We start from the raw sequence: 57,671 nt of genomic DNA, 5'->3' as shown, positions 1-57,671 counted from the left end.
AAAGAGATAAATCTTTTAACACTTTCTCAATGTGTGCTGGATTAGGCGCTTTGCCAAACAAACCCCGACTAAAACTAACTGTCGACCATACTGATTCGAACGCGTCAGTAGTGAGCTCCTGCGGAACCAGGCCGATAAGTGCTCGAGTTGCACGGAAATCTTTTATGATATCGAAGCCCGCCACTTTAACGCTACCTTCACTGGGTTTAACGATTCCACAGATGGTAGAAATCAAGGTTGTCTTCCCGGCTCCATTTGGGCCCAGCAAGGCAATGATTTCACCTTTTTGAATATCAAGGCTTATGCTCTTTAAAGCGCAAAAGCCTCCGGCATAAAATTTACTGAGCTTATTAATTGAAATTATGGGATCCATGATTCCTGTCTTACCAACTATTCATTGTTATAAGCGAGAGAAACGCAAATATTCCACATAGAATATTTCTCTAACGCGCTGAGGAAATATGTATTACATAAAAATACGAATCAGGGGCAGGAGTATGCAGATTCTATTTTAGAAAAACAATGGAAGTATAAAAGAATAGGTCAAGGAGAGACCTATTCAGAATTTTTTTAATAACACTCTACTTTGAATGTAAGCGTACGGGTAATTCCGAATAACCTTTAACAAAACTTGAATAAATACGTACCGGCTCACCAACAACTTCGATTTTTTGAAAGCGCTGCATTATTTCTTCCCAAAGCACGCGCAACTGCATCTCCGCTAAACGATTTCCCATACACCGATGTATACCGAACCCGAAAGACAAATGTTGTCGCGCTTTATCTCGATCAATTAAAAATTGATGAGCATTCTCAATCTTTTCTTCGTCGCGATTGCCTGAGACATACCACATCACAACTTTGTCGCCGGCTTTAATGTGTTTACCATTTAACTCCGCGTCGACCTTCGCGGTTCGGCGCATATAAGCGAGAGGAGTCTGCCAACGGATAATTTCTGAGACCATATTTGGAATCAGATTAATGTTTTCACGTAATTTTTGGTATTCCGCAGGGTTCTCATTGAGTGCAAGTACACCACCGGTAATCGAATTTCGCGTCGTATCATTACCACCAACAATTAGCAGCAAAACGTTGCCTAAAAACTCAATCGGTGGCATGTCACGCGTTGCTTCACCATGAGCCAACATCGATATTAAATCCATATCATCGCCAGGCTCACTGTTAACACGATCGTTCCATAGTTTTGTAAAATACTGGTGGCAATCTTGAAGTATTTCCCAGCGCTGCTCATAAGAATCGATAATACCGTTGCCAGGCAAAGAAGTTGCAACGTCGGACCAAAAAGTGAGTTTATGGCGATCTTCAAATGGGAAATCAAATAAAGTCGCCAACATTTGTGTTGTTAACTCTATCGATACTTTATCAACCCAATTAAAAGTTTCTCCCAAAGGTAGTGAGTCGAGGATATTCCCCGCTCTTTCTCTGATAACCCCTTCGAGTTTTTGTAAGTTCATCGGCGATACAACGCCTTGAACTGTTTTGCGCTGAACATCATGTTTTGGCTGATCCATAGCGATGAACATAGGCAGGGTATATTCTTCTAAGGGGTCAGTAATACCAATAGTGGGCTCTGAGGAATAAATTTCAGGGGAAGTATCGACTGTCATAATGTCTTGATACTTAGTAACAGACCAGTAGGGACCTACAGCGGAATCAGCGCAATAGTGGACGGGGTCTTCTTTTCGTAAGCGCTCTAAAAATGGTAGGTATTCGTTGGCGAACCAAATGCCTGGATGAGACAAATCAATTTCTTCTAGCGGCATTGTATAGGCATCTCGCCCAACCATACTGCGGCTAAGCTTTTCTTCAGCTAACGCTTCGTCTGTGCCGGGTTCAATTATTGTATCGCTCATAGCCACCCCCATTTAAAACTCAAATGATAAAAAAATAATGTAAGTATTAAATAAATATCAAATATAGATGCGTAATTAAAATATTTTAAAATTGAAACTCTGGAGTGGTTACGACTAAGCCATCGAGATCTTCGGTAATTTTAATCTGACAAGATAGTCGAGAATTCTCACGGCGATCAGTACTCAAACCCAACATCGATTCTTCCGTAGCATTTGGCTTGCCTAATTTTTCAACCCAATCCTGATCAATATAGACATGACAGGTGGCACACGAACAAGCGCCGCCACAATCTGCATCTATCCCCGGCACCAAGTTATCAATCGCCGCGTTCATCAATGTCTGGCCCGGCTCTACCTCAACCAACTGCTCGCCGCCACTGTGCTCTACAAAAGTTACTTTTACCATCGTTCAATTTACCTTGAAATATAATATTTCCCGAGCCCCCGTATTGTAGGTGCTCCTTTTAATCTACTCGATTACTTTATACTGGCAGACTTAATTCGAGCTAAACACGATACCAACTAGCGAGTCGAAGAAAAAGGATTTTTCACGACTCGCTAGTTTCTTTTAATCACATACACGATGAAAGAATCTGGCAGCATGGTCATAATAATCGCCACACTGACTTGACGATTAACTATCGAGATCTAATAAAACTGGGCAATGATCAGAGCCGTGAATATCATTTAATATATCGGCATATTTAAGTTTTTTCTCCAGCGAGGGCGATGTCAAAAAATAATCGATCCTCCATCCAACATTTTTGGCTCGCGCTCCAGCTCGATAACTCCACCAAGAATATTTCACGGCTTCTGAGTTTAGATGGCGATAAGTATCAATAAAGTTAGCGGCGATTAAATTATCCATACCGTCGATCTCTTCCTGCATATACCCTGCGCTTTTATTGTAATTAGGTTTGGGTCTCGCAAGATCGATATCACGATGGGCAACATTCAGATCGCCACACACAACCACAGGTTTTTCCTCTTCAAGAGTTTGTAAATAAGCGAGGAAGTCTGCGTCCCATTGCTGACGGTAATCGAGGCGTTTCAACTCACTACCAGAATTAGGTGTGTACACAGTTACCAGTATAAAGTTTTTATATTCAGCCGCTATTACTCGCCCTTCTTGGTCATGCTCCTCTATATCCATGTCATAGCGAACTGATAGAGGTTTTTTTTTGCTTAGAATCGCCGTTCCTGAATAACCTTTTTTAACCGCAGAATTACAATAGACTTGATAATCATTAACTTCAGCTAATGCTTCAAATACCTGATCGTCCTGTGCTTTGGTTTCCTGCAAACATAGGGCGTCAGTCTGCATCGACTCGAATGAAGTCATAAAATCTTTTTTCATCGCTGCACGAATGCCATTCACATTCCAAGATACTATCCGCATTATTAACCCTTGTGTTCATGTTATAAATAATAGTGATTTTAGGACCCCGCATTTTTTCGAGGCGAGACTAATATACTGAAACTAAAACAAAAGTTCTATACAACATCAGTAGCCGCTGAATCTATCTAAGTGCCGAAACAAGCTGCCAAGCCCTGTGATAAGTTCGCCTTTACACCCCCAAGAATGAACAAAGACATCACGATTTTCGGATAATCCATGGACCGAGCTTCTTAATCGTATTTCATTCACTTATAATCCGCCAAGTTGAGCGCTTTATTCGGTTGCAAAGCTAAACATCATCGCCTGTTTAGCTAGAACAAAGTGCGTCTAGATAACGTAAATTACACTTCTACCTGCCATCAAATTTAAAAGGTATTTATGATGAACACGCACACTGGATCGCGCATATTGATCACCACTTTTTTGCTTGCTCTCATGTCAATCTTGCCGAATTATATTTACGCCGAGGCTTCTGTTTGGGTGGCAAAAAAATCAGGCAATACAGTTTACCTTGGCGGCACGATTCATTTACTTCGACCAAGTGATTACCCTTTACCGCAAGAGTATCAAGTTGCTTATTTCAATTCAGATAAGATATTTCTCGAAGCTGATATTTCAAAGATGAACGAACCAGCGCTACAGGCAACAATAATGGAAAAATTTTTCTATAAAGCGGGAAAAAATTTGGAGTCTGAGTTAACGCCCGAGGCATATCAGGCTTTGCGCGCCTACGCACAGAAAAGCGCCCTACCTATTGAAATGCTCGCGTCGATGAAACCTTTTTTGGCCATACAGACATTAATCGTCGGCGAATTTATGAAAATGGGTTTTACGCCAGCCGGCGTCGACGCCTATTTTCAGGAGCAAGCCAAAAACGATCGTAAAACACTAGCTTACTTCGAGACTTTGGATGAACAACTAGGAATGTTTGAGTTGATGAGCAAAGATGCCGGCAGTGAATTTATTCTTAGCCAGCTGGATCAAATGCATGACATGACAAGCCTCGTTGATAAGATGTTAAAGGTATGGAGAGCGGGGGATGTCGAACAACTGGAATCCTTGTTTATTGCGCCCATGATTGACGATTATCCCGCAATCTACAATCTCCTTTTAAAAGACAGAAACGATCGATGGATGCCCGCAATAGAAAAGATGTTTAGCGATCAAGATACTGAATTTATTTTGGTCGGCGCGGCCCATTTAGTCGGCAAAGATGGCCTAATTGAACAATTAAGTGCGCAGGGTTACGAGGTACAAAAATTAGAATTGCCAAGTATAAATTAAGGATAGATAAACGATATGAGATATGAAGGCTCATGCCATTGCGGCACTGTGAAATTTTCCGTAGAAGCGCCAAACTCTATCGAGGCGGTGGAGTGTGATTGTTCAATATGCGCGATGACCGGATTTTTGCATCTCATTGTTCCATTGAACAACTTCAATGTATTAAGCGGCGAAGAAAACTTAACGACTTATACTTTTAACACCGCTATCGCAAAACATTTTTTTTGTAAGACTTGCGGCATAAAACCTTTTTACATTCCCCGATCTAACCCCGATGGAATGGATATTAATATTAATTGCCTCAGTACAAGACCGGAAACAATGAGTATCTCAAAATTTAATGGTAAAAATTGGGAAGACCATGCTCACACCCTCGCTCACATGAGCAAAGAAACATAGATTATTTATATCTGCTTATCGTTAATGATCTTGTCTTTCACAAAAAATAATTTCTCGATCCCCAAAAAAAAGCAGATCCGAAGATCTGCTTTTCAACACGATGCTTTGTGTTTATTGGCTAGCGACACTATCATCTGTACTAGTGTTCTGATTCGCATACTTCCAATTCATCGAACCAAAAAACATTTCGTCCCAACTCTGCTGACCCCAAGGTACAGTTCGACTTGGGTCTGGGTTCGCTTTGTTTTGCGCCGAGTTATCAAATGCGCCAACAGCAACCATTTTCGTACCGGCCGGCAAAAATAATGGTTCTTCTAACTGATAAGATAACTGCCAATTGTAGTTGTAGTTCGCAATATTAATTAATTGCTCGCGTCTACCATCTGGAAATTCAGCATAGAAACGCATGCGCTTGCCGCGAAAGTGCATATGAGGAAGCATGCTATATAAGTACGCATCACGATCTAGCGTTACCGATTTCGTCATCTCGTGATCAGGCTCAAACGGAGGGATTGGATCCCAGCCGTTAATAAAGATACAGGCACACTGGCCACCCATCCGTTCAGTCGGAACCTGATCTTCAGGGTAAAACCAAACGCCAATTTCACTCGCATCGGTAGTGGCTTTGCCCGTTGTGGTGTAGTGCAATTGTAAATTAATAGATGAACCCTTTTTCAACAAACCTCCTGTATTTGGCGGCTCATGATAAGGCTCAGCACCGGGTATGTAAGCAGTAATGCTGGGTGCATCTGGATTGCCACCACCTAGAAATCCACCGCGTTGGCGTTTTTCACCGGGCTTCAAAGGGGGAACAACGTTGTTCAAAGTATGATGCAAAACAGTGCGATCACCCGCAACATACTGACTCGCACGAACCCAGCGATCCTTATCAATATCAATAGGGACGTTTACAGTGATGTAATCCAACACGCCGGTAGCAGGAATTTTCTGCTCAGGCACTTTGATAATTAGATCAGGCTCGCCGAAGGCCCACTTAGTTTCAGGCCAAGTTAATTGCGCCAAAGGATCTTCTTTGCCATCTTTTTTCGCACCAGCTTCTACCCAATGCACAACTGTCTGCGTTTCTGATGGTGTAAGTGTATAAGTTTCTTTGAAGTGACCTACCATTGGGTCAATTTGACCGGGTGGCATACGCTTAGTTAGTAGCACTTCGCGGATCATTGGCGCCCAACCTTGAATCATTGCATGACTATTCATAGCAAAGGGGGCAATACCACCTTCACGATGGCAACGCGCACAATTGTCTGCCAAGATCGGAGCAACATCCTCTGCGTAAGAAATGCCTTTTTCGTGCTTTTTCTGAGCTGGATAGCTAACGTCAGATCCTTTCATCGCGATCTGTGGATTCTTAATTTCTTCGCCAGCAAGTACATTTTTAATCGCAGCATCTAAACCTGATTTAACAGGGCCACGATAAAGCACGGTGAAGTTTGTTGGGCTAAATAGGAACACTTCACCAGTTCGGCTGACACCCATTGCCTCAGAAATTAATTGGGCATCATCCATCAACACTGGAATATCGCTTTTGTATTTCGCTAGCGCTTTTTTAACATCAGCCCTGCTTTCGCTGCCGCTCGAATTAATCATGAAGAATTTAACTTCTGAGTACTGCTCTTGCAGCGCTTCAAACTGATCGATAGCGGAGGCTGTCGCTTTGCTGCTATTACCCTGAACCAGAAAGGCTATCGCCTTATGATCGTCGTAATAACTCATTTTATGGAAATAACCATCTTGATCTAGTAAGGCGAAATCTCCTACTCGATCAGCGGCAATGCTAACACTGGATACACTGGCCAAAACCAGGATGCCAAGTAATGCGATTAATTTATTCACCTGTGAACTCCTCTAGCGTATGTCTTGTCGTAATATAAATATTTTTATTAGGTTCTAAATTGGGAGGGCTAGCTATCGTAATCGATGGCTGCTTCTGTCACTTCTTACTATACGAACATCGATTATGAAAACTATCATATGACCAGTTTTCAAGCCACTTAGTTGACCAGATTATAGACGCCGAGTCATCGGATATTTTCAGACGTAACATTTATTAACACAGTTAACATAGGAATGGGATACCGAAGTCGTGACTTATAAGTCGAATCAATTTAACGTCCCTATTTCAGCCAATAGTCTCTTTGCAAGCTCAGCCACCCTAAGACTTAGTTTATGGTCGAAAGCTCACCCTAGAAGTGATCAAATTCATCGTTTAGCGGCGTCCCCTGAGTTACAATCTGGCAACGCTATTTCGGACCTTGAGCTACATCGGGTGGCAGCCATCACGCGTTTCGCTTTTAGAAGAATAAAGATTTACCTGACTCAACTAAATGAATCATAAAAACAAAATCCAAAACCCTTAGGAGATCACCATGAAATCTATCACCAAAATCGTCGCTTCTTTTGCCATATTATTTGCCTTATCGCCACTTGCTTTTGCAAGTGATGCGACCAAGGAAATGGCTGCCATTTTGTCGCATTTAAATCATTTCCCTTCTGCCGAGGAGAAAGCAACACTTATGGATATCAGCGCCGATAAAAACAATAGCGCGTCGACACAAGCAATTGCTAAAGCAATCCATGACATGCAGCATGCGGTGAAAGGCGAAGACAAGGCCAGCTTAGAAAAAATCATTGCCGGTGACTCCGCAACCGCAGATGAAAAAGCCTTGGCTGGAGTTGTGCTCGGTATCACGCACAAACCAAGTGCTGATGCAATGGCAACGCTCGAAGCTTTGAAATAATTATTTTTACTTAAGCGCCAAATAATTTAATCAATAAAAAAAGCCCCTGATATTTTCTGCATACTGAAAATATCAGGGGCTTTTTCCAAACAACACTATTTCTGTTCGCAGGCTTATCGTCAGTCAATAAAATAGCTCTGCGAATCTACCGCTGCTCCAAATGCCAAGTCACATTGCTCGCAAACGGTGTCCAAGCACTTACCTTGTAATTTGCAAATTTTAGTCCGTCTCCAACCCAAGTATTGCACGTTGTCAGTACGTTATAAGATCCTACCGCCTCATAAAACATATCGTTGTCAGCGTAGGAATACCCCTTTAAAGGGATAGCTTTACTATTAATAGATGCCATCGAATTGACAACATATCCAACAAGCTGTTGGTATTCTTGTTTACTGAGGTTTAATTTATAGGCTTGCATCGGTAAATCCTTATCTTGAAAATACGCGACATGCAATAAAGTTGCATTCCCTCCTGATAACGCATCCCAAGCTCTTTCTAGTGTTAGGTCTTTCCACTCCGGAGTCTTGGTATAAAATTCACGATCCCCCCAACCAATACTTATCCATGTTGGAGAAAAGGGTCTTACGGGCAAATCTTCTACCGGGAAAAAATCCCTCCAATCAGTCACCGCGCTTTGTACAGGAAATACGAAATCAGCATGTACGCCATTGTTAACTATATAAGCTTCGAACTCTTCAGGACCAGAAACCACATCCTCATTAACCGGAAAGAATTGAAAACCAAAGGCGGTTAGCCAATACCCTCCAAAGACTATGATTACAACGGCAAAAATACCTAGAACGAGTTTAAAAATAGCGCCGAGCAAACCCATAAGCATCCTCTATTATTATCTGATTATATAAACTAAGGGATTATTCCAGAGTGATTTTTATATGCTGCCGCTTTCCTCACAAAAAAGCCACCCGCTAAGGTGGCTTTTTTGTATATAGGATATGTAATCAAGGTTTAAAATTGCAGCAACTTCCTTATTCAACACTAAATTCGTATTCCTTTTTACTCGCTTGCTCACGAATCGACTTTGAAAGCGCATCTTTTATGGTCGGGGCTGCTGGAGCGTCGCTTTGTACAGACTCGACATATTTATCTCGCTCTTTTCCCAGTTTTGCAATCTCCTGTTTAATTTCTTTTCGCTCTTTCTTTTTGCTTGCTACGAAATCAACTCGTTCTTCAGCGCTCATTACTGCCATCGCCTCAGGCAATGCTTCTTCGTCTAGGGCTTCAAGTTCCGCCTCTCCGGACTCAATTGCGTCGACCAAATCCCATTGCGAATTTTTATAAACCGCTGATGCTTTTGCTTTCGCACGTTTTGCAGCGAATGCAGATGATACTTGCTGCGAACGATCATCTTGCTCTAACTGTCTCACCGCCGCCTCCTGTCCTTTTGCTCCGTAAGGGATATACGTGTCATTTAGGCGACGATTTAATTCGTTGATTCTTTTATCTTGTGGTGCATCAACATGTGCTACCGCATGGTTGTGATCAATGCTCATAAAATTTCCATCCGCCAATAATGCTCCACGCTGCCAACCGGTGCTTAAACCCTCTTGATAATCTCCCGCATAGATTGTCGTAATACTAATATCCTTTTCTTTGGCCAAAACAATCGCATCAACATAATTAATGGGGCCTTGAGTAAAAGGTTCATTACCCGCGATAAAAATCATCCTAATATCGCTCGATTTAGTACTCCAATGTAATTGCTTTACAGCGGTACGAATAGCAAAACCACAATATTCATCTCCACCATCAGTGGTCAATGAAAATAAAGCCTCTGATACGCGATCAAGCTCGCTAGTAAATCCTGCGACTTCTTGAACGTAACCGACTTTCTGTGAAAGCCGGCTGTTCCCATACTGGTAAATTGCGACTTCCAAGACGGGGGAAACATTGTTTTTTTTCATATGCGACAACTCGTCGACCATTTGCCACAATTGTTCACGTGTTTGATTGATTAAACCATCCATGCTGTTACTTGTATCCAGTAGAATTGCAACTTGCACTCGCGGTGCATAGTGGGGGTGGCGCGAGCGATCTTGATGATGGGTCTTAGTGCGCGACGAGTCTTCGACAAGAGAACCTTCTGTGGCTATTGCCGGCATATTCGTCGCTGACAATGCGGCGAAACCAAGGAGTAAAAAAATGTGTTTTAGATAGCGAGATCTGATACTGGTCATAAGGTCATTCCTTTTCAAAATTCTAGAAGAAATAGCAAAGCAGCCTTTACTTTAGAGGAAGGAATGAAAAGGGATAAGGCACGCAATTGTAAAAGTATTGCGTCGAAAGTTTACATTGGGTTTACATAGTCGAAGACAAAAAAGAAACTGACATTTTTCGCCTAAGAGATTGGAGGGATTTGAAAGCCGCCTACCACGCTTGCCAACTTGTGAGCGAAGTCGATCGCTCGGTGATCTTCAAGATAAGGAGCAATTATCTGCATACCAACGGGTAAGTTATTCCGTGACAGCCCGATTGGAGCAGAAACCGCAGGAAGGTGAGCAACACCAGCAAGCGCCCCCACCCACACCAACATTTCTGCATATTCTCTTGGCTTGCCGTTAACGATGATATTTTGAAAAAAATTCGCCTTAGTTTCAATATGAGAAAAAGCAGGAACAATATTATTCGGACATAAAAGAATATCAAACCCTTGATAAAATTCTTGCCATTGTTGCTGTAACTGCAAACGTGCTTGTTGTGCCTTAAATAATTCTTGTGCAGTTTGTAAAGCATAGCGGGTTGAACGAAACGCTATATCTTTGCCTCTCATTGCTGCATCGGCATTTGCTACAAGTTCCATTCGCCTAGCGTAAGCATCATCAGACATACCCGCTGAAGTTGCTCCGGCCAATAAGCGCAAGTACACATCAAATGCTTCTGTTAGTTTAAAATCAGGTTTTGCATTTCGATCAACTCTAAGCCCTTCCTTTTCGAGCGCAACAATACAATTTTCCATTACCTCGCGAACTTCATCGTCGACAGAAAATATTTCGTCATCCAACCAAGCCGCAACACGACACTCTTGAATGGTTTTAGTTTGCGTCTTGGGTAAGTTTAATTGCCAAGCACGCTCCTGAGCATAACTTGGCGCCGCCAGAATACTCGTCAATAGCGCTAGGTCACTTGCACTGCGGGTTAAAGGGCCAATGCAACTAATATCTCTTGGTATCGCCGGTGTCTGCAAACCCGAGATAAGCCCATCACTAGGCACAATTCCATAGCTAGGTTTTAAGGTATAGACACCACAAAAATGTGCTGGAGTCCTCAACGACCCACCAATATCGCTACCAATATCAAAGGCTGCCATGCCCGCTGCAACAACAGCGGCGGAACCACCACTGGACCCGCCCGGGGTTCGACTAAGATCCCAAGGGTTATTTGTTCTACCAAAAACTTTATTAGTGGTTTGAAGATCAGCCGCGAATTCAGGGGTATTTGATTTACCGAATAATATTGCGCCTTCGTCCAATAGGCGCTGTACAACCTGTGCATTTTGTTTTGGATAGTTATCCGTGAGATGTAACGAACCCGCCGTAGTACGAACATTTTTCGTCTGCAGGGTATCTTTCACGGTGATAGGTAAGCCATGTAATTGCCCAATAAAGCTATTTTTTGCCGCCAGCTTATCTAATTCATCGGCACGTCGAAATGCACACTCAATATCAAGTGTGACGATAGCATTTAGTTTCGGATTGACATTTTCAATTTGGTTCAGAAAAACTTGTAGAAGTTCACGACTACTAATTGCTTTGCTTCGAATGAGCTTTGCCAGTGATTCAGCGCTTTGATAAATAAGTTCAGCCATAAAGTATCGGACCTTGTATTGAAATTCAGGGAGCAGCTAGGTTCATGGAAAGCACACCGGAAAATCGTTTTCATTCCACTGGTAATATTTTTTCATTACGCATTCAAAGCTTGGCCACTGTAAGAAATACGTCAACCAGTTTTTTAACTCAGGATAAGGCAATTGATCGAAATATTTTTTATCTGCATTTGCAAACTGACGAATGAATGGAAAAATTGCGACATCAGCTAAGGATGGTGTTGACATAACAAGAAACGATTCTTCTTGTAGATTTTCTTCTAAGCTATTTAGGAATTCACATGCTTTTCGAGAATAGAAATCTTTATCTTGTTCGGGGTATCTTTCGTGATATTTGTATCGATCTAACCAAGGTTTAAACTGAAAATCATTAAACTCGATAAGTTGGCTTATTTTTTCTCGTTGAGAAACATTTATCGGCCACCATGAATCGACATCATTTTGTTGGAGGGCCCAATACATCACGTCGAGACTTTCATCCAACACAGAACCATCATCTAAGATTAGGACGGGTACGGTACCTTTTGCTGAGGCAGCGAGCATGGCTTCGGGCTTATCTTTTAGTACGACTTCTCTAAGCTCTACCTTGATACCAGCATAATACAAAGCTAAACGCGCACGGATGGCATAAGGGCAACGTCGAAAAGAATAGAGGATAGGAAGCTGAGTTTTCATGAGCAGCTCAAAACTGTTTAACTTCCACGTCGAAGTACTTAGAATTTTAAAACTGAGTTAGCAATTAATCCCAGCGCTTAAAAATTAAAGAAGTATTAATTCCACCAAATGCAAAATTATTGCTCATGACATACTCGGTATCTAATGAGCGTGCTTCATGCATGACGTAATCAAGATCGGCACATTCAGGATCAACGTTCTTCAGGTTTGCCGTCGCATGGCACCAACCTTCACGCATCATCTGAATCGCAACCATTGCTTCCAAAGCACCACAAGCGCCAAGAGTATGTCCGGTAAAACTTTTAAACGAACTTATCGGTACTTTATTGGAAAAAATATTATAGGTTGCTTGTGATTCCGCGATGTCACCGCGATCAGTTGCCGTGCCATGAGCGCTTATATAACCTATATCTTGCGCTTTTAAATTTGCATTGTTGAGCGCAGTTTCCATCGCTTTTTGCATGGTCGCAGAACTCGGCTGAGTAACGTGGGCGCCATCGGAGTTCGTTCCAAAGCCAACAAGTTCAGCGTAAATTTTTGCACCGCGTGCTTGGGCATGCTCAAGCTCTTCTAAAATTAACGTTCCCGCTCCTTCCGCCACGACCAAACCATCGCGATCAACATCAAAAGGTTTTGGCGTTAACTCTGGTGTTTCATTCAAGGTACTGGTCGCATATAACGTATCAAAAACCGCCGCTTCAGTCGGACAAAGTTCTTCACCGCCACCGGCAACCATCATCTGTTGGGCGCCATATTTTATCGCTTCATAAGCATAACCAATACCTTGGCTGCCAGAAGTACACGCACTGGAGGTCGTAATAACACGTCCTTTAAGTCCAAAAAAAACGCCAATATTTACCGGCGATGTATGCGCCATCATCTTTACGTAGGTATTCGCGCTTAAACCATCCAAAGTGTAGTTTATAAGCATATTGGAAAAATCTTTTACCGCATCGGTTGATCCGGTTGAAGAACCGTAGGCAACACCCATTCGACCATCTTTAATTGTTTCATCATCGAGTAAGCCAGCCTGCTCTAATGCCAACTCAGTTACCCGCGTCGCCATTAAAGCGACTCGCCCCATACTACGAATCATCTTCCGAGAATAATGCGCAGGTTTTTCAAAATCGAGAACCGGCCCACCTAAACGAGTATTCAATCCAGAAAACTTGTCCCAATCCTCGATATGAACAATGCCTGTTTTCATGTTTTTTAAATTTTCAGCAATACGCGACCACTCCAAACCTATTGGAGAATGACCAGCCATGCCCGTAACAACCACTCGTTTCATTTAATAATCACTCGTTTCATTTCATAATTACCGAATTTATTCTTGTAATAATGCTGCCCGAAAAATTCTCGCTAATCAGCACATACCGCCGTTCACGGAGATGACCTGCCTGGTGATATATCCCGCGTCTTCCGACATTAAAAAACTAATTGTTGCCGCCACTTCACTAACCTGCCCCATTCTTTTTGCAGGTATCATTTTCATTGCTTCTTCTATTACAGTGGGATCAAGCGCATCACCCTCTACCATATCCGTTTCGATCAAACCCGGAGCAACACAATTCACAGTAATCTGGCGCTTCGCCAACTCTAAAGCTAGCGCTTTACAAGCGCCAATTATTCCTGCTTTAGAGGCACTATAATTAACTTGTCCGCGATTACCCATTACGCCAGATACCGACGATAACACAATAATCCTGCCGGGCTTGCGTCGTCTAACTAGAGGCATCGTCAGAGGGTTTAAGACATTATAGAAGCCGTCGAGATTAGTATGTATCACTAAATCCCATTCTTCACCGCTCATCGCGGGGAAAGCGTTATCACGAGCAATACCAGCGTTACACACAACGCCATAATACGCACCATGCTCTTCAACGTCAGCTAAGAGTATATTTGCAGCGGATTCTCGGTCGCTGATATCAAACTGTAAAATGCGAGCTTGCCTGCCGAGGGTTTGAATTTCACTTTGTACTTTTTTTGCTTCCTCTATTCCACTTCGGCAATGTAAAACAATATCGTAACCATCTTGCGCCAAACGAAGCGCGGTGGCTTTTCCTATGCCTCTACTTGATCCCGTAACAAAAACTGTTTTGTCCATTGTTCACCTATACATTGCTTAGCAATAAATTATTCAGCCATAGACTGTTCACTTGAGTAGATTACTCAACTAAATACAGTATTAAATTTTTCCGTTCTCTAAAAATTCATTAACATCTTCTGGCTGGAAGACATTTAGACCAGCATCCATAGCGATATCACCGCAACGAATACTACAGTTAAAAACTCCCAAACCATTATCCGCTTGAAATTCTTTTTCAACTTTTACCAATAATTTCGAATCAAAGGGAATATAAGAGTGGCTACAAGTAAGTTTTCTGGTACCTACTAAAAATCCTACTTTTACTTCCAAACCATTCAAGCGTTGCAATACGCCAGCATGGGCCGCAATAGTTTGCGCCATATATTCAATACCAACCCAAGAGGGAACGCCTTGCACTTCAGCGAACATGACACCTGGATGAATATCAACACTCGCGGTCAGCGACTCCTCATCGTAATCTACAATATCATCCAACAAACTCATTAAACCGGAATGAGGAACGACTTCAGATATTTCAAAATGTCTATTCATAAAATGTTATTTATGTTCGTTTAAAAACTAAAGAAATATTATTGCCACCAAAAGCAAAAGAATTACTCATCGTATAATTTAATTTACCGACAGCCGTGGGCTTTGCGACAATATTAATAGCAGATAATTCTGAATCAAATTGCCCATCCCATTTTTGAATTGGCAGATTCGTGGGGGTTTCACTAGGAGGAGCGCCTTTTGCCTTGTTTTCATAGGTCATCGCCAGCCAACAAAAACCTGCTTCTATAGCGCCGGCAGCGCCCAAGGCATGACCGGTATAACCTTTGGTTGAACTGCAGGAAAGCGTGTCACCAAAAATACGATTAACAGCTTTACTTTCCATGCGATCATTTTGCGGTGTCGCGGTACCATGTAAATTCAAATACTGAATATTTTGCGCTGAAACACCCGCATCTTTCATCGCCATCACCATCGCCACTTCTGCACCTTTTCCTTCTGGTTCTGGGGCAGAAATATGATGAGCATCGGAACTTTCTCCCACGCCGGCCAGTTCAACAGGGCCTGATTCTTTAGACAATAAAAACAAAGCCGCCCCTTCGCCAATATTAATACCCCGACGGTTTTTACTAAAAGGCAGACAGGGCTCGTCGCTTATAGAATCTAAAGCGTCGAATCCGTTTACTGTTAGACCACACAAAGCATCTACCCCACCGGCTATAACCAAATCGCACCAACCCGCCCTCAGTAAGCGTCGTGCGCTCGCCAGCGCTTTTGCGCCTGACGAGCAAGCCGTGGAAATTGTAAATGCTGGTCCGCTTAACTCAAGCCAAGATGCCAACGACTGTGCGGGTGAGGACATTTCTTGTTGCAAATAACTAAAATCTTTCGGAAGCTCGCCGCCGACTTCAGCACACTTAAACGCTCGCTCAGCTTCTGCAATACCGCTAGTACTAGCACCCAAAACGATACCAATTCTCGACGGATCAATATTGTTCGCAAGTCGATCATACTCATTTTTAATTTGTGCAAAAGCACAAAGTAGCAATTGATTACTACGTGTTTGTTGATGAGGCGGATATTCACTTAGACTCGGCAGCTCGCAATTTACTTTACCTAGGGGGAGCCCTCGCCCTGGAGTAAAGTCCTCGCTTGACGACAAACTGTCCGGTGAAGTTTCAAACAAACTATTTGCAATATCAGTTTTATCTTCGCCCAAAGCACATACGATGCCGAGTGTTTGCAAATATACACTGGTGTTTTGACTCATAATTAATAAATTCAATAGTTCAAGGTTTCAAAAAAATAAATTTTTATTGTTTTAAAGTTCGCGGCCAATTTCAAGCAAGAACAACGCTAAAGCTCATTGACGCTCAGTGTAGTGACATCAATGCTGAAATCTATTACATCGCTTCTAATATTAACCTTCGCATCTTTTTCGTATCTGCTTGGGCTACTATTTTCGATAGAAAATATTTTCTTGCGGTTTACAAATAAATGTCGCTGCCCATCTTCCACTTTCATTCGCCAGGCGGATTTTTCCAGCGCACTAAGAACACTTACCTCTGGCCAATGAGCTATTTGTAATTGTGCTAACACTTGCCTACCAGGAATTTTTATTGGCAACATTGGGCTGTAGTCTTCGCTAAATCTCAGGCCGTCGTAAGACAATGTTAGCAAGCGTTGGCCTGTGGGACTCAGGCCAACAAAACTCAAAGTATCCTGCTTTACGACCCATGCCGCCAACATAGTATGACTTTCACTTTCGATCGTAATATTCACTTGCTGCGATATTTGTAAATTCACACCTAGATCAGCTGGCGGCAACAAGGGTAGCTCAGGCAAATGCTGGCCGTTTTCTAAACTGGAACAAGCAGAGACCAAAAAAGCCGTGAAGAAATAAGCTAAGAGCTTGGCTTGCATAATTCCGCCAGGGTATTCATCCTTCTTTCACTATCTTTCACATAGGGGTTGGTAGTATCCCAGGCGTAGCCCGCCAAAATTGAGCAGATCATTTCGCGAATTTCTGGAGATTGTTTTTCTGCAAAAATAATATCTTGAAAGCGGCCGTCGTACCAAGCATCGACAAAGACGCGAAAGGTATCAACGCCTTTTCTCAAAGGCACGCTGTATTCGTTTTCCCAATCAACTTCATCACCTCGAAATTGTTTATCCAGAGCCGCGGAGGCCAAACTTGCGGATTTCATAGCGATAGTTACACCAGAGGAAAATACCGGATCTAAAAATTCACCTGCATTACCCAGCAAAGCGAAGCCTTTTCCCCACAAACTGCTAACATCGCTGGCATAACCAGAAATCTGTCGCACTGGCGTATCAAATTTCGCATTGCTTAATAGTTTTTTGAGTGTTGGATCTTGAGAAATAATTAATTGCAGGCGCTCACTTAAATCTTCACTTTTATCTTCGAAAAACTCACTTCGCGCAACAACGCCAAGTGAAGATCTACCGCTGGAAAATGGGATAAGCCAAAACCAAACATCTTTATGTTCAGGATGGATAGTGATACGAATTTTATCGCGAATAAATTGATCCGCTGGAATATTGTCTTCGACGTGAGTAAATAGAGACGAGCGCGATGGGAAGTTACTCGGTCGATCCAGCTGCAACAACTTCGGCAAAATTCGGCCAAAGCCACTGGCATCTAAAACAAATTGCGCGCTTAACTGATAAGCTTCACCTGCTTCAGTTTTCGCACTAAGAATAGGATAATCCCCATCCATATCTGCACCGGTAATCTCGTGTCCCCAAGCAATGCTTACGCCTTGTTGCTCTGCTTGCTGAGAAAGTAAATGATCAAAGCCCGCCCTTTGGACTTGGTAAGTTGTACCCCAACCTTGGCTAAATTTTTGCCGGAAATCGAATTCAGTTTTTGCCGCACCGCGCACAAACTCTGCGCCATTTTTGTATTGAAAACCGAGCTCATCGGCAGAAGCTTGCACTGCTGCCAACATGTTCGCCTCTTCTAAAAAAGTCATGCATTGCGGCAACAAGCTCTCACCAATTGAAAAGCGCGGGAAATGCTGTCGCTCCACGATGTGTACGCGATACCCCTTATTCACTAAAATCGTTCCCGCTACACTTCCGGCGGGACCCGCCCCAATGATAACCACATCGAAATCAACTACAGGCTTATTCATACCCCAACTACCTCTTTTTAATGTCTTTCACATGCGAAAAACACTGACCAATTCTCAAAATATTCTTCAATATAGCTATTGAACCCGTTTCACAACGAAGCAGGGCGCCAATAACCAAACTGCAACGATCCCCAAAAATACTGTAATACCAAATTGATGCAAAACCGGCGTAACACTTAAAGCTAAGAGTCCAAACGCTAACAGCGTTGTAATAGCTGCAAGTGTGACGGCGACCCAAGTATAAATATCCCGCCCACTCTCTCTTAGAAAAATACTTGCGTCTAAACCAATACCCAATATCAACAGCAAAGCCAAAAGATTAAATATATTTAACGATATACCAGCCAAGCTCAATATAGCCAAGGTACACAGACTGGCTATTGCGGGCGCAGCAACAACTCGCCAAACCTGTCGGCGATACCGCCACACCAAAACAAAAATGACAAGCAAATAGGCAAACACAATCCATTTTTGCAACTGAATCCGATAATGACTTAGGACACTGCTAATGGAGGCAACATTGTCCACGAATAGAAACGCAGAATCTAGTTGAGCGAGCTCTGATAACTGGGTAAGTACTGCTGTGTTGCGGATGCCTGAAAACAAAATTACGGAATGGAATTGCTGGTTATCTTCTCCCAACCACAAATGCCCCATCAACTCTCCCGCTGGACTCTCCAACCAGCGATTCACTGTAATCACTTCATTTGGTGTTTCAGCAAACTTTTCTCGCATCTCTCTCGCGAGATCCTTTGACCCTAATGCTTCTCCAAAAGAATCCAATAACGCTTCATTCGCATAAATTCCCCGCTCAACTAGCTGTCTATTTTGTTGTTGCTGGGCGATGGAAGGCACCTGCCTAGATATGGCTTGGTAACCAGAAATATCGCCCCGCCCCACCAAAGCATTGAGTTCAGAGTGCAGCAACTCTTCTTTCAACAACAGATCATCAATACTCGGCGCGGAAACGATAAAATATTGTCCGGGATTTAAAGCCGCGGTTAGTGTTTGCACTTGAATATCTTCTTCTAACATTGCGTCAGGCGAAGTCTGCAATCGGCGAACACTATCGTCAAATGTCACTTGGCTGACAAAAAACGCCGCGACCACAGTTAATAGCACAAGGAAAATTCCTGTCGTTCGACTTGCTATCGTTGGCCACCGACTTAGTAGATATTGCAAAACCTTGGAAAAACCCAAGCGCGCAATACTCACGGAAGCTTGTTTCCTAAATCGCAATCTTGGCATCCAGCAAACAACGGTAAGCCACGCTCCAAACAAACCTAATACTGAAAATGTTGCCATCTGGCGCAAGCCGGGAAAAGGAGAAATCCCTTGTGCGGCATAAGCCAAAACACTCGATACCAAACCCAAACTAATCCCAGGCATAATTTTATAAAGTGTTGATAATTTAACAGGATTTAATCCATCGGGATTTCTTGCGTTGTTCAACAAAAATTCTCTATCGGCACACAAATAATGTAGGGAATAGTCAATAGCCACCCCTACCAAGCCGGCACCGAAGGCCAAGGTTATCAAATGTAAATTTTCAAATAACATCAAGCAAGCTGCGAGTGAAAAAGTACACCCAATAAAGATTGGTAAAAAAGCCGCGATTAAAAAGCGAACACGATGAAAACAATAAAGCAGTAAAAGTGTTATACCTGCCAACGAACCAATACCGATTGTGGATATTTCCCGCTTCGCCTGATCGGCGCCATAGGCAGCATGAAACAATAGTCCCGACTCCAAAACTTGCGTACTAGAAGCCATTCCGACTTTTGCGCTCGCAACCGTCATAAGTACTTGTTGCTGATAAGTGAGATCGTAGGGGTTCTCTTTAAGCTCGACACGAATCATCCGATAAACGCGCTGCTCAAACTCTCTGGTTAACCAATTATTTTCCAAACCAAATGCGGTATTCGGAACGCTCTCTAACTGCCATTGAAAATGTAGCTGTAAAGGGTCATCCAATAAAGATTGACTTACCACACTCGCCATTGGGCTATACAACCTTGCCAGTGCTTGCTGCACCAATTGATTGTAATTAGCGTCATCGGAAATCAAAATTGCTTTTGATTTTTGATCAAGTAGGTTATAACGATAGGGAAAAAATGTTTGCTGTAGTAGCTTGGTTTGCTGTTGGTCAATTTTACCATTCACTTCAGAAAATAATTTACTTCTTGTTAACGCCGCTGAAAATTTTTCTGCGGCGTTAAGACTTTCTGTTCTATCTTCACTACTAACTAAAAAAATAAGTTGCCGACTCGCCAAGTCTGTCAAGCGTTGCTTCGCTAGGCGTTCAATCGAAGAGTTATTTTCTTCCGGTAACAAGGCAAGGACGCTGGTATCAAAGTGGCGGCCATTAACAAAGGTCAGCACTATCCAAACTAGACTCGCAATAACTATCGCCAACCAACCGACAGCCACCGGCCATCGGTTCAACATTACGATGAGGTAGTGCAGAGAAAACTTATTTCGATGTCGCAATACTGACATGTCGTACCGACTGATTTACGGAACTTCCAAAATATGTAGATTTTTTGGAATCGCCTTTTTATTAACGTTATATATCTGCTCGTTACCGAGAACTTAACTTTTCCAACGAGCCAAACAAAAACTGCAACTTCAATAACCACCAATTAACTAGAGCGACTTACATGAAAATTAATTGATCAAAAAAGTAATTTCGGTACGATCATCGTTGGATTCGAAAAGTGTCAAGCTTTTTAATTTTTCTGCGCCACTTACCTTAAGTGATGTAATCAACTGCTGAATAACTTCATCTTTTGGCGTCAGCGTTAGCTCCCAATTTTGTGAATCTACGCTACCGCTGATATCAAAAAATTCATTAAGCACTAACCAATCTCCTGAAAGCACGCCGGTCATAACGCGAGTAATACTGACGACCGCAGGTTGCATACCATCTATTTCCCACACGGTATTACCTTCAACATCCTGCCGAATACCCTGCTCATTGAAAACCAATCGACTAACAATCGGTGTTTGCGTACGCCAATCTAAACCAGTTGTTTTCCCGTAGCTAAACACACCTTTCGATAACAATGGATTCGGCAGCACGCTAATAAACTTTCTTTGCGAAAATTGCCCTTCAACATTTTCAGCAACGACCATGATTTTTTCTAGTTGAGAAAAAAGTTCGATCTTTGCCTCATCAAGATCAACAGACTTTTCAGAATTGGAAGCCTCATCAGTTTCAACATATTGGGCCAAGGCATTAGATACAAAGAAAAGAAAAAAACAAATTACCAATAAATTAATATTCGGAAATATATAATCTCGCCTCTTTCCAGTCATGCTATTTGACGCCTAATTTATCGAGCAATATATCCGGGGATTCTAAACACATCTCGTTAGAACTGAGATCAACAGCAACCTGAACGGTATGCGCCCGCGTTAAACGTTGACCTTGTTTATTGAATACTTCGTAATCGACCTTGAGACGGTTTTCCCATTCTACGATTTTTGCATTTACCTTTATCACTTCATTGAATCTCGCGGAACCCGGATAACGAATTCGCACATCAATAATTGGCCATGCGTAACCAGACTCTTTCATTTGTAAATAGTTGTAGTCAAGATCTTCAAATAAAGCACAGCGTGCAATTTCCAAATATTTGACATAATGACCATGCCAAACAATTGCCATCAAATCGACATCATGAAAGGGGACTAGAATCTCTGTACTCTTTTCTAAAACCTTAGACGACATTAAAACTATCCTTCGTACAAAGACAATGCTTGTCCCTGAATGTTTTCAATAAGCCTGCGTAATTCATCTTCAAGGGCGCGATCTTCATTCAGGAAATCACTTTCTATGCGAACCTCTTTAATTGTGTTGAGAATACTGTCGCTAAGATCGCTCTCCTTAATATCGCCCTGCCGGATACGCAATTCCACGCCCTGACAACTAGCAATAAGTACCGCCGCAGCAACCTGCTCGGTCAGCTGCAATATTCGCATACAATCCCGCGCAGCGATGGTTCCCATACTTACCTTGTCCTGGTTATGACACTCAGTTGAGCGAGAAAACACGCTCGCCGGCATGGTCATCTTTAAGGCTTCCGCCGCCCAAGCAGAGGTACCAATTTGCACCGCTTTAAAGCCATGATTAATCGCTTTTCGCTCACCTTCAGCACCGGATAAGTTTGCTGGCAGCCCGTGATTATATTTGGTGTCCATCATCAATGCCATTTGGCGATCGAGAAGATCCGCAATATTAGCAACGGTATTTTTTAGGGTATCCATAGCCAAAGCAATATGACCACCATAAAAATGGCCACCATGAAGGACGTGCTCACCTTCACCATCAATAATAGGATTATCGTTCGCGCTATTTAATTCGTTTTCAATAACTTGTCTCAACCAAGGTAAAGCGTCTGCCATCACACCAATGACGTGGGGTGCACAGCGCAAGGAATAGCGATCCTGTAGACGTTGAGAATTTCGAGTTGCTTCTCCCGCTTTCAAATCGCCGCGCAACCATTGCGCTATTTTTTGCTGACCGGGATGAGGCTTTACGCTAAATAATATTTCATTGAAATGACTTGGATTCCCGCTGGTAACCAAAGTCGCCATCGCTGTAATTCGAGTTGCGAGTTGTGATAGATAGTGCGCGCGATGAAAAGCCATGCAGGCGATGCCGGTCATCACCGCAGTACCATTCATAATTGCCAAACCTTCTTTGGGCCTAAGCACTAAAGGTTGAATATTTAGTTGCTTATACACATCCGCGGTATTTCGAATTTCATTTTCAAAATAAACTTTTCGCTCTCCACACAAAACTGCTGCGACATAAGACAAAGGCGTCAAATCACCACTCGCACCAACAGAACCCTCTTCGGGAATCAGCGGTATGATATTTTTCTCAAGCAAAGTTGCCAGTAACTTTAATAGCGCAATACTGACCCCAGAGAAACCTTGACACAGCGATGCGAGTCGCGCCGCTAATACAGCACGCCCGAGCTGAGGTGAAAGTATCTCGCCCAGGCCACAACCGTGAAACGTATAAAGATGTTTAGGCAACTCTTCGACAAGTTGCGAGGGAATGGAAACAGTACAAGAATCGCCATAGCCCGTCGTCACACCGTAAATAACGCCATCTTCCGCCAACAATCGATCAAGAAATTCACTCCCCCGCGCAATTGCCCTAGTAAATTCCTCGTCATCACTTAACTCTACCGATTGCTCAAGATTTGCGATTGCAACAATATCTTCAATCGATAAGGGGTCTTTGTTAAAGCTAATCATAGTATCTAACTCGTTATGGTTAATATTATTCGTTATTCAAGTTTTGATTTTCGCTCTGGATTATCCTGCCAGAAATCAAAAAAATTGTACCACTGTAATGGGTATTGTCTCGCGTAATAACCAAGTCGAGCAGCAAATTTTTGCGCCCATTCGGTAAGCAATCGATCTCTTTGTTTGCGAGGCAAACTAATTATTTCTGCAAAATGTTCAATAATAATTTTGTAACCAGGATTTTCGTTCACACAGAACAATAAAAATACCGGACACTTGAAAATTGACGCAAGTATATACGGCCCTTGCGGAAACACAGCCTCATCACCCAAAAAATTCACTGAACTTTGGCGGCCCCCGCCAATAGGCGCACGATCACCTGCGATCACGATAACCTCGCCTGCGTTAATTTTTTCGCTCAGCATCATTGCGGTTGAAGGCGACACTTCCGTCACTTGAATTAAATTGAGGCTACTCGTTTCATCTATGTCTTTTAGTAATTTATTAAATTTCTGCGCATGTTTTGTGTGCACTAAAATATTTAGCTTTACCCGCTTATGTGAATCCGCCATCACACGAGAAATTTCTTGATTGCCAAGGTGTGACGCGATAACTAAAGCACCCTTGCCTTCATCAACGGTCTTTAGAAACTCCTCGCGACCACTATAACTTACGGTGGCCAGATCCACCTTTCCGGCCCATACTGCCAACTTATCTAACATGCTATTCCCGAATTGCAGAAAATGGCGATAGCTTAGGCGGTTTAATGATTCTTTCTGGAATTTCTCTTCTAACTTTTGAACCCTAGACAGGAACTCTTTTGAAGAAAGTCGCGCAACCGGCTGCGTAAAATAATAGTAAGCAATGACGGGAAATAAGAATATGGAGAAAACGAAACGACCTAATATTCTGTATACGAAAAACATGAAGCGCATACCAAACACACTGGTAGTTTCCTCAATTTCAGACCATGTCTTCTTCATAACTATGGAGCTCCATTGCCACGCTTTGATGAAGTATCACGCCCGCTTAAATCGACTCCCTCTTGTGATCTAAATTTACGATGCAATATTTTAGGCAACCGAAAAAGCATGCCAAAAAAAAGCCGCGTGTGCATTTTTGTTATCCGCCAATTGTCAGCTAATGCGTTGAAATGCGAAACACCGTCGAGCGGATAATTAACCTTGGTAAAGAGGTTGATAACTTTACCGCCTCGCCAAACCCAGCGCACAATAATTTCCGTATCAAAATCCATTCGCGAGCCCACAGTTTCTTGCCTAACTAAGTTACATGTTTCAGCTAATGGGTATAAACGGAAACCACACATCGAGTCTTTTATTTTTAGAGACCAGGTATTTATATATACCCAAACGTGAGTGAGATAGCGGCCATACAATCTGATCTTAGGAATGTCGTCACCGTAAATAGGACAGCCGCAAATGACTGCTCGCTGATTATCAAAACCCAGATCAAGAAATTTTTGTATATCGCTAATCGTGTGCTGCCCATCTGCATCGATTTGCAGCGCATGACTATACGAGCGCTTTTCAGCTTCTAGAAAACCTTTTTTAACGGCCTCACCTTTACCTTGATTCTCCGGCATCTGAATAAGTGAAACCAATTCGTAGCGATTTGAGAGCGACTGCAATACTTTGCCGCATGAATTATCGCTACCATCATCAATCAATATGATATCGGTATCAAATTCTAGGGCGCCTTCGACGACCTGCACGATTGCATGCTCGTGATTAAAAACTGGAATTAAAATACAAGGTCGCCAACTGTCCACATCAACTTACCGATTCATTGATTCGATTAACGATACGGCCACTGGAATGCGCACCTACTTCAGAATGATAAGAAAAAGCGAGTTTGTTTTTTTCTCGATTAAACTCCAAATCAACCGTCACTAATTGCCCCGGTCGAATTACCTGTTGAAACTTGATCGCTTCAAGGTGTGAGAACTCACCAACGAATCCCAACATTGTCTCACCAAAGTATTTAGCCCACCGTATTTGCACAACGCCTGGCAATATTGCAGCCTGCTCAAAGTGGCCATCGAAAAAAATGAGATTCGGCTGAATTTCTATTTGCAAAGTAAGCTTCGCGCCTGCCAATTCTTGCGCGCGAACCAGAGGAAGTTCAGGCCTCGATTCTACTTTTTTCTCAACTTGCTTAGAAAATAAATCGAGTAAGTTTTGCTGCGTTATTTTACCTTGGCTATCACGAGGCAATTCACTCAAATAGCGCCAACGTCGGGGCACAACAGGCCGCTCAAACTGTTGTTGTAAATGATCCTGTAATGCTAAATTTACGACTCTCTTACCTTTTTCATTCAGCTCAGCCAAACCCTGGGCACTCAAAACAGCGACAACTCCCACTTCAGTTCGTTTTCCCGTAATAACTACAACGCGCGCCTGATCAATTAAATTATTGGCCAACAAAGCAGTCTCCATTTCAGTTAAGGAAACACGTTTGCCTTCAATTTTTGCAATACGATCAACTCGGCCAATGACTTTGAATTTATTCTTTTCTATAAGCTCTACTTTATCGCTCGTCACATACCACTCACTAATGCTTGGCAAATAAGGCGATTGTATTTGCAAGCATTGCGAATCTTCTTCAGTGCTAATTTGAATCCCAGGAAAGGTTCCCCATAAGGTATCTGATTCAAAAGCTTGTTGTCGCCAAGCGATACCGCCGGTTTCCGAGCTACCAAAAACTTCTATCGGTGTTAATTTTGTTTCAGCGGCAACGTGCAAACTAGAATCTCGCGGCAAGGGTGCGCCAGAACTAAAAATGCCTCGGCAATGACTAGTGACCCGTGACCAATCATTTTTTTCAGGTAAGCGGGTTAGATGGGTGGGGCTAGAGATTAATAAAAAGCTATCCCAATCGGCGGCACGATAATGTATATCTTCTAAAAACTCGCATACCTCCGCCTCAAAGCAGCGGCCAGCAGAAAGAGCCCAAAGGACTCTAAATAACAAACCGTAAATATGATGATGATTTACCGTTGCCAATGTTAGCGACTGCCCTGCCTGCGAACCCCACACTTTTTCTAAATTATTTACTTCGGCAATTAGTTGATGCAGGTATTTGGGAATAGCCTGAGGCTCACCGGTAGAACCAGAAGTAAAGACCTCCATCGCGAGCATTTTGCTATCGAGTTGAACGGCTTCGAAGGTTTGACTTTTCGAGCATAGATTTTTATCTGAACTCGGATCCAGGTCGATATCTTGTAAGCGTGTTTTTGAATTAAAAAGTGCTGAATCACTTTCAAACTCACCGATAAAACCATCGACTCTTTTTGCGAGGCTTTCAACAATAAGGGTCTGATTTGAACCTGGAACGCAAGCAACTTTTTCGCTCGCCCACAATGCAAATAAAATCGCTGAAAATTCTACCGCATCAGAATGATAAAGCGCCCACGTTTTACCCGAATGCGCTTGCAAAACGGTTTGCCAATTTAAAACTCGCTGCCGCCAATACTGCCAACTTAAGGTCTTGCCATTGCGCAAACCTTGGATTGCGTTTGCATCACGCTCAACAGCTAACAACTGGTCGAGTGAAAAATACTTATTCATCCTCTAATCTCATTATCCATAGTCTTACCAGCCATTCGATTGCGAAAACGCTCGCCATAATCACATAAGCTATAAAACCATTGTACAAAGCCCAAACTTCATCACTCGCCCATAAGCTAGTCGACAATGCAGCCAGAGCATTGAAAAAGAAAAACACACACCATACGATGGTGACTTTTCGCATGTATGCAATTGCTTGAGGCGGGAATTCAGAATTTCGTAGCCGTGCAAAACGCTCCACCATGGGTGGCGGCTGCTTTAAACTCCATGCAAATAACACTAAAAAGCTGAAGTTTACAAATACCGGGTAAAGTTTTAAACCGGCGTCAGAATTAGACAACCAAGTCCACAGCACTATAATCCCAAGCAAAGGCAACCATAACCAATGCTTGGTAGGCGAATGATCTAAGTTAAAAAGGCGCAAGGCTGCAACGAGCACCAACATAAAAACAACGATTCGAGCATCGAAGTATTGCAAACCAAAATAAACACCAACAGGATATAACAATGTCACCAAAACGATAGCGACACGTATAAATATTGACATTAAACGCCCATTAATTCGGCTACAGCATCAACAACGTCGCCAACTGTTCTTACGCTTTTGAAGTCTTCTGGCTTAATTTTTTTGCCACTTATTTTTTTTAATTCAACAACTAGATCAACCGCGTCGATACTATCGATATCAAGATCCGTATAGAGATTAGAATCAATCTTAATTCGCTCAGCCTCGATTTCAAATAAGTCAGTTAGAACTTCAACGATGCGCTTGAATATTTCTTCTTTATTATTCATATCTTCATCCACTAAGCATGAGCTTTAACGAGAGCAGCTAAACTATTTACGCTAGCAAAATGTTTTTTGGTTTCCGCGGAATCTGCTTCCAATTTAATGCCGTATTGTTTTTGTATTGCCAAGCCCAATTCCAACGCATCAATGGAATCTAAACCTAAACCCTCTAGAAACAAAGGCGCTTCACTATCAATATCCTCTACCGTTATATCTTCGAGGTCGAGGGCGTCGATAATGAGCTGTTTCAGATCTTTATCCAGGTCACTCATGACTTGCTAACTCCTGTGTAAAATAATTTCGTAAAAATTCTGTTAATCGTCGTGAAGCAATTGATGGATGCGGTTCATCTAAAAATTCTTCGATGGGTATTTTATCGCGAATATTCATCGTGAAATGAAACCGACGCGGTGGAATTCGATACCAGGGCATATTTTTGGTTAAGGTTGTTGGCTCACAAGTAATAACGACTGGTGTAATTGGCGCCTCGCAGCGCAAGGCAATATTTGCCGCACCTCTTTGTAGCTCCATAGGCTGCCCTGGCGTTGTTCGGGTACCTTCTGGAAATATTATTAAGCTATTACCACGCTCCAAAGAAGCAGCCGCAGCTTCCAAAATTTTTTCAGGATCGTCATTCGCTATATAGCCCGCTAAGCCAATTGAAAAACGAGTAAATAGATTCTGAGTTAAAGAGCTTTTAACAACACAATCGGCACGACGAATAAAAGCAATCAAAAACACAACATCAATAAGCGATGGATGATTAGCCAGAATAAGCTGGCCCGGCCGATTATATTCGGCTCGTCGATCTACACAATATGTCAGTATGCCTAAGCAACGCATGGTCTCAACGAAGCAGCGCATTATATAGTGAATATAAGCTTTTGCACGCCGCTCTCTCACCATTGGACCTCCGGGAAGAAGGTAGAGAATGGGCACGACGATAAAGGGCAGTAGAGAACCGCCAAGACCAAAAACCGTAAACGCAATTGCAGTCGCAATGATTCGCCAGAGCTTACTTAGCTTGCCTATCAGAGTATGAATACCACTTCGCAACATAAACGACTTACTTACCTATTGACCGTTTGACAAGCATCCATGCATGTCTTGCAGCGACGATCGTTACGGCCTCCTTATTGTTCGCTAGCAAAAAACGGATAAAACTTAAAACATGAGGCTCAGACATCGGTTTCGGAGCAGCACCAAGCGCCAACTTTTGCATTTGCATTTCCAACGCGACTTGCTGATCGGAAGAATCAACAGGATCACCCAAACCGATAACAAATGCCGCAGCATAAGAAAATGCCGGGCCAGTTAGAGTGTCACGATAAACGCCGGGTATCGGCGCATCGTAGAAAACACAAAGCGCTTCATCATATTCACTTTCTTGTAAGATTAAGGCCGCCTCTAGCAAAGCCTGGCAAATCCCATCATCACCGCAAGCCAACGCAGATATTGGTGCGGTATCTTTGCGGGCGATGGAGAATACGCCTCCAATTGCATTGTGAACGGACAGACTGAAATGAGTCGGGGAAAGATCTTCACCTTTAGCTAGGTCTCTCAACATGTCGACGGTGCGCGAAAGCTCTCCGTGTCGACTGCAGAATATGCTGGGAATCAATTGCCCGTCGCTCAACAAGGGCCAAGCTACCGAAGCCGCCATCTTACCCAAGGGACTTAAGCGTCGGCGCAGCATGGGAGGAATTTGATCGACGGAAGGTTTTGCTGAGACAACACTTTCTTGAGCGTTTTCTTTGGTGAGCCCAGAATCTTGCCTATCGCCAGACCGATCTGGGCGTTGGCTCCAAGCTACCCACGCTTGCCTATCTTGAGCTTCTGGCATCCAGGCCGCCCAACGTTTAATTGTTAACTGAATCTTGCCCACACTTCCCCAACTTTCTAAATGACAGTCACTAAGATACCAATTTCGATTAATTTTTGAACAGCCGTCTCTGGGTATTTCATGTTTCTTTTATTTACTTATTATCACGCGCTCTATTAAAAGCGAGGCTACATTGTAGCGACGGGCCGCATCATAGCAAGAAATGAACGAATATCACCTGGCTCTTACGCTTACGGCTTGGGAGATCAGTTACGTTAAGTTAACATTGTTAAATAATTCGTAACCATAACAATAACAGCAGAGAATCATTCTTAACCATAACGAGCTTGAACTACGGGGCCTGAATATAAGATCATTCGGGCTTATTGTTCTTTTGCCTTAACTAAACCCCAATTTATAGCGATGTATTTGAGCCGAGAATAATACCTGTTCTCGCCAATAGGAGTTCCGATGCACAAGGCCCTACTCATTTCTTTCACTTTGCTGCTAGTGGGCGCATGCAGTTCAGATAACTCAACTAAGGCCGCAACTCCCTATAAGCCCAGTGCCGACATTGAACAATTGATGTACAGAGTTCTCGACCCTGGCGCAGATATGATTTGGTTAAATTCTGGCTGGGTGATCGACAAAGACGGCGAGCGAGAGCTTTTTCCTGAAACGGATGCGGAATGGCAGGTTGTTATTAATGGCGCCACTATCGTTGCTGAAGCAGGAAATCTTTTGATGATGCCAGGTCGTGTGGACGGAGCTGACGGTCGCGATGAAAGTTGGCTCGTTTATTCGCAAGCCATTATCGATACGGGCAACCAATTGATTGCCGCTGCAGAAGCCCACGATGAACAAGCGATCTTTGATCTCGGTGGGCAGCTGTATAACGTCTGCAGAGCTTGCCATCTTAAATTTATTGATATGGCAGAAGTTGATTGATGCTTTTTCAAAAAAAACGCGCACTCGCGATAACGTTTGGCATTCTTTCCGCCTGCCTATCTTTTTCCCTGTGGTCCCACAATATATCTGAAAGCAATGCGCAATTCGTTGAAGGCGTAGAGGGAGCGGCCATTGCTCCTTTTATGTATTTAGGCGCAAAACATATGGTTACCGGCTACGACCACTTACTATTTCTAGTCGGCGTGATCTTTTTTTTATTTCGCTTAAAAGACGTCGTACTCTACGTTTCGCTTTTTACGCTTGGGCACAGCATTACCTTATTAGGGGGCGTACTAGGCGGCTTACAGGTCAATGCGTATTTAATTGATGCCATCATTGGCTTTTCGATTGTGTATAAAGCTTTTGAAAATATGGGCGGGTTTGAAAAAGTATTTCATTTTCAGCCCAACACTAAAATAGCTGTGTTATTTTTTGGCTTATTTCATGGCTTAGGTTTAGCGACAAAACTACAAGATTTTTCAATTGCCAAAGACGGATTAATCACCAACATCATAAGCTTTAATATCGGCGTCGAGATCGGACAAATTATCGCCCTCTCTTTTATTCTGATTTTATTCTGGCGATGGCGGCAAATGGCCAGTTTTAATAAACACGCTTTTTTAGCGAATTCCCTACTCATGACCGGTGGATTTTTACTGGCAGGTTATCAACTCACGGGTTATTTCGCATAACGGTTCACTTAAACTGTAAAAGCAAAAAAGAAAGACTCTACTTATGCAAGCAAACAATAAAAGCTCAGCGAAAAATATACTTATTGCCACTGGCGCTGCACTGATCGTAGCCTGCGCATTGCTATTTATCGCAATTTTACCGGCAGAATTTAACATCGATCCGCTTGGCACGGGAAAGCTACTTGGCATCACCGGCATGTCTCAAGATGAACAGACTGTGGGCGCACTCAATCGGCAAGATGGGGAGTTTTTCCAAGATACCTATACCGTCACTTTGGCAGCATTTGAATCACTAGAATATAAATATCGATTGGACGAAGGGGCGACGATGTTGTTTAAGTGGGAGAGTACCGGCGGTGAGGTCTTTTTCGATATGCACTCAGAGAAAGATGGTGTATCCCCTGAAGAATATTCACCTTCATTTGATCAGCGTCAAAGCGCGAAGGAATATGGCTCGTATACTGCCCCATTCTCGGGTATTCATGGCTGGTATTGGGAAAATAGAAATACTTCAACAATAACCATCACACTAAACGCAACAGGGTTTTTTCCTCAAGTCACTGAATTTAGAGACGGTTTTGAAAACGAGCGCGACTTCAAATAAATTAAAAAAATAAACATCCGAAAAACCGATAACTTCAACATTAGAATGTAAAAGTTATTAACTATCTTTGATTACAATAAATAACGTATAAAACACCAGCGATTCGCTGGTCCTCTAAATAGGAGAAGACACCCGGTGTTAAACGAAGCCTTATTAAATTTCTCGCAATGGTTATCAGGCCAGGAATTTAGCCAATCTATAATTAGCTCCCTATATCTGTGGAATTGGCTGGAGTCCACACACGTTCTCACCCTGATGATTTCATTGGGAATGTTGTTCATGATTGATTTACGCATGCTGGGTTGGTCGATGACAAATATTCCAGCCTCAACAATTGCTGCTCGCTTAAATATGCCAATGATGATTGGGTTCATCGTAATGATCATCACGGGTTTACTTCTCTACTACGCGAATGCTTTACATGAAACACAAAGCATTTGGTTTAGATTGAAGATGGTATTGCTAGTCTTAGCAGCCATCAATGCTTGGCTGTTTCATCGTGCAATGAATAAGTCTGTCGATACGTGGGATAGCGACCCGATACCACCAAAAAGAATCAGAGTCGGCGCGGGCCTGTCTTTAATTTTGTGGATGTTAGTGGTTTTTGCCGGCAGAGCAATGGCCTACAACTGGTTTGACTGCGATATCGAGCAAGGCGCATTTATTAATTGGGCAGTAGGTTGCTCGATCGGGAAGTAGAATTACAAGATTTATTCAGGCTTTTCTTATCAGACCTGAAGAAAGAATTGATTACATAACATTTTATTTTGAATTTTAATTGCAGGAGTTCCCAATGGAGCTGTTACCGTTTTTCGAATGGCTAGAATCGTCACTCTTAGGCCAAGCATCTAAATCCTATGATGGGGTTTACGTTATTTTTCAAACCTTTCACTTACTCTCATTAGCGTTAATTGGCGGCACCGTACTCGCTACTGACTTACGTTTGTTAAATGTGATCATGCGCGATGTACCAACAAATGTTGTCGCTGAGGGCGCCCACAAGTGGTTTAAATGGGGCCTAGGTGTCGTTATCTTTACCGGGATTTTTATGCTGGCTGGTGTAGCTATTAAATGTTATACAAAAGAGTCCTTTTGGGTGAAGATGATCGCACTCTTAACCGGCATCCTGTTTGTTTTCTTAATTAAAAAACCTCTGCTCAATAGAGATTTAACACAAGTCAATCCTTGGACATTGAAACTAATCGCGATTGCCTCAATTATGACTTGGTTTACGGTTGCCGCTGCGGGTCGCTGGATCGGATTTTCCTAATAGACTTGGCAAATAGATTTAAAAGTAACTGCAGAACCGGCAAAAAATAATAATAAGCCTATTTGTGATTAACTCATCAGAAATATGACTAAAGAAGATTAAAGCAAAGAGAAATTTAATTATGTCTGAAGATAAAAAACTCGATAAACAGCAAGTGATAGCCTTAACTCTATCTGCCACGATACTTGGAGCAGCCTTAATTTATTGGGGAACTCAAATCTATATTGTCGGCACAGGATTAATTGAATACCACTTCGGTTAGACGCTGCTGCACCTAAGATCGAATCAAGCTTATGATAGTTTACGAGCTTAAAACTATCAGAGAAATTCATATCTAGAACAAACAAGTAATTTAAGAAGTTATTCGGTCCAACGAACAATATCCAACAACTTTTTTCTCGACATTAATAAAACGACAGACATAAAAAAACCTCAGGTGTTGCCCGAGGTTTTTTTATGTCTGTCGTTCTTAAAAGGGGCCGAACTAAATTATCCGGCACCTAAAGAAGCAGCTTCTTATCTTTCAGTTGGATCAGAACCGTCACTTGGTGCACCAGTACCTGAAGAACCCATGAAGACTTTCTCGCCATTCGACAATGTGATGTCGCGGCCATTTGCCTTACATTTCGGCTCACACACTTTGTCTTTGCTCTGGTAACCACGAACAATTACATCGGTTCCAATAGGGAGTGACTTACGAGTTACGCCGGCACGATATAGAGTATTTGGCGTTCCACCTTCAACCATCCACTCCTCGACACTGCCGTCATCATTCTTAACATCGACATGAATCCAAGAATGAGGGTTAATTAACTCAACCTTCGATACTTGCCCTTTTAAAAGAACCGGTGAATCGGCGTCAAACTCAGCCGCAAACGCGTGGTGAGCATTAACCTGACTCATGTTCAGCATAAACGTCATGATAAGCGCTGCTAGTGCTGCTAATCTAATTTTCATAATCCTATCCTCACTGTGTAAAACTTAGTCTATCGTATGTCGATTGTTTTTTTGTTGTCTGGTATTTCTCTCTTCCCTGAGCTAAAAGTTTGCTTCCCAATACGGCATTGCAAACCCATCGGTGTTATTTGGAGCCTAGCGGAACCTCTTTCGCTGGACCCCAATCATCAAGCTTATTCCAATGGCTCTTTACGTAAATGGCCGTACATGAGCTCTTCGACAAACTCTACGCATTTAAATTGCTGTAATTGCGCATCTTTACCCGTCATCTTGTATATCGGATAAGCAATTTTCCACGGCTTAGTGAATAGAGACTCATCTTCGATGGTCGCTTCATAAGCAATCGTGTTTGGCCCTGTTAGGGTGTAGCGCTCGGTAACTTTCGCATCGTAGGTCAAATAGTTACCCGCACGATCTAACCATGCTTGACCATTTAAACCGCTTACTTCGATGACCAAAGTATCCCCTTCCCAACGCGCCCAGGAATTACCCATCCAAGACTCAATACCGGTTTCACCCGGATCTTCCAACAGTATGTTACGTACAGCGCCTGCATATTCATAGGCAAAGAACAAAGCATCGTCATTGTGGAAAATTTGGAATGCGTAAGGCATGTAATTCGCACGAGGCACGCCTGGCAAATAGCATTTAATTTCTGGGTCCGCCGTCAGCCAATTCTCGCGATTAGCATCACGCTGCTTGAGCGCTTCTGGCTTATAAGGAATTTTGCCATCAACAACAATGCCTAAGCTTGCTGGCACAGAACCAACCGCACCCAGAGCAACAACCGGCTTAGCGGGAACAGGAACAAATGGCCCCTCACGCATTGCCATAGCTGCTTGCGCAGAATGTGGCTCAATATTGAAATTATGGCGCCCCATACTCTGCCAAACGCCATTGAAATCAGGTTTGCCCCCAGCCGTTCTCGGTGGCTCATAGCCCTCCACCTGAGCAAAAGTCGAAGTTGCCGACACTAGGCAAGCGGAAATTAAAGTCGCGAAAAGGAATCCCTTACGGAAACATTGGTTAACCATATGCTTTCTCTCTCTGGTAATAAACCTTCTGGTATAGATCGTTTATTATGATGTTTATTAATACATTATTGAATTTGGGTTGTATCTGCTCTACATCAAGCACGCGACTAAATAACTATAAATTGAGTGTGCCAATTATTCTAAGTTAACGGAGCTGAACTAGAGCTGAACAACTGAAATGGGCTGCCCCAACAGTCACGGAGCAAGATGGTATCTAATCGAGACGTTTTACGCAAAGTGCATTTGTCAGTGACAACATATCTTAACCATGACTGGACGAACTTGTTATTTCCAAGCCAACGCACCACAAAAATCACCAATGAAAACAAATAGATACCCGCAAACGGAATTGATAATTACCCATGAACTAAAATGATATTAATTCTGTCGTCAGGAGGCGTGCTCTAGTTACGAATTGCTCGAAGAAAAGTAGAATAAACGCCACCTTAATTTGCAACGACTAAGCATCCACTTAGTAACAACCAAACGACGAGCATAAATGGCTACCCATGAAGACGACTATTGAGCAATGGCGTATGTTAAAGGCCGTCGTTGAACACGGCAGTTTTGCAAAAGCGGCTGAAGCTATTCACAAAAGCCAGTCGAGCATTAACACCGCAGTTCATAAGCTCCAGCAAATCCTTGGGGTTCAATTATTGCGTGTTGAAGGTCGCCGCACCATTCTGACCGACGAAGGAGTATTGCTATTACGCAGAAGCAACCTGGTATTAGATGAGGTCAGTCGGATTGAGGCAATTGCCGAAAGCCTCGTGCAGGGCGAAGAAACCATCTTAAAAGTTGCCGTCGATGCAGTTTTCCCTTACGCCCCACTCTACTCAGCGTTTCAAGCGATATCCGCTCGTTATCCACATATCAGAGTGGAATTGATTGAAACGATTTTGTCGGGTAGCAACGAATTACTTGAGAATGGTGAAGTTTCGATAGCGATAACCCCACTCGCACCGCGACAATTGCCAGTCGAGTTGTTATGCAGCGTCAATTTCTACGCCGTCGCGGCGCCACACCACACATTGTTTTCAGAGCCCACACCACTTAAACATGAGCAACTGAAATCTCATAGACAAATAGTTGTGCGCGATTCCGCAATTTTAGATAAGAAGGATTCTGGTTGGCTAGGTGCTGAACAACGCTGGACTGTTAGCACCATGGATACATCAATAAACTTAATTTGCGAAGGTTTTGGTTATGCTTGGCTGCCTGAAACAAAAATCGCGCAACATCTAGATAGTGGGGCATTAAAAAAATTACCCCTTGAACGCGGTCAAGTTCGATCGACAGATCTCTTTTTAGTTGTCACCGATGAAGACAAGCTCGGCCCGGTCGCTAAGCAGTTTGCCGAATCACTAAGAAAGATGTAACTCGAATAAAAATTTATGGTGGTTCTTAATTTAGCAATTTAACGTGTTCAATTAATTGCGAAACCAAAGTATCGATTAACATTATTGAATTTTCATCTTCTAATACACCCTGATCATTAAAAGCTTTCCCATAAAATGGAATCGCTACCTGTTGCGGCAACACATTTACTTGAATATTCCCCAACATCATTCGCAAGGGCACTAGCCCCCTGATACCGCCATAGTGACCGGGTGAAGCTGCCGACAACGCGGCGACTTTCCCAGCATATGCAATGAGAGGCTTTTCGTCTTTACTTCCCGGACGTGAAATCCAGTCTAAGGCATTTTTTAATAAAGGAGAAAATGAACTATTGTATTCTGGAGAGGCAATGAAAAGCCCTTGATGTTCCACAAAAATTTGTTTTAGCTTAAGCGCGTTTTTTGGTAAGCCCGATTCTGCTTCATCATCGCCATCATAAATCGGCATTGAGAAATCTTTTAGATCGATAAATGTTGCATCAGCGCCTTTGCTCAGGGCAACTTCATACGCATGCCGCGCCAATTTTTTATTCATTGAATCTTTACGCGCACTACCTGCAAGAAAAAGAATTTTGTTACTCATATTTTGAACCTTTTTTCATTTTTGAATTGCCAAATCAAACAAGAGTATTTCAGCGTCGCTTGTACTCGCCAATGATACTTCGGATATTTTTTCTAATCCAAGACCATCGCCTGCTGCGAGTTTAACGCTGTTGATTATTAGCTCGCCCTTAACCACCTGAACCCAAACCTTACGATCAGTCGCAACATCAAATTTAAGATGCTTATCGACGTCAAGAACTGCAGAATAAATTTCTACATCTTGAGAAATTTGAATCGCACCTTCTCTTCCACTTCCAGAAACAATTAATTTTAATGTATTTTGACGTTCTTCTAGCGCAAAATAAACTTGCTCATAACTCGGATCAATACCTACTCGATTGGGCCGAATCCAAATCTGTAAAAAATGTACGGGCTCAGTTTTTGAAGCATTAAATTCACTATGTTCGATGCCTGACCCGGCAGACATCTTTTGAACTTCACCAGGCTTTATCTGGGAACCATTACCAATACTATCCTTATGGGCAAGAGCTCCACTAATAACATATGAGATGATTTCCATATCTTTGTGCCCATGCGTATCAAAACCACCACCGGGAACAATTCGATCTTCATTAATAACTCTCAATGCGCCAAAACCCATATGTTCTGGATCGTAATAACTGCCAAACGAAAAAGTATGTCGACTGTCTAACCAATCAACGTCTGCTCTGCCGCGACTATCTGCACTTCTAAAATATTCCATTCCAACTCTCTTCTGAAAATTTGTACTTGGAAATCACAATGTAATGGCGCGACATAGTAACGACATTTTCAGAAAAAAAAATTGAATTTAACAGGACTTACCATTCGATTTTGACGAATTGACAAGATAAAGCATAACTAAGGCTGATTGAAACAGTAGAGATGAGGGAGTTAACAGAAGAAATTTTTCTTATTCTATGCTGGCGAGTTCGCCACCTAACAGCTCAGTCATCGAAGAACCCGGATTCACAACAACTCGGTTCCGTCCTTTCCGCTTTGCGGCATACAGCGCTTGATCACATCTTCGCAACCAACTATCTCTGCTATCAGTTGAATGTGCCGCACTAACACCACAACTCACTGTCACTGACGAGCCTTTTACAATACTTGAATCCGAAATGGTTTGTCTTAATTCTTCACCCAAGCTTTCCGCTTGCTGCTCATTTGTATCTGGCAACAGAATAACAAACTCTTCTCCTCCTGCCCTGCAAACACTGTCTAAAACACGGATTCTTGATTTAATTAATTTAACTATTTCGATTAATACATTGTCACCAACACTGTGGCCATGCTTGTCATTTATTTTTTTGAAATGATCGATATCAAGTGTAATCAACGCGGCTTCCGCGCCCAGACGTTCATGCCTTGCAATTAATTGATCGATTTTATCATCCATAAAACGGCGGTTAAACGCACCTGTTAAATGATCTGTGATGGTTAATTTTTTTAATTCATCATACTGCTTTTCAAAAATTCCAGCAGCGATATTAAAAAATACTGCTGTCATCAATAAGGTCGCAGCTACCCGTGCAGTTGCATCAAATGGCAAGACAATATAAGAAGTGATACAAACGCAAATATAAAACAACGTTACTAGATGCAAAGCTGTATTGCGCTCATGTACCCAGTACAAAGCCAAGAGAGTCGGAAAAGCCCAATACACTCCCACCCCGCCTAAACTAAAAATCACGATCACGTTATCAATGATATAGAGAACACTAATTATCTGGGGGTCTATGACGAGTTTATTTATTTTTCGATAGGAAAAAACATTTACAATACAAAGCAAAGCCGTTGAAAGAGGAATTAAAGCGGTAATAAGATCGCCTTTAACTAGCGCCACTAAGGCAAACGGAACGACCAAAAACCCGACCACACAATATATCTGATAGGCCATAAAGGCGCGGTAATTAGATTTTAATTCAATCATAGTAATTCGGGGTCGGGGCAATTAGTGTTCAGCAACTTCCTGTCTTTCTGTAAAAGCTTAGCCTTTGTCATTCTTGCCTATCTATCCACAGATGAACATCTTAAAGAGCTCGGAGCGACTTCAGTATTTCGATTTAATACAGCTGCCTTGATCATAGTGATAGGCGGGTATAATTCTTACCCCAACAAAAACATCAATACGGCGGAAGGTTTCGAATAGAGAGGCAACCCACAATAGTGAGAGAGTGAATTTTAAAGCAAAAGAGCGAGAAAATGAGAACTTGGTCTTATATCAATTTACAATAGTCGCGGATTTGACCGTTGATTAGGTTATATCAATACGCTTCGTCGGCAGTCTAGGCCCAGTTAACCCGATATTTTAGAGATTGCTAACAAAGCAGTTATGTAAGGAATTGCAATGCCCTAGGATCTTCATCGCAAGGTTCATCCAACCACCCTACGACAAAAAAACTTCTCCCTAAGGTCGTTTTCTGATATCGTTAATGATAACAATTCGCATCTGACCTCTTGATAATCCCCCAGGTTTCCCAAATGAATTTAAGGCAGGCTCCCGCCGGTGATAGCTTTCGAGTAACTAAAATTGACTGTGAAGGAGAGATTCTAAGCAGACTGTATGCCCTTGGGGTTTTTCCAGGTGCTGATGTCAAAGTCTTACGCCATGCCCCTCTGGGGGACCCCATTCAATTAAAAGTTGGGCGATCTCTGATAAGTATCAGAAAATTTGAGGCTGAAACCATATCTATAGAACCCGTCAACGTTGAGGTTGCATAGTATGAGCTTCAAGATTGCTTTAGTCGGCAACCCCAACTGTGGAAAGACAACCCTTTTTAATGTGCTCACTGGCGCCCATCAGAAAGTAGGTAATTGGCCAGGTGTTACTGTTGAACGCAAGACTGGGACTTTAAGCTTAGCCAAGCAGCCCATAGAAATTATCGATTTACCAGGTATCTACAACCTCGATCAATCTCACATGGGCATTGACGAGAAAATTGCAAAAAACTTTTTAGAAACAGGTGATTTCGACTTAATCATTAATATTGTTGACGCGAGTAACATAGAACGTAATCTAATTCTCACCCAACAACTCATTGAAAAGAACCTACCAATAGTTGCCGCTCTTAACATGTTAGATGTGGCAGAAAGACAAGGGCTCCACGTTAAAGCTGATGAACTGCAACGTCGATTAGAGATTCCAGTAATTTCTATCGTAGCGTCGCGCCGCCAAGGTGTCGATAAACTCAAGCAAACTCTCACCGAGTTTTTATCTTCCCGCCAAGCAACAGAGAAAACCAAGGCAGAAAACGCCAATAAGAAACCTGTCGTTGATAGCGCTGCTATCGATCTCCCGGGTCGATATCACAAGGCACAAGCGCTTTTAAATGGCGTTATTGAATTCACACCAATAAATCAAACTCTCACCGAAAAAATTGATCGATGGGTTCTAAATCGATATCTCGGCATTCCTTGTTTTTTGCTCATGATGTATCTCATGTTTACGGTAGCCATTAATTTAGGCGCTGTATTTATTGATTTTTTTGATATTTTATTTGCCGCTGTTTTTGTCGACATGACACGCTGGCTATTGGTCGAGATCTCTGCACCGACCTGGTTAACAATATTACTCGCGGATGGACTCGGTGGCGGTATTGTTCTGGTGTCGACTTTTATTCCTGTCATTGGTTTTTTATATTTGTGTCTGTCTTTATTAGAAGATTCTGGATACATGTCACGAGCGGCTTTTGTAGTGGATCGCTTAATGGCGAAAATTGGCTTACCCGGAAATGCTTTCGTACCTCTAATCGTCGGTTTCGGCTGCAATGTTCCCGCCGTTATGGCGGCACGCAGTCTCAATAGAGATAGTGAACGTTTAATGACAATCGCTATGGCACCATTCATGTCATGTGGTGCGAGACTCACCGTTTACGCTTTATTTGCTTCGGCCTTTTTTCCTTCGAACGGACAAAATATTGTTTTCCTTTTGTATTTATTGGGTATTGCTTTGGCGGTTGGAACCGGATGGGTTTTTCGTCGGCAATTATTTCCTGGCGAGGTCTCTCACTCTGTCCAAGAAATGCCTGCATACCACATTCCAGTTGTACGAAATATTTTTATAACGACTTGGTTTCGACTAAAAACATTCGTCTTTCGCGCCGGTAAAACCATCGTCGCCGTTGTGGTGGTATTAAGTATGCTGAACTCCATCGGAGTCGACGGCTCATTCGGTAATGAAGATTCGAAAGATTCCGTATTAAGTGTTATCGGCAAATCAATCACCCCCGCCTTTGGCCCTATTGGAGTCGAAGAAGACAATTGGCCCGCAACAGTTGGACTTTTCACCGGGACTTTCGCCAAAGAAGCTATCGTCGGCACTTTAGATTCACTTTACAGCGAAGCGGAAACCGCAACAGCAGCAGAAATTGAAGCAAACGCAATTCCAGATTTGTTGGCCGCAACCGGCGAAGCACTTACATCAGTTCGAGACGAATTAATGGGTTTAGCTGACACGCTCACCGATCCATTAGGTATTTCAATTGGTGACGTTAGTGATCAAGCAGCGGTAGCGGAAGACCAAGGCGTGAACACATCAACACTTACCAACATGGCAAGTCTTTTCGCAGGCCCCTTTGCGGCATTTTGTTATCTCGTTTTCGTCTTGTTGTATGCGCCTTGTGTAGCGGTACTTGGAGCAATTACGAAGGAAGCAGGCTGGCGATATATGCTAATCGTATTTTCTTGGTGTACAGGTTTAGGTTATTACGTAGCTGCCTTGATTTATCAAGCAGGCACGTTTACACAACACCCGTTATTTTCAGCAATTTGGATCGGAGTATCTTCATTAGTGATGATTGCTGCAATCACAGCATTAAAATCTATGGGTAAACGGGCGATTTCGCAGCCGCAATTGATTGACGTTGTGCAGGTTTAGTTTTGAGAATTTTGATTTTATCAATTTTCTCTTTTGCTAAAATGCTTGGTAAAACTTAAGCCCTAGTCGAATCCGAAAGCTTTTGGTAACACCCCTGCATTAAATGTTCCCCATCGTCTTCCGTCAATTTTTATTACTGAATACACAGAAAAAATTACATTGCCATCAGGCAGTAAAAAAGTAGACATACTGATATCTTTTACTTTCGAGATATTTTTCTTTTCTAATTCGGTAACCGCAAAATACATACTACGGCTCTGCTTACGATCTATTTTAATATCACCAGTTGGCGGTTTCGAAATAGATGTTCGATTCACTGATACATAACCATTCTCGTCAATCGGAAGTGAATACAATACTCCCTCTGTATTTTCCCAGCTATCAATTAGTGCTTGGCTCGCATTCCGCAAAGGCTCATTCCAACAGACGTCATACTTTGGCCATTCACCATTGGGTATCTCCGTATAATTTCTATCCCAAATATCTACGCCTTGATCGAGCAATTGCTTTAAAATATTTTCCATTTTGCTTTGTCGCTGATGCAGTACCTCAATAACATCCTCTAGTACGCCTTTTCCCGTACGCATACGCACCAAATTACGCATCGCCACATTGGCAGCGTCGCGCATTGTCTCTGCTTGGTTATATGCAACATCCATATCTTTGTTGATACTCAAACTTAACTCGCGAATTGCGATGCTGCGCTGTCGCGTTTCCATGTTAGTCGCCGACATTTCTTCGATAGCGGAGCTAATCATTAGCAAGTCAGAATGAGAGGTCTCAAAATCTGTAACCATGTCGGCAAATTTATCCGTCGATGCGCTAATTGTTTTTTGTGCTTTTTCTGCGCTCTCAATCATCTCTTGAGTGCCAGAAGCCGTCTGCGTAACAGCGCCACCCATCTCACCAACCAATTCATCAATGTGATCTGCAGCGCCTCGCACTTTACCGGCTAAGGTTCTCACTTCATCAGCTACTACCGCAAAACCACGGCCATGTTCACCAGCGCGGGCAGCCTCAATTGCGGCGTTTAAAGCCAGCATATTCGTTTGCGCTGCAAACGCCTGGACCGTACCAAGAATCTCGCGAATCTTGCCTGAACTCGACTCCAATCTAACGACGTTACCCGCAAAGTCCTGCATCATATGTGAAACAGAATTAATATCCGTGATCACATCGCCTAGCTCAGCCAAAGAATCACGAGCCAGATCTAAGTTCTTTGAATTCACATCTGCGATTAGGGTACTGCGTTCCGCGAGCTCATGAATAGCATTGGCTGTTTCATCGCTCGATTGAAAATTTAAATCAGACTCTTGTTCTTGTTTTTTGGAGTCATCCCGCGCATTCATCGATAACTTTCGCGCCTCGGCAGATGCCAAGCCCATACTTAAATTATGATGTTGATTTGAATCTAAAATGGCTCGAACTCTTTTTAAAAATAGATTAAATTCTGATGCCATTTGGCCAGTGATCCCAGACGACGAAAGATTCACGTCTTCGGTGAGGTCGCCAATAGGTTGATTGGCTCGTTTCATTGCTTCCAGTACCTTAATAATTGAAACGGTACTACCCACATTGATCCGTACCCAAGCAGTTAGGCTCAGGGAAATCACACCTAAAACGATTGCCAATAGTCTAAGTGGGCCCTCCGAAAGCGCTACAAAGCCAATTAACGTCCCTAGTTGACACAACAATATCCCAGCTAGAGCACCACCTTTGAGTAACACGTTTAAAAATACATTGCCTAGCTTCGAAATCATAAAATTCCCTTGTCGAACGCGAAAACACCTCTCGTCAATAAAATTATAGCCAGGCTATTTAAAGTTGCTGAACATAATAAGCTTTGGAGCCGATTAATTTATTGGAAGATCTGCATATCAGTAACTAGCATCGTTATTTTAATTACTTAACACTATAATAATTTTTAAAGTCTCTTACTTACCCTCTTAAGTGACTGGTTGATGGATCCAGTTTTCTGAGGTAAGGGAGAAGTTAAACTAGTTTTCTGAATAGACGATCGAAAGACGCAGCACGCAGATTAACTCGCACTTCACAAAACTGCCTCTGCTATGAACGATAACGCCAAATATCTACTTGAAGGATTGACTCGACCAGTTAGCCTGCTTAACATGCCATTTTATTGACGCAAGCCAATTGGCATTTTCCTACAAAACTTTTAGAACCCAATAATTATTAACGTAATATGCTTGAAACAATTTCGACCGGAACAATCATCACCACTGACAATAAGTGTAGTCACTGCCAAGGATCCAAATGTTGTCAATACATTACTGAATCAATAGAAACTCCGCGCGGGATACGCGATTTCGATTTCTTACTATGGCAAATTTCACACAAACTGGTTCATATTTATAAAGATTGCGATGGCTGGTATTTATTATTCCTTAGCGAGTGTCAGCACCTTCAAGAAAATGGCCAATGTGGAATTTACGAAAAGCGCCCGATGATTTGCCGGGAACATAGTAACGATCATTGTGAGTTCGACACGAGCATTGAAGAGAGCAGCGAACTTTATTTTCGCGATTACGATGACTTAGATAAATATTGTGAAAAACGATTTAAAAGTTGGCGCCAGCGATTTTAAAAACTGAAGTAAACCTAAAACTTTAACCACCCAAGAACAATAATTAAAACTATGGCATTTCTACTATCTATCGACCAAGGTACAACAAGCTCAAGAGCAATTTTAGTTGATACCGACTCATCGAAACTCACTATTTCACAACAGGAATTTGCACAGCACTTCCCTAACGACGCGTGGGTTGAGCATGATCCCACAGATATTTGGAATACTGTTTTCGCCACCTGCCAAGATGTAATTACCAAGGCGCAAGTTGACGCCAGCGAAATTACTGCCATTGGCATTACCAATCAACGCGAAACAACAGTTGTTTGGGATAGAAAAACCGGCGACGCAATTTACAATGCGATCGTTTGGCAGGATCGTCGTACGAGCAAACTTTGCCAAAAATTAAAAGCTGACGGCAAAGAAGCACTTGTTAGCGAAAAAACAGGTTTACTATTAGACCCCTATTTTTCAGCAACAAAAATCGCTTGGATACTCGATAACGTAAATGGCGCAAGAGAAAAAGCCGAACGCGGCGAACTTGCTTTCGGCACGATCGATACTTACATTCTTTGGAAGCTCAGCGACGGAAGATCACATAAAACCGATGCGACTAATGCAAGTCGGACTGCGTTATTTAATATTCACACACAAAAATGGGATGATGAGCTGCTTGATTTATTTAAAGTACCTGCATCAATGCTGCCACAGGTATGTGATAGCGCTGATGATTTCGGCTTAACAGACCAAAAACTTTTTTCATCTCAAATTCCTATCCTGGCAATGATAGGCGACCAACAATCTGCTCTAGTGGGGCAAGCGTGCTTCCAGGAAGGCATGGCAAAGAGTACCTACGGGACTGGTTGCTTTTTAATTTTAAATACCGGTAGCCGAGCTTTAAAATCGCAATTTAAGTTGCTTACCACTGTGGCCTATCGCCTCAAGGGACAAGTAACCTACGCTTTAGAAGGCAGCATATTTATTGCTGGCGCGTCCATCCAATGGTTGCGTGACGGATTAAAAATTATTGAAAATGCGCAACAAACTGAAGAGCTTGCAAGAGATACTGCCGAAGATCATGGCGTTTTTTTTGTTCCCGCGTTTACGGGGCTAGGTGCGCCTTACTGGGATCCTGATGCACGCGGTGCAATTTTTGGTTTAACACGGGATACCGGGGTAAAAGAAATCGTCACCGCTGGACTACAATCGGTTTGCTATCAAACCAAGGATTTACAAAAAGCCATGGAAAAAGATGGCGAGCGGCCAGAAGTGTTGCGCGTTGACGGTGGTATGGTTGCCAACGATTGGTTGTTACAAAGTCTCGCAAATATTCTCGGTTCAGAAGTAGAACGCCCCACCATTATTGAAACCACCGCACTTGGTGCTGCTTACTTGGCAGGGCTGCAAGCCGGTGTTTTCAAATCCCTCGATGATATCAGCCTACGTTGGCAGTCAGAGCAACGCTTTTCGCCACAATGGCAAAAGCAAAAACGTGATGCGTTCTACTCGCGCTGGCTTGCTGCCGTAGAACACGTAAAAACAAACTGAGCTAAAATTTATTTATCCCCTACCTTTAACTTAGCCCTTCCGGCAAGATTTGTTACAATCGTTCGTTTTGTTGACTGACTGTGAGAATAGGATGAGTAAGGTACTTGAGGGTGTTCGAGTTTTAGATTTTGGTCGCTACATCGCCGGACCATTTTGCGCGGCTTTATTAGCTGACATGGGTGCAGAAGTCATTCGAATCGAACGTATTGATGGCGGTGAAGACCGCTTTACCGCACCGGTCGCTGAAGACGGCAGCGGCGCGGCTTTCATGCAAATGGCTCGCAATAAACTCGGCATGACCCTGAACCCCACCAAACCCGAAGGAAAGGAAGTTGTTCGTCGACTGGTCGAAACCGCCGACGTCGTCATTGCAAACTTGCCGCCGCAAACACTTATTACCATGGGCATTGATTACGAAAGTCTTACCGCGATTAAGCCCGACATCATTCTGACTTGGGGCTCAACCTTTGGAAAAGGCGGCCCCTATTCCGAACGACTCGGCTTTGATGGCCTTGGTCAAGCGATGTCTGGCGGCATGCATTTGTCCGGCCCAGAAGATCATCCCGTAAAAGCAGCAGCCAATTATTGTGATTTCGGTACAGCGTGCTTAAGCGCCTATGGCACCATGGCCGCGCTTTTAGAGCGCAAACAATCCGGGAAAGGACAAATTGTTGAAGCCTCCCTTTTCAAAACCGGATTAAATTTTGTTGGTAATTTTTTAGCAGAACAAAGTGTTCACGGCTACAACCGTAAAGGCACGATGAACCGCTTACAAACAAGCTCACCTGGAGACACCTTAAAAACGAAAGACGGTTGGGTTTTGGTACAAACCGTTGGCGATGCTATGTTCGCGCGCTGGGCGACACTAATGGGCAAAGATGAATGGATTGGTGATGAACGTTTCAAAGACGATATTTCTCGCGGCAACAACGGAGAAATCATCAGCGAATGCTTAGCACAGTGGTGTGGCGAAAGAACAACCGAACAAGTTCTTAAAGAATTCGCGGCAGCGAAACTACCCGCTGGCAGCGTTTATGATTTACAGCAAACCCTAGATGACGAACATGCGGACGCTGTGGGTGCATTTAAATCGGTAGAATATCCTGGCGTTCCAGTCCCAGTTAAAATTGCCGACACCCCAGTGACACTATCGCGGACTCCACCAAGCATTGAGAAAAGAGCGCCCACATTGGGCGAACACACTCATAAAATATTGTCCGAGTTAGGTTATTCAGCAGAAGAGATAAAAAACTTACGAAGCCTGCGAATAATTTAGAAATTTGTAAATAGTTTAAGCTACTCCAATTCAATGTGGAGTCCGCATGCACGAATTTTGATTAACTATATTAATATCCCTAAGCGGGGTGAGATTGAACTCCGCTTTACCTCGTATTCTGATCTAAGCTTTCAGCCTCTCTTTTCAGCACCCCTTGGCGCTCGATTCAGACCAATAGCAAACAAATACGATTCAATTTCAAACGCTAAAGTTCAAGTATTTGGTTGCTAATTACTCATAGCGTTCTATGCTCAAAAGGAGAATGCTTCACTGCAAAAGACCAATCCTTTTTAAATTGAGCTAAATTCGTTGCAGAAAACTATATTACAATCGTTTTTAATAGCCTTTAGCTTTATCTTAAGTTGTTCAGTTCATGCGAACGAAGATCTTGATATATCGGGCTTCGCGCGGATTATAGCTGGCCACCTGGATACTGACGACGCAGAATTCAAAGGCTACGATGACGGCTGGCAATTGCGACCAGACAGCTTACTTGGCATTCAAGCGACCTATAACGCCCTTGATAATCTTTCATTCACAAGCCAAGCGATTTTGCGCGCTGACAAAAGCGATGAATCAGAAATTGAATGGCTTTATCTTACTTATCAACCCATTGAAAATATTCAATTAAAAGTTGGTAAATTACGAACGCCTTTTTTCACCCTTAGCGATGTGACCGATGTAGGTTACGCTTACCCTTGGATCAACCCGCCCCAACAAGTCTATAACGCGTATTTATTCGATACTTTTAAAGGAATCGACATAAATTACGGCTATGCAGGTGAAACGTTCGAAGCAAGTATAGAAATATACGCAGGGCAATATGATGGGGACATAGAGCTAAGTGGCCAAAGCACTGACTACTCTGTTCGCGGCATGAAAGGGATTATCGGAAAGATAAATTTTTCCAATCTGGAATTACGCTTGGCTCGTTACGGTGCCCGAGTAGATTTTGATGACGGTCCAATTACGACATTATCCGATACATTAAATTTATTCGGATTCTCACGTAGTGCTTATTCACTTCGTACTGATGGAGACGTAGACGTTAGTCAAGTGGGATTAGTTTACGATAACCTAAAATATTTTACGCGAGCAGAATGGGTTGATATCCGTACCGATTTAGAGACAGCTCCTGCAGTTAAGAGTCACTATCTAACTCTAGGCTTTTACTTGTCTCCGATGACATTTCATCTTACCTACGCCAACAGTAAAAATTCTGTTGGCACTCAAGAACAAGAAATCCCTATTGGCGTTTCACCCGCATTAGACCAACTAGCCTTCGGATACGATGCAGTATTTAATTCAATTAGTCGCGATAATTTAAAAAGCTGGACCGTTGGCGCACGCTGGGACTTTAGAAAGAATATGGCACTTAAAATCGAACATACTAAATTGAAAGGAAAACCAGGAGAGGATGCATTTTTTGACATTATAAATTCTTCGAATTTTGATCGAAAGGCAAATTTATATCTGATTGGTTTAGAGTGGTTGTTTTAGTATGAATCAGTCGCTTAGAGCTTTGTTAGTTTCCGTGAGTCGACGACACCTCATCGTGAAATTATTATTGATCCTGATTTGCCAGTTAACTTACTCGAATGCTGTGGCGAATGACGCCTTGTCGACAACAGGGCTAATCGTCGTTATTAACACTCCCGGCAATCCGCCTACTTTTACCAAACAACAGATTCGTCATATCTTTATGGGTGGGGCCTTAAGTCGGAAATTTCAAGCTATCAATTTACCATCCGGACATCCTTTGCGCGTGCAGTTTAATACAACAATAATAGGGCTAACTGAATCGAGAATTCAGTCTTATTGGGCACAAATGAAATTTACCGGTCGCAGCAAGCCACCTGCAGAGGTAAAAACTACCGAAGAACTCATTAACTATTTGCTCGCTAATTCTGGAGCTATCGCCTACTTTCCTGTAGGAACTGAGATACCGTCAGAACTCACCATTATCTACCCCTAAATTATCTTAGATCTCTTTAAATTGCTTCCTTGCATTTAAAATTGCTTCGGGTAATTCGGATAAAGGTACCGGCTTTGCAAAATAATAACCTTGCATATGATGACAACCTTGAGAGATAAGATAACGTGCTTGGTCAACGGTCTCCACACCTTCGCAACAAATTTTTAAACCAATCCTTTGGCCCAAATCAAGAATAGTTTTCAATACTACAATGTCTTTAGTCGAACTATTTAATGGGCTGACAAACTCGCGATCAATTTTAAGTGTATCAATTTGAATTTTCGTTAAATAGCTCAGCGAGGAATAACCTGTACCAAAATCATCAAGTGCGATAGACCCGCCCATTTCACGGATGGTATTAAAAAAAGCATTCGCATTATCAAAATTAACTAGATAGCTCGATTCTGTTATTTCAAGCTGTAGATGAGAGACGTTTACGGTGTTTTTCTTTAAACACTGCTGAATGTAGCCTATTAGCGACCTGTCCTGTAAATCATGGCTTGAAACATTCAGCGAAACGACTAGATCTTCGCTACATAACGATTGCAATTCCTGCATATCGCTCAGTACTTTTGAGATCACCCATTCTGTTATCGCTTTAATCTTCCCACCCTGCTCGGCAATGGGAATGAATTCAACGGGAGGTATCTTTCCTAACTCCTGATTCGACCACCTTAACAAAGCTTCTAAACCATTCACTACCCCGTCAGAAGATATTTTAATTTGATAGTGAAGCTCAAACTCTTCATTCGTTATCGCGGGCCCGATTAAATTTGCGATGCGCATTTTTCTTCGGTTAACTTCCAACATGTTCTTATTAAAAATCGTATATCTACCTTTACCTTGTTCTTTCGAACTATACATCGCGATATCCGCATTACTAACGAAAGAATTCAAATCGAAGTTCGCTTCCTTCGCTTTGGCGATCCCAATACTTACTCCAGTTTGAACCTCCCAACCGTTAATTTTCAACGGCTGTTCCAATACTTCAATAATTCGATTGGAAATATTTACAGCTAAGACTGGATCAAATAGTTTTGGAATCAATATCAAAAACTCATCGCCACCAAGACGCGCAAGAATATCGCCAGGTCGGATACAATTCTGAATAAGATCGCAAACTTTTTGTAAGAGTAAATCTCCGGTTTCATGACCAAGCCGATCATTCACATCTTTAAAACCATCGACATCGAAAAATAATATTGCAAGATCCTCATCGGCACGCCTGCTACGATCCAACTCAATACGTAACAGCTCCATAAAAAACATACGATTTGGCAAACCGGTCAAGGTATCGTAGTTTGCAAGACGTTGCATCGACTCTTGCTGTTGAATAAGTTTTTGCGTGTATTCATCGTTGAGCTGGGTCTCAGCGTCGATTGTGCCCAACAAACTATTAATGTCCTTAGCCAATTGAGACACTTCGTCGTTTCCGCTGACCTCAACTGTCAAGCCGTAATCCCCTGAGTGTTCGACACGCCGCGTGAAGCGAGATAGATTTATTAAAGGTGCCAACAAACGTCGATATACCCAAAATGAGAAAAATATTGCAACAAATATTGTACCCATCGCAAGCGGTGAAGCACTGTAAAACAGATTTCGTTTACTATTATTTAACGGTCCCTCGTAATCATGTACAACGAGCAAATAACCAAGCGGAAAATTAATTTCACCGATAGGATTCAGCGTTACCAAGCCTTCATCTGCAACAGTAACCTCAAACGGCAGAGTCTTCGCATCACGGCTGATTAAGCGAGGAACAAAATCGTCTTTATCGTGATATTTGGGATGAACGTAGATTTGAATCAGATTCCATTCAGCATCAAAAACATTAACAAACTTAACGTCTTCATATCTATCTAGACTCAAAAGTTCTGTCGTTAGCGCAAAAAAATCAGAATCTTCAGACATGACACGTAATAAGTCATCTGCTAAATTTAGGGACATAGCGTCAAGATTTTGTTCAACAGACTTAAGATAAAGCTTTTCATGTTCTCGAATAGAGAGCAAAAACACTAAACTCGCGCAAACGATGATGGCAAGCACCGTTATAGCTATTAGTTTGTTGCGAATACTTCTAAACATCTGACCAATCGTTCCCTAATGGCAGTGTTTTATTTGGCTGCCTCATTCGTATAAACAAGTATATGCGAGGAATTTGATATTTCCATTCGAGAATCAAGGCAAAAAAGGTGTTACTACGGATGGTAGCTTAGTAAGCTCTAGCGGAATATGGACTGAGATTTATCGAACTTAGCAAGCACTAAGTTTTTATAAGATCGATGGCTAAGAGTTGAATGGCGACTAAAACGTTACCCTAAACCAGCGAGTACGATAGCGAACCCCAAAGGATCACCAACGCGATATTGCTTAAGGCAAAAACACTCATACGGTGGATAACATTATTGTACGTTAAATGTATAAAGCTATGGATGACTCTGAGTGCTACAAAAAACCAAGACAAAATTAGAAAATAACTAATTGGTGTGTTAGTTATAAATTGAATAATCGAAACCACATAAAACAACAAGGGTACCTCTAGTAGATTCATAAAGTTTCGATTGGCAAGACTCGCCTCTCCTGGCACATCTAATGATTCACCGTATTTAAAATCTTCTGCGGTAACCGTTCTTTTCTTCGCGGCTTTAAACCGCTGAATCGGCACCCCCAACAAAATGACAAGCGTCCAGCCGATCAAGGCCAGCATTGGCAGAAGAAATTCAGTGTGATCCATTAAACATCTTTCCTTTCTACATTTAAGTTATCGCTGCAAAGCACCCAAAGGCAATGTCATTGTTAGCGTTTCTTGCTTGGGTAAATAACAAATACTTTCACTACAAACCTGATAACGTACATCAATATCAACATCTATACTCTCTGGTTTTTCTGGCAACATCCAATTTAATATTTTTGCATTCGCAGTAATGGGTATAGCGACGTCAACATTCCCTTCATAAATGGGTAACTCCACCTCCAGTTCTTTAAATTCTTTAATCTTTGTAGAAGGGTATATAGCATCCCCCAAAGTTAACCCTTCTTTTTCTTGAACAGTTACGGTCGTGGCGAAGAAACCACTTGGTAGCGGGTCAGCATAGATATGAAAGCCTTCTGCCAATTCAAAACGCACGTAAAGAGTGCTGGAATATTCTAACTTTAATTCGGGGTCTGCTAAAAATGCGGAAAACTTTATTTGCTCGGCAGAAAATTCTGCCGTTTCTTCCGCTTCTGGCTTTAACACCTCTCCCAAGGCAGAATTGAGAATTGTTCCGGCAGAGTTACGCGTTGAATAACTGCGATTAAAAAATTTCTCAGTGACGACTCCTTGCTGGTTAATCACATAAACACCCGGGAATGGAATTCCATAATAGGATCTCCCCGCTGCGGTTTTAATTGGATTATCTTCTTCAATTAATGTATTGAGAATTCCAAACCGTTTTATTGTTGCTGAATCAGCATCAGACAATAGATTGTAGGTAATACCGTATTGATCAGAAAATTGTTTTAGTTCTTCGACGGTATCGTAGCTAACGCCATAAACTTCTATATTGGCTTCTTGTAATTCACTTAATTGACGTTGCAACTGCACGAGCTGCGTTCGGCAATAAGGTCACCACATGGCGGAGCGAAAAAATACTACGACTGCATTAGCACTACCCTCGCGCTTATGAAGATCAATCAGCTCACCGTGCTGGTTAGGTAAGTTTATATCTAACAACGTTTCCCCTACAGCTGGACCCGTCGGGAAATCATCTGTCGCCGGATAACGTCTGGCAGGGTGACTGATTGGAATAGGGACGGAAATCCCAAGATCATCGGTTTGCGAATTCGGATCCAATACTTGATGCACACCTTGTAGTTCACGATGTTGCGCCTCTTCACTCGGTACAACATCAGCTTGTGCAATGACAAGCGGTGTCTGTATCAAAAGGGTAGTAACCGCGAGAGATAAAAGTTTTCGTTTCATGTTATTTATCCGATTAATTTACATCACCAATCTGGCATCTGCTGCTCGATTGCTAAGTCGCTGCCTAGGCTAGCTCTGGCCCTATGAATTTGCAATCACGAATTGCGAAGATGATCGCCCAACCTGTACATATACACTCGCGAGACAATTTTAGTTACAAATCAATCCGTCTCAGACAAAACGCAATCTCTTCATCTAAAACAATGCAACGGCAGAGATTTCCGAGCAGATGAGGAACTTTAGCCGCCAGACGTCTAACTAACTCTGGCGATCCTTTGTATGCAGCACGGTCAGAATTACAAATAACCGTTAAATCGGACACGGATTGTACAATTCCCGGGGAAACCCTCGCGTCTTGCTTGTAGATTCTTTTAGAATACGGCTTCATACCGAGACCAAACTACCCGAGACCAAAGTTTTTAGGAGATTGTGGTGAAAACGAGATTTATCAGTATATGTTCAGCATTCGTTACAAGCATCGTTCTTGTTGCTTGCGATAATCAATCTTCTTCGGAGCCTGAGAATGCGAGTTCTTCGGGCACCAAAACCTTGGTTTACTGCTCCGAGGCGAGCCCTGAAGGTTTTAATGCTTCTCTTTATACCTCCGGTACCACCTTTGACGCCTCGGCGAAGAATGTTTTTAACCGCCTCGTCGAGTTTGAAATTGGTACCACCACCTTGGTACCTGGTATTGCGGAATCTTGGGACATTTCAGAAGACGGCCTGGAATACACTTTTCACCTGCGCAAAGGCGTCACCTTTCACAGCACAGACTTCTTCACACCGAGTCGAGAATTTAATGCCGACGACGTTATCTACACCTTCGAACGACAATGGAAAAAAGACCACCCTTATCATCAGGTCTCCGGCGGAAGCTACGAATATTTCAACAGCATGAGCATGCCTGACCTGTTAAAAGAGATCGTCAAAATCGATGATCACACCGTCAAATTCATTCTTAACCGCCAAGAAGCGCCCATGCTAGCTAACCTCGCAATGGATTTTGCTTCTATTTTATCCGCTGAATATGCAGATCAAATGCTCGCCGCAAACACGCCTGAGCAAGTAGACCAAAAGCCCGTCGGTACCGGCCCATTCAAGTTCGTTTCCTACCAGAATGATGCCATCATTCGTTATGCCGCCCACGATTCTTACTGGGCAGGAAAAACCCCCGTTGACCGCTTGATATTCTCAATCACCCCCGATGCATCGGTACGTTATCAAAAGTTGAAAGCCGGTGAGTGTCATGTGATGCCCTATCCAAATCCCGCAGACTTAGTCGCGATGAGAACAGATCCGGCAGTGAATTTACTAGAAAAACCCGGGCTCAATGTTGGCTACCTGGCTTACAACACAATGATGCCTCCTTTCGATAAGGCCGAAGTTCGGCGGGCACTATCAATGGCCATTGACCGCGAAGCGATACTCGAAGCCGTGTACCAAGGTGCAGGGACAGTAGCCAAGAACCCCATCCCTCCCACGATCTGGTCTTATAACGACGAGGTAAATGATTACCCTTACGATCCCGACGCCGCGAAAAAAATATTGGACGATGCCGGCGTAAGTAATCTCAAAACTAAAATCTGGGCAATGCCGGTACAACGTTCTTACAATCCGAATGCACGCCGTATGGCTGTATTGATTCAAGAAGATTGGGCAAAGATCGGCGTAGAAGCGGAAATCGTTTCTTATGAATGGGGTGAATATTTAGAACGCTCAAAAGATACTGCCCGTGATGGCGCTTTGTTAATGGGCTGGACCGGTGACAATGGCGACCCTGATAATTTTCTTGCCGTGCTCCTAGGTTGCGATGGTGTCGGCAACGCCAACCGTTCACAGTGGTGTTACCAGCCTTTTGAAGATTTAATTCAACAAGCAAAAACCACTTCAGATCAACAAGAGCGCATTGAACTTTATAAGCAAGCGCAGGTGATTTTTAAAGAGCAAGCACCCTGGGCAACAATGGCACATTCAATTGTATTTCAACCCGTCAGAAAAGAAGTCAGCAATTTCAAAATTGATCCACTCGGGGGCAATATTTTTTACGGAGTGGATATACAATAATTAATTTTCTAGTTTTACTAGTAGATTCACAGGTTCGCTGCGAAGTATTTTTTATCATGTTATTTAAAAAAATATCTAGAAAAACGCGGCGAGCAATTTTTGAGTTAAGTTTGCTTACGTGATTCGTCTTCTACTTACCAAAATCGGATTATTAATTCCGACCTTTCTCGGAGTGACTTTGGTCGCCTTTGCGTTTGTGCGCGTACTTCCTGGCGATCCGATTGAGTTACTCGCCGGCGAGCGAGGCATGCCCGCAGAGCGCCACGCTGAACTAACGCGGGAATTTGGTTTTGACAAACCGGTCTGGCAACAATATTTTTCTTTTTTAAATGATCTCGCCCATGGCGACCTCGGCGAATCTTTCGTCACCAAACAACCGGTGCTTGATGAGTTTTTACCGCGCTTTGCCGCCACCGCAGAATTATCTATTTGCGCTTTATTACTCGCAATAATTATCGGCATTCCCGCAGGTGTTTTTGCCGCAATCAAACAAGGTTCTTTCGTCGACCATACCATTATGGGGGTTTCGCTCACCGGCTACTCGATGCCGATTTTTTGGTGGGGTTTACTGTTAATCATGTTGTTCTCCGGTGTTTTGGGTTGGACGCCAGTTTCCGGACGCTTAGACGCAACGATCTGGTTAGAGCCGACAACAGGTTTTATGATTATTGATAGTTTGTTTTTTAGCAATGAACCCGGCGCACTGACTTCAGCACTATCCCACTTAATATTACCCGCTGCCGCTTTAGGCACTATCCCCCTCGCCGTGATCGCACGGCAAACTCGATCGGCTATGTTAGAAGTGTTAAATGAAGATTATGTGCGAACCGCACGCGCCAAAGGTTTAAGCAGTTTTCGGGTAATTGCCATTCACGCTTTACGCAATGCACTCATTACTTTGGTCACCGTTATCGGGCTACAAGTTGGGGTTTTATTAGCTGGAGCAATATTAACGGAAACGATTTTTAGTTGGCCCGGCGTAGGTAAGTGGGTCGTTGATTCGATTTTCCGTCGCGATTATTTTGTGGTGCAGGGTGCTTTAGTGCTTATCGCGTCGATGATTATGATTGTCAATTTAATTGTCGATTTAACTTACGGATTCATAAATCCACGTTTAAGTCACGAGCGATAAGAATGTCTGAGTCGGCAACTAACATTGATAACAAGCGCGATGCATCAGAGCTAGACGAACTGGATCTTCTGAATGAATCGCCCTTAAAAATTCAACTTAAAGAATTTTGGTTTTATTTTTCAGAAAATAAAGGCGCAGTCGCGGGTCTCTGCGTTATTTTATTTATCATTTTTCTCGCCTGTTTCGCCAACATTGTCGCCCCTCACGACCCTAGTGAACAATTTCGCGATGCCTTACTACAAGCACCTGCATGGATTGACGGCGGCAGTTCTAAATTTTTACTCGGCACCGATGATGTCGGCCGCGATATTTTGTCCCGTTTAATATACGGCACGCGTTACTCTTTATACGTCGGTAGCATTGTTATTTTTCTCACCATGAGTGTCGGCGTCATCTTGGGTTTATCCGCTGGTTTTTTTCGCGGCTGGTGGGAAACCATCGTGATGCGGATTATGGATATTATTTTGTCCGTTCCATCGCTGTTAATGGCTTTAGTACTTGTCGCCATTCTTGAGCCCGGCTTAGGTAATGCGATGATCGCAATTTCCATCACTTATTTACCTCATTACGTGCGACTGGTGCGTGCGTCAGCCATAAATGAAGCGGGGAAAGATTACGTTACCGCCAGCCGCATCGCTGGCGCAGGGAAATTGCGCTTAATGTTTATTAGCATCCTGCCGAATTGCATGGGCCCTCTGATTGTGCAGGCAACTTTAAGTTTTTCTGCGGCAATCCTCGATGCAGCTGCGCTTGGTTTTTTAGGAATGGGCGCGCAGCCACCGACACCAGAATGGGGAACCATGTTGGCGGAAGCCAGAGAATTTGTATTAAGTGCTTGGTGGGTTATTACTTTTCCAGGTTTGGCGATTTTAATTACTGTACTGTCTATTAATTTAATGGGCGACGGCTTAAGAGACGCGCTAGACCCGAAAATGAAACGATCTTGATCCGGGGTTGGTAGTTGTCTATTTTTGTTCTAACGGCGTCCGCACGGTGCGTTATTGCCATGAATGGCAAGTATTCAGCTTTTCAAGCATCCCCATGCAACTTAGCAATCTGATTAGAAACATAGAAAAATGAGTTTAGTTGACATCCAAAATCTTTCCGTCGAATTCCAAACTGTTAATGGTTGGTTTCGTGCGGTTGATGGTGTCAATTTTAATTTTAGTAGCGATGAAGTTATCGCTATCGTTGGCGAATCCGGCTCTGGTAAATCCGTATCTATGTTGGCGGTTATGGGCTTACTTCCTTGGACCGCAAAAATCACCGCAGACAAAATGCAGTTCGACGGTATCGATTTATTATCTCTGTCTA

57 protein-coding genes and 1 pseudogene (2 of these 58 cut by a window edge) are annotated in these 57,671 nt (G+C 42.7%); 21 read left to right on the top strand and 37 right to left on the bottom strand.

The features are described from left to right. The 4 genes from ACYUCY_RS04230 to ACYUCY_RS04215 all read right to left on the bottom strand — a co-directional run. Window positions 1-373, bottom strand: partial view of an ABC transporter ATP-binding protein gene (locus ACYUCY_RS04230; protein ID WP_460225218.1) — the beginning only. 554 nt of this gene lie to the left of the window's left edge; the window shows 373 of its 927 coding nt (coding positions 1-373); its start codon is at window positions 371-373; the stop codon falls past the left edge of the window. 208 nt (window positions 374-581) lie between these two features. Beyond that, the gene (locus tag ACYUCY_RS04225; protein ID WP_460225704.1) at window positions 582-1,808 is read right to left on the bottom strand and encodes a cytochrome P450; all 1,227 of its coding nucleotides are present in this window, start codon (window positions 1,806-1,808) and stop codon (window positions 582-584) included. Window positions 1,809-1,959: 151 nt separating this feature from the next. Further along, window positions 1,960-2,280, bottom strand: a complete 321-nt coding sequence (locus ACYUCY_RS04220; RefSeq protein WP_460225217.1) for a 2Fe-2S iron-sulfur cluster-binding protein — start codon at window positions 2,278-2,280, stop codon at window positions 1,960-1,962. A gap of 228 nt (window positions 2,281-2,508) precedes the next feature. Then, window positions 2,509-3,273 (bottom strand): exodeoxyribonuclease III, encoded by a 765-nt coding sequence (locus ACYUCY_RS04215; RefSeq protein ID WP_460225216.1) that lies wholly within the window; start codon window positions 3,271-3,273, stop codon window positions 2,509-2,511. 378 nt (window positions 3,274-3,651) lie between these two features. On the opposite strand from ACYUCY_RS04215, the gene ACYUCY_RS04210 reads away from it, so the two are divergent. Beyond that, window positions 3,652-4,557, top strand: coding sequence for a TraB/GumN family protein (locus ACYUCY_RS04210; RefSeq protein WP_460225215.1), 906 nt, complete (start codon window positions 3,652-3,654; stop codon window positions 4,555-4,557). A gap of 15 nt (window positions 4,558-4,572) precedes the next feature. Then, the gene (locus ACYUCY_RS04205; protein ID WP_460225214.1) at window positions 4,573-4,956 is read left to right on the top strand and encodes a GFA family protein; all 384 of its coding nucleotides are present in this window, start codon (window positions 4,573-4,575) and stop codon (window positions 4,954-4,956) included. Between the two features lie 111 nt (window positions 4,957-5,067). On the opposite strand, the gene ACYUCY_RS04200 is transcribed toward ACYUCY_RS04205, so the two are convergent. After that, a complete protein-coding gene (locus ACYUCY_RS04200) occupies window positions 5,068-6,810 on the bottom strand; it encodes a thioredoxin domain-containing protein (protein ID WP_460225213.1) in 1,743 nt (580 codons plus the stop codon). A 533-nt stretch (window positions 6,811-7,343) separates the two neighbouring features. Between ACYUCY_RS04200 and ACYUCY_RS04195 the strand changes: the two genes are divergently transcribed. Then, window positions 7,344-7,715 (top strand): hypothetical protein, encoded by a 372-nt coding sequence (locus ACYUCY_RS04195; RefSeq protein ID WP_460225212.1) that lies wholly within the window; start codon window positions 7,344-7,346, stop codon window positions 7,713-7,715. A gap of 145 nt (window positions 7,716-7,860) precedes the next feature. On the opposite strand, the gene ACYUCY_RS04190 is transcribed toward ACYUCY_RS04195, so the two are convergent. The 22 genes from ACYUCY_RS04190 to ACYUCY_RS04085 form a co-directional block, all read right to left on the bottom strand. Beyond that, on the bottom strand, window positions 7,861-8,547 hold the full coding sequence (locus ACYUCY_RS04190; RefSeq protein WP_460225211.1) for a TIGR02117 family protein: 687 nt from the start codon (window positions 8,545-8,547) through the stop codon (window positions 7,861-7,863). Window positions 8,548-8,701: 154 nt separating this feature from the next. Further along, window positions 8,702-9,910 carry a vWA domain-containing protein gene (locus tag ACYUCY_RS04185; protein WP_460225210.1) on the bottom strand — a complete coding sequence of 403 codons (1,209 nt, stop codon included), beginning with the start codon at window positions 9,908-9,910 and terminating at the stop codon, window positions 8,702-8,704. A 161-nt stretch (window positions 9,911-10,071) separates the two neighbouring features. Continuing rightward, complete coding sequence (locus tag ACYUCY_RS04180; RefSeq protein WP_460225209.1) at window positions 10,072-11,538, bottom strand: amidase family protein; 1,467 nt, start codon at window positions 11,536-11,538, stop codon at window positions 10,072-10,074. A gap of 42 nt (window positions 11,539-11,580) precedes the next feature. Then, window positions 11,581-12,231, bottom strand: coding sequence for a glutathione S-transferase (locus ACYUCY_RS04175; RefSeq protein ID WP_460225208.1), 651 nt, complete (start codon window positions 12,229-12,231; stop codon window positions 11,581-11,583). 64 nt (window positions 12,232-12,295) lie between these two features. Further along, window positions 12,296-13,522 (bottom strand): beta-ketoacyl-ACP synthase, encoded by a 1,227-nt coding sequence (locus ACYUCY_RS04170; protein ID WP_460225207.1) that lies wholly within the window; start codon window positions 13,520-13,522, stop codon window positions 12,296-12,298. 75 nt (window positions 13,523-13,597) lie between these two features. Beyond that, entirely contained in the window at window positions 13,598-14,338 is a 741-nt protein-coding gene (gene fabG / locus ACYUCY_RS04165) for a 3-oxoacyl-ACP reductase FabG (protein WP_460225206.1), read from the bottom strand. Window positions 14,339-14,419: 81 nt separating this feature from the next. Beyond that, window positions 14,420-14,872, bottom strand: a complete 453-nt coding sequence (locus ACYUCY_RS04160) for an ApeP family dehydratase (RefSeq protein ID WP_460225205.1) — start codon at window positions 14,870-14,872, stop codon at window positions 14,420-14,422. 10 nt (window positions 14,873-14,882) lie between these two features. Beyond that, window positions 14,883-16,100, bottom strand: coding sequence for a beta-ketoacyl-ACP synthase (locus ACYUCY_RS04155; protein ID WP_460225204.1), 1,218 nt, complete (start codon window positions 16,098-16,100; stop codon window positions 14,883-14,885). Window positions 16,101-16,186: 86 nt separating this feature from the next. Further along, window positions 16,187-16,753, bottom strand: coding sequence for a DUF3261 domain-containing protein (locus ACYUCY_RS04150; RefSeq protein WP_460225203.1), 567 nt, complete (start codon window positions 16,751-16,753; stop codon window positions 16,187-16,189). Then, the gene (locus ACYUCY_RS04145) at window positions 16,735-17,988 is read right to left on the bottom strand and encodes an NAD(P)/FAD-dependent oxidoreductase (protein WP_460225202.1); all 1,254 of its coding nucleotides are present in this window, start codon (window positions 17,986-17,988) and stop codon (window positions 16,735-16,737) included. Before ACYUCY_RS04145 ends, ACYUCY_RS04150 begins: the two co-directional genes overlap by 19 nt. Before the next feature lie 75 nt (window positions 17,989-18,063). Continuing rightward, a complete protein-coding gene (locus ACYUCY_RS04140) occupies window positions 18,064-20,487 on the bottom strand; it encodes an MMPL family transporter (protein ID WP_460225201.1) in 2,424 nt (807 codons plus the stop codon). Window positions 20,488-20,655: 168 nt separating this feature from the next. Further along, a complete protein-coding gene (locus ACYUCY_RS04135) occupies window positions 20,656-21,306 on the bottom strand; it encodes an outer membrane lipoprotein carrier protein LolA (RefSeq protein ID WP_460225200.1) in 651 nt (216 codons plus the stop codon). 1 nt (window position 21,307) lies between these two features. After that, complete coding sequence (locus ACYUCY_RS04130; protein ID WP_460225199.1) at window positions 21,308-21,721, bottom strand: acyl-CoA thioesterase; 414 nt, start codon at window positions 21,719-21,721, stop codon at window positions 21,308-21,310. A gap of 5 nt (window positions 21,722-21,726) precedes the next feature. Further along, entirely contained in the window at window positions 21,727-23,259 is a 1,533-nt protein-coding gene (locus ACYUCY_RS04125; RefSeq protein ID WP_460225198.1) for an HAL/PAL/TAL family ammonia-lyase, read from the bottom strand. A 32-nt stretch (window positions 23,260-23,291) separates the two neighbouring features. Continuing rightward, window positions 23,292-24,233, bottom strand: a complete 942-nt coding sequence (locus ACYUCY_RS04120) for an LpxL/LpxP family acyltransferase (RefSeq protein ID WP_460225197.1) — start codon at window positions 24,231-24,233, stop codon at window positions 23,292-23,294. 2 nt (window positions 24,234-24,235) lie between these two features. Then, a complete protein-coding gene (locus ACYUCY_RS04115) occupies window positions 24,236-25,039 on the bottom strand; it encodes a glycosyltransferase family 2 protein (RefSeq protein WP_460225196.1) in 804 nt (267 codons plus the stop codon). A 1-nt stretch (window position 25,040) separates the two neighbouring features. Next, a complete protein-coding gene (locus ACYUCY_RS04110) occupies window positions 25,041-26,837 on the bottom strand; it encodes an ApeI family dehydratase (RefSeq protein WP_460225195.1) in 1,797 nt (598 codons plus the stop codon). Then, window positions 26,830-27,384: a COG4648 family protein gene (locus ACYUCY_RS04105; RefSeq protein ID WP_460225194.1), complete on the bottom strand. Its 555-nt coding sequence runs from the start codon at window positions 27,382-27,384 to the stop codon at window positions 26,830-26,832. Before ACYUCY_RS04105 ends, ACYUCY_RS04110 begins: the two co-directional genes overlap by 8 nt. Then, the gene (locus tag ACYUCY_RS04100; protein WP_460225193.1) at window positions 27,384-27,632 is read right to left on the bottom strand and encodes an acyl carrier protein; all 249 of its coding nucleotides are present in this window, start codon (window positions 27,630-27,632) and stop codon (window positions 27,384-27,386) included. Before ACYUCY_RS04100 ends, ACYUCY_RS04105 begins: the two co-directional genes overlap by 1 nt. Before the next feature lie 11 nt (window positions 27,633-27,643). Further along, window positions 27,644-27,898, bottom strand: a complete 255-nt coding sequence (locus ACYUCY_RS04095) for a phosphopantetheine-binding protein (protein ID WP_460225192.1) — start codon at window positions 27,896-27,898, stop codon at window positions 27,644-27,646. After that, on the bottom strand, window positions 27,891-28,685 hold the full coding sequence (locus tag ACYUCY_RS04090) for a lysophospholipid acyltransferase family protein (RefSeq protein WP_460225191.1): 795 nt from the start codon (window positions 28,683-28,685) through the stop codon (window positions 27,891-27,893). The genes ACYUCY_RS04095 and ACYUCY_RS04090 overlap by 8 nt, the downstream gene beginning before the upstream one ends. A 7-nt stretch (window positions 28,686-28,692) precedes the next feature. Further along, window positions 28,693-29,511, bottom strand: coding sequence for a beta-ketoacyl synthase chain length factor (locus ACYUCY_RS04085; protein ID WP_460225190.1), 819 nt, complete (start codon window positions 29,509-29,511; stop codon window positions 28,693-28,695). Window positions 29,512-29,919: 408 nt separating this feature from the next. On the opposite strand from ACYUCY_RS04085, the gene ACYUCY_RS04080 reads away from it, so the two are divergent. The 6 genes from ACYUCY_RS04080 (at window position 29,920) to ACYUCY_RS04055 (ending at window position 33,224) form a co-directional block, all read left to right on the top strand. Continuing rightward, complete coding sequence (locus ACYUCY_RS04080) at window positions 29,920-30,396, top strand: hypothetical protein (protein WP_460225189.1); 477 nt, start codon at window positions 29,920-29,922, stop codon at window positions 30,394-30,396. Then, window positions 30,396-31,088, top strand: coding sequence for a HupE/UreJ family protein (locus tag ACYUCY_RS04075; protein WP_460225188.1), 693 nt, complete (start codon window positions 30,396-30,398; stop codon window positions 31,086-31,088). Before ACYUCY_RS04080 ends, ACYUCY_RS04075 begins: the two co-directional genes overlap by 1 nt. Window positions 31,089-31,131: 43 nt before the next feature. After that, a complete protein-coding gene (locus ACYUCY_RS04070; protein ID WP_460225187.1) occupies window positions 31,132-31,692 on the top strand; it encodes a hypothetical protein in 561 nt (186 codons plus the stop codon). Between the two features lie 279 nt (window positions 31,693-31,971). Beyond that, window positions 31,972-32,391 (top strand): hypothetical protein, encoded by a 420-nt coding sequence (locus ACYUCY_RS04065; RefSeq protein ID WP_460225186.1) that lies wholly within the window; start codon window positions 31,972-31,974, stop codon window positions 32,389-32,391. A 94-nt stretch (window positions 32,392-32,485) separates the two neighbouring features. Next, complete coding sequence (locus ACYUCY_RS04060) at window positions 32,486-32,962, top strand: DUF6644 family protein (RefSeq protein WP_460225185.1); 477 nt, start codon at window positions 32,486-32,488, stop codon at window positions 32,960-32,962. 121 nt (window positions 32,963-33,083) lie between these two features. Next, complete coding sequence (locus ACYUCY_RS04055; RefSeq protein WP_460225184.1) at window positions 33,084-33,224, top strand: hypothetical protein; 141 nt, start codon at window positions 33,084-33,086, stop codon at window positions 33,222-33,224. A 254-nt stretch (window positions 33,225-33,478) separates the two neighbouring features. Here ACYUCY_RS04055 and ACYUCY_RS04050 read toward each other — a convergent pair whose 3' ends face one another. Beyond that, a complete protein-coding gene (locus ACYUCY_RS04050; protein ID WP_460225183.1) occupies window positions 33,479-33,919 on the bottom strand; it encodes a DUF6152 family protein in 441 nt (146 codons plus the stop codon). Between the two features lie 173 nt (window positions 33,920-34,092). Further along, entirely contained in the window at window positions 34,093-34,953 is an 861-nt protein-coding gene (locus ACYUCY_RS04045; RefSeq protein WP_460225182.1) for a hypothetical protein, read from the bottom strand. Between the two features lie 509 nt (window positions 34,954-35,462). Between ACYUCY_RS04045 and ACYUCY_RS04040 the strand changes: the two genes are divergently transcribed. Next, window positions 35,463-36,332, top strand: coding sequence for a LysR family transcriptional regulator (locus tag ACYUCY_RS04040; protein ID WP_460225181.1), 870 nt, complete (start codon window positions 35,463-35,465; stop codon window positions 36,330-36,332). Window positions 36,333-36,357: 25 nt separating this feature from the next. Here ACYUCY_RS04040 and ACYUCY_RS04035 read toward each other — a convergent pair whose 3' ends face one another. The 3 genes from ACYUCY_RS04035 to ACYUCY_RS04025 all read right to left on the bottom strand — a co-directional run bounded on the left by ACYUCY_RS04035 (window position 36,358) and on the right by ACYUCY_RS04025 (window position 38,865). After that, window positions 36,358-36,933, bottom strand: a complete 576-nt coding sequence (locus tag ACYUCY_RS04035) for an NADPH-dependent FMN reductase (RefSeq protein WP_460225180.1) — start codon at window positions 36,931-36,933, stop codon at window positions 36,358-36,360. A 15-nt stretch (window positions 36,934-36,948) separates the two neighbouring features. Then, window positions 36,949-37,656, bottom strand: coding sequence for a pirin family protein (locus ACYUCY_RS04030; RefSeq protein WP_460225179.1), 708 nt, complete (start codon window positions 37,654-37,656; stop codon window positions 36,949-36,951). A 189-nt stretch (window positions 37,657-37,845) separates the two neighbouring features. Beyond that, the gene (locus ACYUCY_RS04025) at window positions 37,846-38,865 is read right to left on the bottom strand and encodes a GGDEF domain-containing protein (protein ID WP_460225178.1); all 1,020 of its coding nucleotides are present in this window, start codon (window positions 38,863-38,865) and stop codon (window positions 37,846-37,848) included. Between the two features lie 551 nt (window positions 38,866-39,416). Here ACYUCY_RS04025 and ACYUCY_RS04020 point away from each other — a divergent pair. Then, window positions 39,417-39,656 carry a FeoA family protein gene (locus tag ACYUCY_RS04020; protein ID WP_460225177.1) on the top strand — a complete coding sequence of 80 codons (240 nt, stop codon included), beginning with the start codon at window positions 39,417-39,419 and terminating at the stop codon, window positions 39,654-39,656. A gap of 1 nt (window position 39,657) precedes the next feature. Continuing rightward, window positions 39,658-41,811 (top strand): ferrous iron transport protein B, encoded by a 2,154-nt coding sequence (gene feoB / locus ACYUCY_RS04015; protein ID WP_460225176.1) that lies wholly within the window; start codon window positions 39,658-39,660, stop codon window positions 41,809-41,811. A 62-nt stretch (window positions 41,812-41,873) separates the two neighbouring features. Here feoB and ACYUCY_RS04010 read toward each other — a convergent pair whose 3' ends face one another. Continuing rightward, window positions 41,874-43,571 carry a methyl-accepting chemotaxis protein gene (locus tag ACYUCY_RS04010; RefSeq protein WP_460225175.1) on the bottom strand — a complete coding sequence of 566 codons (1,698 nt, stop codon included), beginning with the start codon at window positions 43,569-43,571 and terminating at the stop codon, window positions 41,874-41,876. Between the two features lie 443 nt (window positions 43,572-44,014). Between ACYUCY_RS04010 and ACYUCY_RS04005 the strand changes: the two genes are divergently transcribed. From ACYUCY_RS04005 to ACYUCY_RS03985, 5 genes are all read left to right on the top strand, one after another. Beyond that, window positions 44,015-44,416, top strand: a complete 402-nt coding sequence (locus tag ACYUCY_RS04005; protein WP_460225174.1) for a YkgJ family cysteine cluster protein — start codon at window positions 44,015-44,017, stop codon at window positions 44,414-44,416. A gap of 51 nt (window positions 44,417-44,467) precedes the next feature. After that, entirely contained in the window at window positions 44,468-45,946 is a 1,479-nt protein-coding gene (glpK, locus tag ACYUCY_RS04000) for a glycerol kinase GlpK (protein WP_460225173.1), read from the top strand. Between the two features lie 91 nt (window positions 45,947-46,037). Then, window positions 46,038-47,222 carry a CaiB/BaiF CoA transferase family protein gene (locus tag ACYUCY_RS03995; protein WP_460225172.1) on the top strand — a complete coding sequence of 395 codons (1,185 nt, stop codon included), beginning with the start codon at window positions 46,038-46,040 and terminating at the stop codon, window positions 47,220-47,222. A 309-nt stretch (window positions 47,223-47,531) separates the two neighbouring features. After that, entirely contained in the window at window positions 47,532-48,722 is a 1,191-nt protein-coding gene (locus tag ACYUCY_RS03990) for a hypothetical protein (RefSeq protein WP_460225171.1), read from the top strand. Window position 48,723: 1 nt separating this feature from the next. Next, complete coding sequence (locus ACYUCY_RS03985) at window positions 48,724-49,197, top strand: hypothetical protein (protein ID WP_460225170.1); 474 nt, start codon at window positions 48,724-48,726, stop codon at window positions 49,195-49,197. A 6-nt stretch (window positions 49,198-49,203) separates the two neighbouring features. On the opposite strand, the gene ACYUCY_RS03980 is transcribed toward ACYUCY_RS03985, so the two are convergent. From ACYUCY_RS03980 to ACYUCY_RS03965, 4 genes and pseudogenes are all read right to left on the bottom strand, one after another. Beyond that, window positions 49,204-51,282 carry a putative bifunctional diguanylate cyclase/phosphodiesterase gene (locus tag ACYUCY_RS03980; RefSeq protein ID WP_460225169.1) on the bottom strand — a complete coding sequence of 693 codons (2,079 nt, stop codon included), beginning with the start codon at window positions 51,280-51,282 and terminating at the stop codon, window positions 49,204-49,206. A gap of 232 nt (window positions 51,283-51,514) precedes the next feature. After that, on the bottom strand, window positions 51,515-51,931 hold the full coding sequence (locus tag ACYUCY_RS03975; RefSeq protein ID WP_460225168.1) for an MAPEG family protein: 417 nt from the start codon (window positions 51,929-51,931) through the stop codon (window positions 51,515-51,517). Between the two features lie 27 nt (window positions 51,932-51,958). Beyond that, window positions 51,959-52,792: pseudogene (locus ACYUCY_RS03970) on the bottom strand (redoxin domain-containing protein); the annotation flags it as partial. A 12-nt stretch (window positions 52,793-52,804) separates the two neighbouring features. Then, window positions 52,805-53,161 carry a hypothetical protein gene (locus tag ACYUCY_RS03965; RefSeq protein ID WP_460225167.1) on the bottom strand — a complete coding sequence of 119 codons (357 nt, stop codon included), beginning with the start codon at window positions 53,159-53,161 and terminating at the stop codon, window positions 52,805-52,807. A gap of 432 nt (window positions 53,162-53,593) precedes the next feature. Between ACYUCY_RS03965 and ACYUCY_RS03960 the strand changes: the two genes are divergently transcribed. From ACYUCY_RS03960 to ACYUCY_RS03945, 4 genes are all read left to right on the top strand, one after another. Further along, complete coding sequence (locus ACYUCY_RS03960) at window positions 53,594-55,225, top strand: ABC transporter substrate-binding protein (RefSeq protein ID WP_460225166.1); 1,632 nt, start codon at window positions 53,594-53,596, stop codon at window positions 55,223-55,225. A 118-nt stretch (window positions 55,226-55,343) separates the two neighbouring features. Further along, window positions 55,344-56,357, top strand: a complete 1,014-nt coding sequence (locus ACYUCY_RS03955; protein WP_460225165.1) for an ABC transporter permease subunit — start codon at window positions 55,344-55,346, stop codon at window positions 56,355-56,357. A 2-nt stretch (window positions 56,358-56,359) separates the two neighbouring features. Then, window positions 56,360-57,304 carry an ABC transporter permease subunit gene (locus ACYUCY_RS03950; RefSeq protein ID WP_460225164.1) on the top strand — a complete coding sequence of 315 codons (945 nt, stop codon included), beginning with the start codon at window positions 56,360-56,362 and terminating at the stop codon, window positions 57,302-57,304. A 129-nt stretch (window positions 57,305-57,433) separates the two neighbouring features. Further along, on the top strand, window positions 57,434-57,671 hold the start of the coding sequence (locus tag ACYUCY_RS03945) for an ABC transporter ATP-binding protein (protein WP_460225163.1). Its footprint extends 710 nt past the window's final position; the window shows 238 of its 948 coding nt (coding positions 1-238); its start codon is at window positions 57,434-57,436; the stop codon falls past the right edge of the window.

Source organism: Aurantivibrio infirmus, assembly GCF_054767315.1.
The sequence above is the reverse complement of the archived record's forward strand: the minus strand, read 5'-3'. Positions and strand labels throughout refer to the sequence as shown.

Excerpts from the sequence above, each read along its gene's own strand:
- ACYUCY_RS04225 (WP_460225704.1), bottom strand. The coding sequence starts at position 1,808 with ATGGTTGGGCGAGATGCCTATACAATGCCGCTAGAAGAAATTGATTTG.
- ACYUCY_RS04220 (WP_460225217.1), bottom strand. The coding sequence starts at position 2,280 with ATGGTAAAAGTAACTTTTGTAGAGCACAGTGGCGGCGAGCAGTTGGTT.
- ACYUCY_RS04215 (WP_460225216.1), bottom strand. The coding sequence starts at position 3,273 with ATGCGGATAGTATCTTGGAATGTGAATGGCATTCGTGCAGCGATGAAA.
- ACYUCY_RS04210 (WP_460225215.1), top strand. The coding sequence starts at position 3,652 with ATGATGAACACGCACACTGGATCGCGCATATTGATCACCACTTTTTTG.
- ACYUCY_RS04205 (WP_460225214.1), top strand. The coding sequence starts at position 4,573 with ATGAGATATGAAGGCTCATGCCATTGCGGCACTGTGAAATTTTCCGTA.
- ACYUCY_RS04195 (WP_460225212.1), top strand. The coding sequence starts at position 7,344 with ATGAAATCTATCACCAAAATCGTCGCTTCTTTTGCCATATTATTTGCC.
- ACYUCY_RS04190 (WP_460225211.1), bottom strand. The coding sequence starts at position 8,547 with ATGGGTTTGCTCGGCGCTATTTTTAAACTCGTTCTAGGTATTTTTGCC.
- ACYUCY_RS04185 (WP_460225210.1), bottom strand. The coding sequence starts at position 9,910 with ATGACCAGTATCAGATCTCGCTATCTAAAACACATTTTTTTACTCCTT.
- ACYUCY_RS04180 (WP_460225209.1), bottom strand. The coding sequence starts at position 11,538 with ATGGCTGAACTTATTTATCAAAGCGCTGAATCACTGGCAAAGCTCATT.
- ACYUCY_RS04175 (WP_460225208.1), bottom strand. The coding sequence starts at position 12,231 with ATGAAAACTCAGCTTCCTATCCTCTATTCTTTTCGACGTTGCCCTTAT.
- ACYUCY_RS04170 (WP_460225207.1), bottom strand. The coding sequence starts at position 13,522 with ATGAAACGAGTGGTTGTTACGGGCATGGCTGGTCATTCTCCAATAGGT.
- fabG (WP_460225206.1), bottom strand. The coding sequence starts at position 14,338 with ATGGACAAAACAGTTTTTGTTACGGGATCAAGTAGAGGCATAGGAAAA.
- ACYUCY_RS04160 (WP_460225205.1), bottom strand. The coding sequence starts at position 14,872 with ATGAATAGACATTTTGAAATATCTGAAGTCGTTCCTCATTCCGGTTTA.
- ACYUCY_RS04155 (WP_460225204.1), bottom strand. The coding sequence starts at position 16,100 with ATGAGTCAAAACACCAGTGTATATTTGCAAACACTCGGCATCGTATGT.
- ACYUCY_RS04150 (WP_460225203.1), bottom strand. The coding sequence starts at position 16,753 with ATGCAAGCCAAGCTCTTAGCTTATTTCTTCACGGCTTTTTTGGTCTCT.
- ACYUCY_RS04145 (WP_460225202.1), bottom strand. The coding sequence starts at position 17,988 with ATGAATAAGCCTGTAGTTGATTTCGATGTGGTTATCATTGGGGCGGGT.
- ACYUCY_RS04140 (WP_460225201.1), bottom strand. The coding sequence starts at position 20,487 with ATGTCAGTATTGCGACATCGAAATAAGTTTTCTCTGCACTACCTCATC.
- ACYUCY_RS04135 (WP_460225200.1), bottom strand. The coding sequence starts at position 21,306 with ATGACTGGAAAGAGGCGAGATTATATATTTCCGAATATTAATTTATTG.
- ACYUCY_RS04130 (WP_460225199.1), bottom strand. The coding sequence starts at position 21,721 with ATGTCGTCTAAGGTTTTAGAAAAGAGTACAGAGATTCTAGTCCCCTTT.
- ACYUCY_RS04125 (WP_460225198.1), bottom strand. The coding sequence starts at position 23,259 with ATGATTAGCTTTAACAAAGACCCCTTATCGATTGAAGATATTGTTGCA.
- ACYUCY_RS04120 (WP_460225197.1), bottom strand. The coding sequence starts at position 24,233 with ATGAAGAAGACATGGTCTGAAATTGAGGAAACTACCAGTGTGTTTGGT.
- ACYUCY_RS04110 (WP_460225195.1), bottom strand. The coding sequence starts at position 26,837 with ATGAATAAGTATTTTTCACTCGACCAGTTGTTAGCTGTTGAGCGTGAT.
- ACYUCY_RS04105 (WP_460225194.1), bottom strand. The coding sequence starts at position 27,384 with ATGTCAATATTTATACGTGTCGCTATCGTTTTGGTGACATTGTTATAT.
- ACYUCY_RS04100 (WP_460225193.1), bottom strand. The coding sequence starts at position 27,632 with ATGAATAATAAAGAAGAAATATTCAAGCGCATCGTTGAAGTTCTAACT.
- ACYUCY_RS04095 (WP_460225192.1), bottom strand. The coding sequence starts at position 27,898 with ATGAGTGACCTGGATAAAGATCTGAAACAGCTCATTATCGACGCCCTC.
- ACYUCY_RS04090 (WP_460225191.1), bottom strand. The coding sequence starts at position 28,685 with ATGTTGCGAAGTGGTATTCATACTCTGATAGGCAAGCTAAGTAAGCTC.
- ACYUCY_RS04080 (WP_460225189.1), top strand. The coding sequence starts at position 29,920 with ATGCACAAGGCCCTACTCATTTCTTTCACTTTGCTGCTAGTGGGCGCA.
- ACYUCY_RS04075 (WP_460225188.1), top strand. The coding sequence starts at position 30,396 with ATGCTTTTTCAAAAAAAACGCGCACTCGCGATAACGTTTGGCATTCTT.
- ACYUCY_RS04070 (WP_460225187.1), top strand. The coding sequence starts at position 31,132 with ATGCAAGCAAACAATAAAAGCTCAGCGAAAAATATACTTATTGCCACT.
- ACYUCY_RS04065 (WP_460225186.1), top strand. The coding sequence starts at position 31,972 with ATGATTGATTTACGCATGCTGGGTTGGTCGATGACAAATATTCCAGCC.
- ACYUCY_RS04060 (WP_460225185.1), top strand. The coding sequence starts at position 32,486 with ATGGAGCTGTTACCGTTTTTCGAATGGCTAGAATCGTCACTCTTAGGC.
- ACYUCY_RS04055 (WP_460225184.1), top strand. The coding sequence starts at position 33,084 with ATGTCTGAAGATAAAAAACTCGATAAACAGCAAGTGATAGCCTTAACT.
- ACYUCY_RS04050 (WP_460225183.1), bottom strand. The coding sequence starts at position 33,919 with ATGAAAATTAGATTAGCAGCACTAGCAGCGCTTATCATGACGTTTATG.
- ACYUCY_RS04045 (WP_460225182.1), bottom strand. The coding sequence starts at position 34,953 with ATGGTTAACCAATGTTTCCGTAAGGGATTCCTTTTCGCGACTTTAATT.
- ACYUCY_RS04040 (WP_460225181.1), top strand. The coding sequence starts at position 35,463 with ATGAAGACGACTATTGAGCAATGGCGTATGTTAAAGGCCGTCGTTGAA.
- ACYUCY_RS04035 (WP_460225180.1), bottom strand. The coding sequence starts at position 36,933 with ATGAGTAACAAAATTCTTTTTCTTGCAGGTAGTGCGCGTAAAGATTCA.
- ACYUCY_RS04030 (WP_460225179.1), bottom strand. The coding sequence starts at position 37,656 with ATGGAATATTTTAGAAGTGCAGATAGTCGCGGCAGAGCAGACGTTGAT.
- ACYUCY_RS04025 (WP_460225178.1), bottom strand. The coding sequence starts at position 38,865 with ATGATTGAATTAAAATCTAATTACCGCGCCTTTATGGCCTATCAGATA.
- ACYUCY_RS04020 (WP_460225177.1), top strand. The coding sequence starts at position 39,417 with ATGAATTTAAGGCAGGCTCCCGCCGGTGATAGCTTTCGAGTAACTAAA.
- feoB (WP_460225176.1), top strand. The coding sequence starts at position 39,658 with ATGAGCTTCAAGATTGCTTTAGTCGGCAACCCCAACTGTGGAAAGACA.
- ACYUCY_RS04010 (WP_460225175.1), bottom strand. The coding sequence starts at position 43,571 with ATGATTTCGAAGCTAGGCAATGTATTTTTAAACGTGTTACTCAAAGGT.
- ACYUCY_RS04005 (WP_460225174.1), top strand. The coding sequence starts at position 44,015 with ATGCTTGAAACAATTTCGACCGGAACAATCATCACCACTGACAATAAG.
- glpK (WP_460225173.1), top strand. The coding sequence starts at position 44,468 with ATGGCATTTCTACTATCTATCGACCAAGGTACAACAAGCTCAAGAGCA.
- ACYUCY_RS03995 (WP_460225172.1), top strand. The coding sequence starts at position 46,038 with ATGAGTAAGGTACTTGAGGGTGTTCGAGTTTTAGATTTTGGTCGCTAC.
- ACYUCY_RS03985 (WP_460225170.1), top strand. The coding sequence starts at position 48,724 with ATGAATCAGTCGCTTAGAGCTTTGTTAGTTTCCGTGAGTCGACGACAC.
- ACYUCY_RS03980 (WP_460225169.1), bottom strand. The coding sequence starts at position 51,282 with ATGTTTAGAAGTATTCGCAACAAACTAATAGCTATAACGGTGCTTGCC.
- ACYUCY_RS03975 (WP_460225168.1), bottom strand. The coding sequence starts at position 51,931 with ATGGATCACACTGAATTTCTTCTGCCAATGCTGGCCTTGATCGGCTGG.
- ACYUCY_RS03965 (WP_460225167.1), bottom strand. The coding sequence starts at position 53,161 with ATGAAACGAAAACTTTTATCTCTCGCGGTTACTACCCTTTTGATACAG.
- ACYUCY_RS03950 (WP_460225164.1), top strand. The coding sequence starts at position 56,360 with ATGTCTGAGTCGGCAACTAACATTGATAACAAGCGCGATGCATCAGAG.